Origin of the sequence: Rhodococcus sp. NPDC057014 (genome assembly GCF_042673295.1) — a bacterium.
Classification (GTDB): Bacteria; Actinomycetota; Actinomycetes; order Mycobacteriales; family Mycobacteriaceae; genus Rhodococcus_F.
Window position 1 is genome coordinate 1 of record NZ_JBHUSF010000031.1, and the last position, 46,560, is coordinate 46,560.

51 protein-coding genes and 1 pseudogene are annotated in these 46,560 nt (G+C 69.0%); 39 read left to right on the plus strand and 13 right to left on the minus strand.

The features are described from left to right. Nucleotides 1–287 (minus strand): hypothetical protein (locus ACFTZB_RS09400; protein WP_378431255.1); only part of this gene is annotated, 287 nt, incomplete at its 3' end. 69 nt (nt 288–356) lie between these two features. Further along, on the minus strand, nt 357–1,142 hold the full coding sequence (locus ACFTZB_RS09405; protein WP_378431256.1) for a hypothetical protein: 786 nt from the start codon (nt 1,140–1,142) through the stop codon (nt 357–359). 66 nt (nt 1,143–1,208) lie between these two features. Between ACFTZB_RS09405 and ACFTZB_RS09410 the strand changes: the two genes are divergently transcribed. The 10 genes and pseudogenes from ACFTZB_RS09410 to ACFTZB_RS09455 all read left to right on the plus strand — a co-directional run bounded on the left by ACFTZB_RS09410 (nt 1,209) and on the right by ACFTZB_RS09455 (nt 9,666). Further along, entirely contained in the window at nt 1,209–2,162 is a 954-nt protein-coding gene (locus ACFTZB_RS09410) for a hypothetical protein (protein WP_378431257.1), read from the plus strand. Continuing rightward, entirely contained in the window at nt 2,159–3,382 is a 1,224-nt protein-coding gene (locus tag ACFTZB_RS09415; RefSeq protein WP_378431259.1) for a hypothetical protein, read from the plus strand. The genes ACFTZB_RS09410 and ACFTZB_RS09415 overlap by 4 nt, the downstream gene beginning before the upstream one ends. Before the next feature lie 7 nt (nt 3,383–3,389). Beyond that, nucleotides 3,390–4,331, plus strand: a complete 942-nt coding sequence (locus tag ACFTZB_RS09420; RefSeq protein WP_378431299.1) for a sugar phosphate isomerase/epimerase family protein — start codon at nt 3,390–3,392, stop codon at nt 4,329–4,331. An 84-nt stretch (nt 4,332–4,415) separates the two neighbouring features. Continuing rightward, nucleotides 4,416–5,051, plus strand: coding sequence for a MerR family transcriptional regulator (locus ACFTZB_RS09425; RefSeq protein ID WP_378431261.1), 636 nt, complete (start codon nt 4,416–4,418; stop codon nt 5,049–5,051). Next, entirely contained in the window at nt 5,048–5,890 is an 843-nt protein-coding gene (locus ACFTZB_RS09430; protein WP_378431262.1) for a thioesterase family protein, read from the plus strand. The genes ACFTZB_RS09425 and ACFTZB_RS09430 overlap by 4 nt, the downstream gene beginning before the upstream one ends. A 21-nt stretch (nt 5,891–5,911) precedes the next feature. Beyond that, nucleotides 5,912–6,742, plus strand: a pseudogene (gene proC, locus ACFTZB_RS09435) (pyrroline-5-carboxylate reductase); the annotation flags it as partial. A 125-nt stretch (nt 6,743–6,867) separates the two neighbouring features. Beyond that, nucleotides 6,868–7,104 carry a helix-turn-helix domain-containing protein gene (locus ACFTZB_RS09440; RefSeq protein WP_005258384.1) on the plus strand — a complete coding sequence of 79 codons (237 nt, stop codon included), beginning with the start codon at nt 6,868–6,870 and terminating at the stop codon, nt 7,102–7,104. A gap of 200 nt (nt 7,105–7,304) precedes the next feature. Beyond that, a complete protein-coding gene (locus ACFTZB_RS09445) occupies nt 7,305–7,406 on the plus strand; it encodes a 30S ribosomal protein bS22 (protein ID WP_003402602.1) in 102 nt (33 codons plus the stop codon). Nucleotides 7,407–7,606: 200 nt separating this feature from the next. Further along, nucleotides 7,607–8,650 (plus strand): NAD-dependent epimerase/dehydratase family protein, encoded by a 1,044-nt coding sequence (locus ACFTZB_RS09450; protein ID WP_378431300.1) that lies wholly within the window; start codon nt 7,607–7,609, stop codon nt 8,648–8,650. Then, a complete protein-coding gene (locus ACFTZB_RS09455; RefSeq protein ID WP_378431263.1) occupies nt 8,647–9,666 on the plus strand; it encodes a lysophospholipid acyltransferase family protein in 1,020 nt (339 codons plus the stop codon). Before ACFTZB_RS09450 ends, ACFTZB_RS09455 begins: the two co-directional genes overlap by 4 nt. A gap of 15 nt (nt 9,667–9,681) precedes the next feature. Here ACFTZB_RS09455 and ACFTZB_RS09460 read toward each other — a convergent pair whose 3' ends face one another. Further along, nucleotides 9,682–10,668: an HAD family phosphatase gene (locus ACFTZB_RS09460; RefSeq protein WP_012688936.1), complete on the minus strand. Its 987-nt coding sequence runs from the start codon at nt 10,666–10,668 to the stop codon at nt 9,682–9,684. Nucleotides 10,669–10,847: 179 nt separating this feature from the next. On the opposite strand from ACFTZB_RS09460, the gene ACFTZB_RS09465 reads away from it, so the two are divergent. From ACFTZB_RS09465 to ACFTZB_RS09505, 9 genes are all read left to right on the plus strand, one after another. Continuing rightward, complete coding sequence (locus ACFTZB_RS09465; RefSeq protein ID WP_378431264.1) at nt 10,848–11,108, plus strand: glutaredoxin family protein; 261 nt, start codon at nt 10,848–10,850, stop codon at nt 11,106–11,108. A 140-nt stretch (nt 11,109–11,248) separates the two neighbouring features. Further along, nucleotides 11,249–12,103 carry a redox-sensing transcriptional repressor Rex gene (locus ACFTZB_RS09470; protein ID WP_378431266.1) on the plus strand — a complete coding sequence of 285 codons (855 nt, stop codon included), beginning with the start codon at nt 11,249–11,251 and terminating at the stop codon, nt 12,101–12,103. Continuing rightward, on the plus strand, nt 12,100–13,536 hold the full coding sequence (locus tag ACFTZB_RS09475; RefSeq protein ID WP_378431267.1) for a glutamyl-tRNA reductase: 1,437 nt from the start codon (nt 12,100–12,102) through the stop codon (nt 13,534–13,536). Before ACFTZB_RS09470 ends, ACFTZB_RS09475 begins: the two co-directional genes overlap by 4 nt. Next, the gene (gene hemC / locus ACFTZB_RS09480) at nt 13,533–14,498 is read left to right on the plus strand and encodes a hydroxymethylbilane synthase (RefSeq protein ID WP_072939883.1); all 966 of its coding nucleotides are present in this window, start codon (nt 13,533–13,535) and stop codon (nt 14,496–14,498) included. Before ACFTZB_RS09475 ends, hemC begins: the two co-directional genes overlap by 4 nt. Before the next feature lie 75 nt (nt 14,499–14,573). Beyond that, complete coding sequence (locus ACFTZB_RS09485) at nt 14,574–16,139, plus strand: bifunctional uroporphyrinogen-III C-methyltransferase/uroporphyrinogen-III synthase (RefSeq protein ID WP_276140405.1); 1,566 nt, start codon at nt 14,574–14,576, stop codon at nt 16,137–16,139. Between the two features lie 78 nt (nt 16,140–16,217). Next, nucleotides 16,218–17,192, plus strand: coding sequence for a porphobilinogen synthase (gene hemB / locus ACFTZB_RS09490; protein ID WP_378431301.1), 975 nt, complete (start codon nt 16,218–16,220; stop codon nt 17,190–17,192). Nucleotides 17,193–17,220: 28 nt separating this feature from the next. After that, on the plus strand, nt 17,221–17,826 hold the full coding sequence (locus ACFTZB_RS09495; protein ID WP_378431270.1) for a hypothetical protein: 606 nt from the start codon (nt 17,221–17,223) through the stop codon (nt 17,824–17,826). A gap of 257 nt (nt 17,827–18,083) precedes the next feature. Further along, nucleotides 18,084–18,566 (plus strand): hypothetical protein, encoded by a 483-nt coding sequence (locus tag ACFTZB_RS09500; protein ID WP_378431272.1) that lies wholly within the window; start codon nt 18,084–18,086, stop codon nt 18,564–18,566. After that, a complete protein-coding gene (locus ACFTZB_RS09505; protein WP_378431273.1) occupies nt 18,563–18,898 on the plus strand; it encodes a hypothetical protein in 336 nt (111 codons plus the stop codon). Before ACFTZB_RS09500 ends, ACFTZB_RS09505 begins: the two co-directional genes overlap by 4 nt. Here the strand turns inward: ACFTZB_RS09505 and ACFTZB_RS09510 are convergent. Further along, entirely contained in the window at nt 18,830–20,776 is a 1,947-nt protein-coding gene (locus ACFTZB_RS09510) for an acyl-CoA dehydrogenase (protein WP_378431274.1), read from the minus strand. The genes ACFTZB_RS09505 and ACFTZB_RS09510 overlap by 69 nt on opposite strands. 70 nt (nt 20,777–20,846) lie before the next feature. Here ACFTZB_RS09510 and ACFTZB_RS09515 point away from each other — a divergent pair, with 70 nt between their 5' ends. After that, a complete protein-coding gene (locus ACFTZB_RS09515) occupies nt 20,847–21,089 on the plus strand; it encodes a DUF3099 domain-containing protein (protein ID WP_378431276.1) in 243 nt (80 codons plus the stop codon). Between the two features lie 5 nt (nt 21,090–21,094). On the opposite strand, the gene ACFTZB_RS09520 is transcribed toward ACFTZB_RS09515, so the two are convergent. Together ACFTZB_RS09520 and ACFTZB_RS09525 are read right to left on the minus strand one after the other, a co-directional pair. Beyond that, nucleotides 21,095–21,598 (minus strand): DUF427 domain-containing protein, encoded by a 504-nt coding sequence (locus ACFTZB_RS09520; protein WP_378431277.1) that lies wholly within the window; start codon nt 21,596–21,598, stop codon nt 21,095–21,097. Continuing rightward, on the minus strand, nt 21,595–22,452 hold the full coding sequence (locus ACFTZB_RS09525; RefSeq protein WP_378431278.1) for an alpha/beta fold hydrolase: 858 nt from the start codon (nt 22,450–22,452) through the stop codon (nt 21,595–21,597). Before ACFTZB_RS09525 ends, ACFTZB_RS09520 begins: the two co-directional genes overlap by 4 nt. Nucleotides 22,453–22,530: 78 nt before the next feature. Between ACFTZB_RS09525 and ACFTZB_RS09530 the strand changes: the two genes are divergently transcribed. Next, the gene (locus ACFTZB_RS09530) at nt 22,531–22,989 is read left to right on the plus strand and encodes a MarR family winged helix-turn-helix transcriptional regulator (RefSeq protein WP_378431279.1); all 459 of its coding nucleotides are present in this window, start codon (nt 22,531–22,533) and stop codon (nt 22,987–22,989) included. On the opposite strand, the gene ACFTZB_RS09535 is transcribed toward ACFTZB_RS09530, so the two are convergent. Further along, nucleotides 22,986–23,465, minus strand: coding sequence for an Lrp/AsnC family transcriptional regulator (locus ACFTZB_RS09535; RefSeq protein ID WP_378431280.1), 480 nt, complete (start codon nt 23,463–23,465; stop codon nt 22,986–22,988). The two genes, ACFTZB_RS09530 and ACFTZB_RS09535, sit on opposite strands and share 4 nt — an antisense overlap. Nucleotides 23,466–23,580: 115 nt before the next feature. Between ACFTZB_RS09535 and hppD the strand changes: the two genes are divergently transcribed. From hppD to ACFTZB_RS09575, 8 genes are all read left to right on the plus strand, one after another. Beyond that, on the plus strand, nt 23,581–24,789 hold the full coding sequence (gene hppD, locus ACFTZB_RS09540; RefSeq protein ID WP_378431281.1) for a 4-hydroxyphenylpyruvate dioxygenase: 1,209 nt from the start codon (nt 23,581–23,583) through the stop codon (nt 24,787–24,789). 81 nt (nt 24,790–24,870) lie between these two features. After that, nucleotides 24,871–26,196, plus strand: coding sequence for a glutamate-1-semialdehyde 2,1-aminomutase (gene hemL, locus ACFTZB_RS09545; RefSeq protein WP_378431282.1), 1,326 nt, complete (start codon nt 24,871–24,873; stop codon nt 26,194–26,196). A 79-nt stretch (nt 26,197–26,275) separates the two neighbouring features. After that, on the plus strand, nt 26,276–26,935 hold the full coding sequence (locus tag ACFTZB_RS09550) for a histidine phosphatase family protein (RefSeq protein ID WP_043826371.1): 660 nt from the start codon (nt 26,276–26,278) through the stop codon (nt 26,933–26,935). Beyond that, nucleotides 26,932–27,531, plus strand: coding sequence for a TlpA disulfide reductase family protein (locus tag ACFTZB_RS09555; RefSeq protein WP_378431283.1), 600 nt, complete (start codon nt 26,932–26,934; stop codon nt 27,529–27,531). The genes ACFTZB_RS09550 and ACFTZB_RS09555 overlap by 4 nt, the downstream gene beginning before the upstream one ends. Beyond that, on the plus strand, nt 27,528–28,358 hold the full coding sequence (locus ACFTZB_RS09560) for a cytochrome c biogenesis CcdA family protein (protein ID WP_378431284.1): 831 nt from the start codon (nt 27,528–27,530) through the stop codon (nt 28,356–28,358). Before ACFTZB_RS09555 ends, ACFTZB_RS09560 begins: the two co-directional genes overlap by 4 nt. After that, the gene (locus ACFTZB_RS09565; RefSeq protein WP_378431285.1) at nt 28,355–30,019 is read left to right on the plus strand and encodes a cytochrome c biogenesis protein ResB; all 1,665 of its coding nucleotides are present in this window, start codon (nt 28,355–28,357) and stop codon (nt 30,017–30,019) included. The genes ACFTZB_RS09560 and ACFTZB_RS09565 overlap by 4 nt, the downstream gene beginning before the upstream one ends. After that, nucleotides 30,016–30,993 (plus strand): c-type cytochrome biogenesis protein CcsB, encoded by a 978-nt coding sequence (ccsB, locus tag ACFTZB_RS09570; RefSeq protein WP_378431286.1) that lies wholly within the window; start codon nt 30,016–30,018, stop codon nt 30,991–30,993. Before ACFTZB_RS09565 ends, ccsB begins: the two co-directional genes overlap by 4 nt. Before the next feature lie 94 nt (nt 30,994–31,087). Next, nucleotides 31,088–32,407 carry a MinD/ParA family protein gene (locus ACFTZB_RS09575; protein WP_378431287.1) on the plus strand — a complete coding sequence of 440 codons (1,320 nt, stop codon included), beginning with the start codon at nt 31,088–31,090 and terminating at the stop codon, nt 32,405–32,407. Between the two features lie 47 nt (nt 32,408–32,454). On the opposite strand, the gene ACFTZB_RS09580 is transcribed toward ACFTZB_RS09575, so the two are convergent. Both ACFTZB_RS09580 and ACFTZB_RS09585 read right to left on the minus strand, forming a co-directional pair. After that, entirely contained in the window at nt 32,455–32,658 is a 204-nt protein-coding gene (locus ACFTZB_RS09580) for a hypothetical protein (protein WP_072939927.1), read from the minus strand. 122 nt (nt 32,659–32,780) lie between these two features. Next, nucleotides 32,781–33,014, minus strand: a complete 234-nt coding sequence (locus tag ACFTZB_RS09585) for a BldC family transcriptional regulator (RefSeq protein WP_124395103.1) — start codon at nt 33,012–33,014, stop codon at nt 32,781–32,783. A 187-nt stretch (nt 33,015–33,201) separates the two neighbouring features. On the opposite strand from ACFTZB_RS09585, the gene ACFTZB_RS09590 reads away from it, so the two are divergent. After that, nucleotides 33,202–33,570: a DUF4229 domain-containing protein gene (locus ACFTZB_RS09590; RefSeq protein ID WP_378431288.1), complete on the plus strand. Its 369-nt coding sequence runs from the start codon at nt 33,202–33,204 to the stop codon at nt 33,568–33,570. Further along, nucleotides 33,567–34,676, plus strand: coding sequence for a PLP-dependent cysteine synthase family protein (locus ACFTZB_RS09595; protein WP_378431289.1), 1,110 nt, complete (start codon nt 33,567–33,569; stop codon nt 34,674–34,676). Before ACFTZB_RS09590 ends, ACFTZB_RS09595 begins: the two co-directional genes overlap by 4 nt. On the opposite strand, the gene ACFTZB_RS09600 is transcribed toward ACFTZB_RS09595, so the two are convergent. Beyond that, the gene (locus ACFTZB_RS09600) at nt 34,664–35,209 is read right to left on the minus strand and encodes a GNAT family N-acetyltransferase (RefSeq protein ID WP_378431291.1); all 546 of its coding nucleotides are present in this window, start codon (nt 35,207–35,209) and stop codon (nt 34,664–34,666) included. The genes ACFTZB_RS09595 and ACFTZB_RS09600 overlap by 13 nt on opposite strands. 127 nt (nt 35,210–35,336) lie before the next feature. On the opposite strand from ACFTZB_RS09600, the gene ACFTZB_RS09605 reads away from it, so the two are divergent. The 4 genes from ACFTZB_RS09605 to ACFTZB_RS09620 all read left to right on the plus strand — a co-directional run bounded on the left by ACFTZB_RS09605 (nt 35,337) and on the right by ACFTZB_RS09620 (nt 37,371). Further along, nucleotides 35,337–36,089 carry a lysophospholipid acyltransferase family protein gene (locus ACFTZB_RS09605; protein ID WP_378431292.1) on the plus strand — a complete coding sequence of 251 codons (753 nt, stop codon included), beginning with the start codon at nt 35,337–35,339 and terminating at the stop codon, nt 36,087–36,089. A gap of 64 nt (nt 36,090–36,153) precedes the next feature. Continuing rightward, the gene (locus ACFTZB_RS09610) at nt 36,154–36,369 is read left to right on the plus strand and encodes a hypothetical protein (RefSeq protein WP_005258323.1); all 216 of its coding nucleotides are present in this window, start codon (nt 36,154–36,156) and stop codon (nt 36,367–36,369) included. A 6-nt stretch (nt 36,370–36,375) separates the two neighbouring features. Next, the gene (locus tag ACFTZB_RS09615; RefSeq protein WP_378431293.1) at nt 36,376–36,942 is read left to right on the plus strand and encodes a Clp protease N-terminal domain-containing protein; all 567 of its coding nucleotides are present in this window, start codon (nt 36,376–36,378) and stop codon (nt 36,940–36,942) included. 48 nt (nt 36,943–36,990) lie between these two features. Then, nucleotides 36,991–37,371: a phage holin family protein gene (locus tag ACFTZB_RS09620; protein ID WP_072939943.1), complete on the plus strand. Its 381-nt coding sequence runs from the start codon at nt 36,991–36,993 to the stop codon at nt 37,369–37,371. Between the two features lie 10 nt (nt 37,372–37,381). Here ACFTZB_RS09620 and ACFTZB_RS09625 read toward each other — a convergent pair whose 3' ends face one another. Further along, a complete protein-coding gene (locus ACFTZB_RS09625; RefSeq protein ID WP_378431294.1) occupies nt 37,382–38,251 on the minus strand; it encodes a 1,4-dihydroxy-2-naphthoate polyprenyltransferase in 870 nt (289 codons plus the stop codon). Nucleotides 38,252–38,354: 103 nt separating this feature from the next. On the opposite strand from ACFTZB_RS09625, the gene ACFTZB_RS09630 reads away from it, so the two are divergent. Beyond that, complete coding sequence (locus ACFTZB_RS09630) at nt 38,355–41,657, plus strand: BTAD domain-containing putative transcriptional regulator (protein ID WP_378431302.1); 3,303 nt, start codon at nt 38,355–38,357, stop codon at nt 41,655–41,657. On the opposite strand, the gene ACFTZB_RS09635 is transcribed toward ACFTZB_RS09630, so the two are convergent. Together ACFTZB_RS09635 and ACFTZB_RS09640 are read right to left on the minus strand one after the other, a co-directional pair. After that, nucleotides 41,613–42,353, minus strand: coding sequence for an IclR family transcriptional regulator (locus ACFTZB_RS09635; RefSeq protein ID WP_378431295.1), 741 nt, complete (start codon nt 42,351–42,353; stop codon nt 41,613–41,615). The genes ACFTZB_RS09630 and ACFTZB_RS09635 overlap by 45 nt on opposite strands. Continuing rightward, complete coding sequence (locus ACFTZB_RS09640; protein ID WP_378431296.1) at nt 42,353–43,867, minus strand: APC family permease; 1,515 nt, start codon at nt 43,865–43,867, stop codon at nt 42,353–42,355. Before ACFTZB_RS09640 ends, ACFTZB_RS09635 begins: the two co-directional genes overlap by 1 nt. Before the next feature lie 202 nt (nt 43,868–44,069). On the opposite strand from ACFTZB_RS09640, the gene ACFTZB_RS09645 reads away from it, so the two are divergent. From ACFTZB_RS09645 to tatA, 3 genes are read left to right on the plus strand one after another with little or no spacing between them, the layout of a single operon-like run. After that, complete coding sequence (locus ACFTZB_RS09645; protein WP_378431297.1) at nt 44,070–45,674, plus strand: flavin monoamine oxidase family protein; 1,605 nt, start codon at nt 44,070–44,072, stop codon at nt 45,672–45,674. Nucleotides 45,675–45,704: 30 nt separating this feature from the next. Continuing rightward, nucleotides 45,705–46,379, plus strand: coding sequence for a Rid family hydrolase (locus ACFTZB_RS09650; RefSeq protein ID WP_378431298.1), 675 nt, complete (start codon nt 45,705–45,707; stop codon nt 46,377–46,379). Then, complete coding sequence (gene tatA / locus ACFTZB_RS09655) at nt 46,379–46,546, plus strand: Sec-independent protein translocase subunit TatA (protein ID WP_005252050.1); 168 nt, start codon at nt 46,379–46,381, stop codon at nt 46,544–46,546. The genes ACFTZB_RS09650 and tatA overlap by 1 nt, the downstream gene beginning before the upstream one ends. The last annotated feature ends 14 nt before the right edge of the window (nt 46,547–46,560 follow it).

Below are 46,560 nucleotides of genomic sequence, written 5' to 3' on the forward strand. Positions count from 1 at the left end.
GGCGTGATCGCGTGCTCGCGGCCCTGGTCGTCGAACTGCCTGCAGTAGACCGCGACGTAGTGCCCGTCGCCCTTGCATTCGATGACCCGGCCGGTGCCGTACGGGCTCAGCACGAGCGCCCGGTCACCCTTGTCGCCGAAGGCGCCCGGATCGAACGGTGCGACGAAGTTCGCCGTCTTGTCGTAGAAGGTGTTCCAGTCCGGGGTCGGGTCGGCGGACGCGGTCGGCGCGAGGGCGAGCGTTGCCGCGGCGGTCAACAGGGCACCGGTCAGAATTCGAGCGAACATGTTCTCTCCCGTCGTGGCTGTGCCCGGAATGGGGCCGTGACGGCTAGATCGACCGCTGGGTCCGGTCCGTTACCCGGCGGCCTTCCGCTGTGCGGCCACAGTCGCGGGATGGACTGCGACGAGTCCGAGGCCTGCCCTGCGCTTGCACAGCTTCGCCAATTCCGCGTACGCGGCCTTGCCGAGCAGTTCCGTCAGCTCCGGCGCGTACGACTGCCAGACGGCCTTGGCGCCGACGTGAGCGTCGGGTGAGCCCGAGCAGTACCAATCCAGGTCCGCGCCGCCCTCGCCCCAGCCACGCCGGTCGTACTCGGTGATGGTGGTCTTGAGGATCTGCTCGCCGTCGGGGCGTTCCACCCACTCCTGGGTGCGGCGGATCGGGAGCTGCCAGCACACGTCCGGCTTGACCTCGAGCGGCTCGATTCCGCGCTTGAGCGCCATCGAGTGCAGCGCGCAACCGACACCGCCCTCGAAGCCGGGACGGTTCAGGAAGATGCAGGCGCCGTGATACCGGCGGGTGCGCAGCGCGGGCTCGTCCTCGAGGTCGTCCTCCTCGATGTACCCCTTCTTGCCGAGCCCCTTCTCCATGAACTGCCAGTCCTCGGGTGTGAGCAGCTTCACTGACTTGTTCAGCTTCTCCAGATCCTCCTCGTCGGAGAGGAACGCGCCGTGCGAACAGCAGCCGTCGTCCGGCCGGTCGCCGATGATGCCCTGGCAGGCCGGAGTGCCGAACACGCAGGTCCAGTGGGATAGCAGCCACGTCATGTCCGCGGCGATGAGGTGCTCGGCGTTGTCGGGATCGGGGAATTCGACCCATTCGCGAGCGAAGTCGAGGGGTACTTCGGGGCTGGGTGTCATCTTGTGTGAACGCCCTGCTTTACGTGCTGTCACAAAGCCCGACGGTAGACCCAGTACCGTGTCAATGTGCGACTAGGGGTACTCGACGTCGGAAGCAACACCGTCCATCTTCTCGTAGTGGACGCCCACAGGGGCGGCCACCCCACGCCGATGAGTTCGACCAAGTCGACTCTGAGGCTGGCGGAGAACACCGACGACAAGGGTGACATCACCGCTCAGGGTGCAGATCGCCTGGTCACGACGGTGGCAGATTTCGCCAGCATCGCGAGGACCTCCGGGTGCGGTGAACTCATGGCCTTCGCGACGTCCGCCGTCCGCGACGCCAACAACTCGGACGACGTGCTCGCGCGCGTCCACGACGAGACCGGGGTGACGCTCGAAGTCCTGTCGGGTGTCGACGAGGCCCGGCTGACGTTCCTCGCCGTGCGCCGATGGTTCGGGTGGAGCGCGGGCCGCATCCTGAACCTCGACATCGGCGGCGGATCCCTCGAACTGACGACGGGCGGCGACGAGGACCCGGACGTCGCACTGTCGCTGCAACTCGGCGCGGGACGGCTCACCAGGGACTGGCTCGAGGCCGACCCGCCGGGCAAGCGTCGTGTGGCGGTGCTGAGGGATTGGCTGGACGCCGAACTGACCGTCCCGTCGAAGGAACTGCGCACGGCGGGGCAGTGGGACCGGGCCGTCGGCACGTCGAAGACGTTCCGGTCGTTGGCCCGGCTGACGGGCGCCGCACCGTCCGGCGCGGGCCCGCGGGTCAAGCGCACCCTCACCGCCAGCGGTCTCAGGCAACTCATAGCTTTCATTTCGCGGATGACGGCCTCGGACCGTGCAGAATTGGAAGGGGTGAGCTCCGACAGGTCGCAGCAGATCGTGGCCGGAGCACTCGTTGCGGAGGCCAGCATGAGAGCACTGGGCGTGGAGGAACTCGAAATCTGCCCCTGGGCTCTGCGCGAGGGTTTGATCCTCCGCAAGCTCGATACGGAAATGGGCGGTGAATTGATGGTGGGTGCTCGATGACCGAGGACAGTCAGCAGATCTCTGTGTCAGAGCTGCTCAAACGCAACGGGCAGCAGGTGGAGTCCCGGGGCGGACGGCGTCGGCGTGGCGTCGCGGGAGGAATCTCCGTCGCCGAGCTGACCGGTGAAATTCCGGTGGTGCGGGACCCGTCCGAATCGCGGGCACTCGAATCCGATTCCGAGCCGGAACCTGCCGCGCCCGAGCCGTCGCGCACGCCCGCGCCGGCGACGCCGTCTGCGCCGGCAGCATCGTCGGTGCGGGCTGACGAGCGCACCGCCGCTGTCGAGGCTCCAGTCGACGACAGCGACGATGACGACGACGAGCCCATCGCCAGTCGCCCCGCCGGCCGTGGCCGCGCCGTGGTGCCGGGCGGCACGTCGCGCGATCACCAGGGAACCTGGGTCAGCCGCGCAGTCCGGAAGGAACCGCCCGCGCCGGAGGCCGCCACGCCGGCTCCGACGGTGGCCGCCCCGGTCGTGAAGAAGCCGGAACCGGCCCCGACCGTCGCCGCTCCGCGGGTGACACCGGCGCCGAAGGCCGAACCCCCGGCCAAGGCCGAACCGGCCGCGAAGTCCACTACACCAGCGAAGCCCACCGCGAAGCCCGAAGCCCCGGCGAAACCCGGAACATCGGCGAAGGCGGGTACGGCAGCAGCGTCGAACGGCGCGTCGAAGTTCGCGAAGACGCCGAAGCCGGAGGCTCCCGCCACGGCGAAGCCGGAACCCGCGCTGCTGTCCGGATCGACACTGGCCGGCGACCTGATGCGCCAGTCCCGGGACTCGGAAGCGGCGAACGCGGCCGAGGAGACGGACCTCATCGAGGCCGCCACCGACGAGGCGGACACCGACCAGCGCGACGACACGCACAAGACCGAGACCCCGCGCCGTTCCCGCAAGGAGGCGAAGGCCGAGAAGGCCGAGGCCGCGAAGGCGGGCAGAAACGACGAGGCCGGCGAGAACTCCACCCGCGAGTGGGCCGTCCTCATCGGTCAGGGTGTGGTGGCCGTGATCGCCGGGGCCCTGCTCTTCAAGGGTTTCGAGAAGCTGTGGGACGTCTTCCCGTGGGTCGCGCTGATTCTGGCGCTGCTCGTCATCGTGGGCCTGGTCGCCATGGTCCGCATCCTGCGCCGCACCGACGACATCACCAGTTTCGTGATCGCCGTCGTCGTCGGGATGATCGTCACTCTGGGGCCGTTAGCCTTCATGCTTGCGTCGGGCTGAGTTGCTCATGGTCGGGGACAGCGGGCACGAGCAGGTTCGACGGTCACCGCGTGGGCGGAAGGTACTGGTGGGCCTGTCGACGGCCTCGGTGTACCCGGAGAACACCGAGGCAGCCTTCCGGTACGCGGCCGATCTGGGATACGACGGCGTCGAACTGATGGTGTGGGCCGAATCGGTCAGCCAGGACGCCGGCGCGGTGGCCGGACTGGTGCGCAGGTACGCGATCCCGGTTCAGGCGATCCACTCGCCGTGCCTGCTCATCTCGCAGCGGGTGTGGGGCGCCGACCCGGTCGCGAAGCTGGAGCGATCCGTGCGCACCGCCGAATCGCTCGGGGCGACGAGCGTCGTGGTGCACCCCCCGTTCCGCTGGCAGCGCCGTTATGCCGACGGCTTCGCCGATCAAGTGGCCGGCCTGGAACAGCGCAGCGACGTGATCGTCGCGGTGGAGAACATGTTCCCCATGCGGGCGGACGGCTTCTTCGGCAGCAAGGAGAGGTCCGCCGAGCGGCTGCGGCGGCGCGGCGGACCCGGGGCGGCGCTGTCGGCGTTCAGCCCGTCCTACGACCCCACCGATTCGGGGCACGCCCACTACACGCTCGACCTGTCGCACACGGCCACGGCCGGGATGGATGCGATGAAACTGGCGGAGCGGATGGGGGAGGGTCTCGCGCATCTCCACCTCGCCGACGGCCGGGGTGCTTCGATGGACGAGCACCTCATTCCCGGTCACGGCGCCCAGCCCTGCGCGCAGCTGTGCCGTCACCTCGTCGACACCGGGTTCGACGGGCAGGCCGTGGTCGAGATCAACACGCAGAACGCCCGCACGCAGCGGGAACGGTCGTCGATGCTCGCGCAGGCGCTGGCGTTCGCCCGTGACCACCTCGAACCGGGCCGCGCCGCGTCGGGGTCGCCGCGCAGCCACTCCGGCGGCGATCACGACGACACCTGAGGCGTCTGCCGGGTTTCTCCTGCGGTAAGCTCGGGGTCACATTGGATAGTTTTAGTATCCAGTCGAGTTGCCGAAGGAGGGGCCGTGCGCGTTTCCGAGTTGGTCGCCCGCACCGGCGTTCCGCTCGCGACGGTGAAGTACTACCTGCGCGAAGGTCTGCTGATGCCCGGCGAGGCGACGAGCGCCACCCAGGCCCGGTACGGCGAGGAGCACGTGCAGCGCCTCGGCCTCGTCAAGGCGCTGGCCGGAGCCGGACTGCCGATTCCCCGCATCCGGGAGATACTCCGCCTCGTCGACCATCCCGACGGCTCGCTGTTCGACGTCCTCGGCCAGGCCATCGCGCAACTCCCGCCCTACCTCGACACACCAGCCGACGATTCCGACGAGTTCCCGCGGGCCCGCGCCGTCCTCGACAGGCTCGGGCAGGTGTACGACCCCCGGTACGTCGCGGTCGGTCAGCTCGAACGTGCCCTCGTGGCACTCGAGGAAGCCGGCATCCCGATGACCGAGGACCGACTCGACGCCTACGGGCGCCACGTGCGCGGGATCGCCGAGATCGACATCGGGCTCATGCCCACGGCTTCGGCCGAGCACGCGATCCGGTACGCGGTGCTGGGCACGGCTGTCTACGAGCCCGTGATCGCCGCGATGCGCAGGCTCGCGCATCAGGACGTCGCGCAGAAGCGCTTCCGGAACCCCGAAGAACAGGACCAGCAGTGAGCTCAACTCCCTTCCACGATCTCAACGTCCTCACCGCTGCCGGTGACGGGACGTACCGGGCGTCGATCGACCCGATCTGGACGATCGGCCCCAAGGTGCACGGCGGCTCGATGATGTCGCTCTGCGCCGCCGCCGCCCGCAGGCGACTGCTCGACGAGACCGGCGACGCCGGGCTGCCCCGGGTGCAACCCCTCGCGGTCGGGGCCAACTACCTGTCCGCCCCGGATCCGGGCGAGGTGACGCTGTCGACGACGGTGCGCAAGCAGGGCAAGCAGGTGTCGTTCGTCGACGTGGAGCTGACGCAGGGCGACCGTGTGGCCGTGCACGCGTCGGTCACGCTCGGCGTCCCCGACGTGGGCGAACCGCAGTACAGCGGAGACCACGCCCTGGCGCAGCTCCCGGTGGAGCCGCCCGCCGACGCCGTCGTGCTCACGGCCGACCACCCGATGGGGCAGATCGTCCACGTGGCGCAGGGCTGCGACATGCGGGTGGACGGGACGTCGGCGCACTTCCTGACCGGCAACCAGGGCGAACCCGAAGTCCGCATGTGGGTGCGACCGCGAGCCGGCGACGAGAGCGATCCCGACACCGCGGCGCTGTTCGCGATCATGACCGGCGACATCAGCGCCCCCGTGACGATGAACCGCGGCATGTTCGGCTGGGCACCCACGGTCCAGCTGACCACCTACCTGCGCAGGCAGCCCGCACCGGGCTGGCTGCGCGTGATGGCCAGTAGCACGGTGCTCGGCGGCGCATGGTTCGAGGAGGACCACACCGTCCTCGATTCGACCGGGGCGATCGTCGTGCAGAGCCGGCAGCTGGCGATGATCCCCCGCTAGGAAGGCGCCGCACAGCGGCGTGGCAGGCTGTTCGCCATGACGAGAATTGCGGTAATCGGAGGCGGCAAGATCGGCGAGGCCCTCATCTCGGGGCTTCTGCAGGCAGGTCACGCCGTCAAGGATCTGGTGGTGGCCGAGCAGCACCCTGCGCGCGCCGACGAGCTGGCTGCGGCGTACTCGGTGCGGGTCACCACCCCGTCCGACGCCGCCGAAGGCGCCGACGTCATCGTGATGGCCGTCAAGCCGGGAGACGTCGAGTCCGCGCTCACCGAGGTGTCCAAGGTGGAACTCGACGGCGAGCGCGAGCAGCTGCTCGTCTCGCTCGCTGCCGGCATCCCTACCGCCTTCTACGAGACGAGACTGCCTGCCGGGTTCCCGGTGGTCCGGGTCATGCCCAACACACCCATGCTGGTCGGTGAGGGCGTCAGCGTACTCGCGCCCGGCAGACACGTGAAGAAGGAACACCTCGACCTGGTCCGGGGCGTCCTGTCGTCGGTCGGCAAGGTCGTCGTCGTCCCCGAATCGCAGATCGACGCCGTCACCGCCGTCTCCGGCTCCGGTCCGGCCTACTTCTTCCTGGTCGCCGAGGCCATGATCGACGCGGGCGTGGGGCTCGGACTGACCCGGGCGACCGCGACCGAACTGGTCGTGCAGACCATGGTCGGCTCCGCGGCCATGCTCGACAGGTCGGGGGAGAGCGCGACCGAACTCCGTGCCGCCGTGACTTCGCCCGGCGGAACCACCGCGGCGGCAATCCGCCGGCTGGAGGGAAACGGTCTCCGAACAGCTTTTTTCGACGCCCTCGAAGCCGCGAAAATTCGTTCTGCCGAACTCGGCACGACGACCGAATGAATATTCGATTGCCCACACCCGTCGCAGTAACCCCATCCGTCCCGCTAAGCTCGAAGTAGCACGTGCGTGTCTGTTCCGCCGGAGGGGAAGCCGGCGGCGCGAGACGTGCCGGAGGTAAGTGGTTGATGACGTCTGCAAAAAAGCCGTCCAAGGGCTCGGCCCCGGACGGACAACCGGCACTGGCCGGAACGCAATTTCTCACCGTCGCCGAGGTAGCGACGCTGATGAGAGTGTCCAAGATGACTGTGTATCGGTTGGTGCACAGCGGCGAACTGCCCGCCGTCCGCGTGGGCCGCTCGTTCAGAGTGCATGCGAAAGCAGTGCACGACTACCTCGAAACCTCGTACTTCGACGCCGGTTGACCGATCGGCACGAAGAGGGTCACTTCGACCTCGTTTTCGGGGAGAGGACCCGCACCGGTACGATTAGCGACTGTCGTACCAGCCAGCTGGTGTCGTAAGGCGCTGAGCTAGTTAAAACGAGGCCCAGGCGCCAGAGTGGCGCGAGCGTACGTGATCGGCGTGCGCAGGAACGCTAGAGAAGAACGTGAGGGACACCCGCTATGGGTTCAGTGATCAAGAAGCGACGCAAGCGCATGTCGAAGAAGAAGCACCGTAAGCTGCTTCGCCGCACCCGAGTGCAGCGCAGGAAACTCGGTAAGTAAAGAGTTGCGTCCGGATGCCCGTCACCTTTTGGTGGCGGGCATCCTTCGTTTCCTGCCGCTCCTGTCGCGTAGTGGGCGACCGGCCAATTGTCGTTGTGCGAAGCGCCATCCCCTTCCTGCACGTATCGTTGACGTCACTCGCTACGTGATCGGGGGTCTTTGTGGTTGTGAGTGACGAAGACAGTACTACGCGGACGGCGGTGCCGCGCGTCGTGCTGGTCACTGGGGCCAGCAGGTTTCTGGGTGGATATCTCGTCACCCGGCTCGCTCAGAATCCGGCCATCGAGCGGGTGATCGCGGTGGACGCGGTGTCGCCGAGCAAGGACATGCTGCGCCGCATGGGCCGTGCCGAGTTCGTGCGCGCCGACATCCGGAATCCTCTGATCGGCAAGGTGATTCGCAACGCCGAGGTCGACACCGTCGTGCACGCGTCGACGCTGGCGCGCCCGCCGAAGTCGGGTAGTCGCGCGGCCATGAAGGACATGAACGTCATCGGCGCGATGCAGTTGTTCGCCGTCTGCCAGAAGGCTCCGTCCGTCCGTAAGGTCGTGTTGCGTTCGGCCTCCGTCGTCTACGGCTGCAGCGCCAAGGACCCGGCCAAGTTCACGGAGGAGATGAGCGCCCGGCGCCGCCCCGCGGGCGCCTACGCGCGGGACTGCATCGAGATCGAGGGGTATCTGCGCGGAATGGGACGCAGGCGCCCCGACATCGGCGTGTCGATCGTCCGCCTCGCACCGCTGGTCGGGCCGCGACTCAACGCGACGGTCGCGCAGTACCTCACGTCACCGGTCGTGCCGACCATACTCGGGCGGGACGCACGCCTGCAGGTCCTGCACGAGGAGGACGCGCTGGCCGCACTGGAACGGGCCACGGTGTCGGGTCCGCCGGGCACGTTCAACGTCGCGGGCGACGGCGTCGTCATGATGTCGCAGGCCATCCGCCGCGCCGGGCGGATCGAGGTTCCGATGCCTTTCGCGTTGTTCCGTAACCTCGGGCGTGCGCTGATGGGGCCGGTGATGCGGTCGTACACCACCGAGCAACTCGAATACTTCCATTTCGGTTGCGGACTGGACACCACGCGCATGCGAACCGAACTATCCTTCGAGCCACGGTGGACCTCGATGCAGGCGCTCGACGACTTCGCTCGTGCTGCCGGCGTCAAGGCGATCATCAAGAACGAATGGGTCGACGCAGCAGAGAACGCACTACTCGCTCTTACCGGCACGGCGAAAGGGGAGAGGTGAACGAAGTGGCGAAGGTCATTCCGTTGCACGGTGCGACAGCCGCGCGCGGGACCGCTATCGGACGTTCGAGGCGTGAACAGAGCGAGAGCAGACATCCGTCCGCCATGCCGCCACCCGCCGTGATCACCCCACCCGAGCCCGTGACCGAGTCCTCGGCCGTCGACGCCGTCCGCCACGCCCTGGCCGAGCAGATCGTCAACACCGCCGAGTTCGTGCGCCGCCGGCTCTCGGGCGACTATCACGTCGACGACTTCGGCTACGACCCCCATTTCGCCGAGAACGTGTGGCTCCCCATCCTGCGCCCACTGTTCGACAAATGGTTCCGCGTCGAGGTGAGCGGTATCGAGAACATTCCGTCGACCGGCGGCGCGCTGGTGGTCGCCAACCATGCCGGTGTGCTGCCCATCGACGGCCTGATGACCTCCGTCGCCGTGCACGACCACCACCCCGCGCATCGCCCGCTGCGGATGCTGGCCGCCGACCTCGCGTTCGAGATGCCGCTGGTCGGCGGTGTCGCCCGCAAGGCCGGGCACACGCTCGCGTGCCACCCGGACGCCGTCCGCCTGCTGCAGGACGGGGAGGTCGCGGCCGTGTTCCCCGAAGGGTTCAAGGGCATCGGGAAACCGTTCAGCGAACGGTACAAGTTGCAGCGGTTCGGCCGCGGTGGCTTCGTGTCCGCCGCCATGCGGACCGGTGCGCCGATCATTCCGTGCTCGATCGTCGGGTCCGAGGAGATCTACCCGAAGATCGGTGAACTCGGCACGCTCGCCCGACTGCTGGGGATGCCGTACTTCCCGGTGACCCCGCTGTTCCCGCACTTCGGCCCGCTCGGCCTCGTGCCGCTGCCGTCGAAGTGGTACATCGAGTTCGGCAAGCCGATCGTCACCGACACGTACGACGCGTCGGCGGCCGACGACCCGATGGAACTGTTCGAGGTCACCGACCACGTCCGGGAGACCATTCAGCAGACGCTGTACCGGCTCCTCGCCAAGCGCCGGAACGTGTTCCTCGGCTGAGCCGCGGCGCGCGGCTCAGGCCGCCTGTTCGCGGCGGCGCGCGACGACGGCGGCGAGTGCGCCGCCTGCCGCGCCGAGGAGCAGCGCGGTGGGGACGCCGATCTTGGCGGCCTTGCGTCCGGTCCGGAAGTCGCGGATCTCCCAGCCCCGGTTCTTCGCGAGCTCGCGCAGGTCGGTGTCGGGGTTGATCGCGACCGCGGTCCCGACGAGCGACAGCATCGGCACGTCGTTGTGGCTGTCCGAGTAGGCGGTGCAGCGCTTGAGGTTGAGGCCCTCGCGGACCGCCAGGGCGCGCACGGCGTGCGCCTTGCCGAGGCCGTGCAGGATGTCGCCGACCAGACGTCCGGTGAACATCCCGTCCTCGCTCTCGGCGACCGTGCCGAGGGCGCCGGTGAGGCCGAGGCGTTTCGCGATGACCTGCGCCAGTTCCACCGGGGTCGCGGTGACGAGCCACACCTGCTGTCCGGCGTCGAGGTGCATCTGCGCGAGCGCCCGGGTGCCGGGCCAGATCTTGTCGGCGATCACCTCGTCGTAGATTTCCTCACCGAGCCGGGCGAGTTCGGCCGTCGACCGTCCGGAGACGAACGACAGCGCCTTCTCGCGGCCGGAGGCGACGTCGTCGCTGCTCTCCTTGCCGGTGACGCGGAACTTGACCTGCTTCCACGCGAAGTCGACGAGGTCGGATGTCTTCAGATACTTGCGGGCGGCGAGCCCCCGCGCGAAGTGGATGATCGAGGCGCCCTGGACCATCGTGTTGTCGACGTCGAAGAACGCGGCGGCCGTCAGATCGAGGGGAACGTCGTGTTCGACCAGTTCGGTGTCCTCGCCGGACGCGACGTGAAGCGCGAGGGCCGCGTCGGCGCTCGCCTCGCCTGCGACGTTGGCACGTACCTCGGCTTCGCTGGGTCCCAGCGGATTCCTGAACTGGCGTCGGCCCGGGAGGATGATCCCCGCCAGACCTGAACCGAAACCCGAGCCGTTCGGTAGTGATCGCGCAGGCACTCGCACCTCCCGTATCGCAGAAGCCTCTGGGAGCAGCCTATCCCCCGAATCGGGGACGGGGCGGGTGGATGGCCCCGCGGGGGGAACTGTGTGACGTTCATCTCCGAGCCGATTGGCGTCCGTGGACCCCGAAACGGCACAGTGACTCCACCGGAGGCGTCGAAAGGAAGTGGCGGGGCATGAGCACGGTTGGACACGAGGTGACGCTTCTCACGCGGGCGGGGTGCGGTGCGTGCGTGCCGGCCCGCGAGCGGTTGCTGGTTCTGTGCGAGGAGTTCGGGCTGGAACTGACGTGCATAGACGTCGACGAGGCGGCGGCCACGGACCCCGAAATCCGGGCCGAATTCGGCGACCGATTGCCGGTCGTGCTGCTCGACGGACGTGAGCACAGTTACTGGGAGGTCGACGAAGAGCGCCTTCGCTCGGATTTACGCAAGTAAGGGAACCCTAAAAGTGGGATCTTCCGATGCCGTGCAGGTAGGACCGCATGTCGCGCAGTCGCAGCGACTTTGTGCATGGGTTCACAAGCAGTTACCGTGGTGTGAACAATTCCCCGGAGCATCGTGAAGAACGGCATCGAATGCCGGTCGGACGAGGAGCCAACGACGTGACCGAAACGCACCAGACGCATGGGTCTGTGGCCCCTGGCGTCACGGGGGCGGTCGGGCAGTCTGTGGTCGGGTCGCCGGCCCCCTCGGTCGCCGGCGCGGCCCCGCTCGCCGAATCGCGGGACATCCCCCAGGCTACGGTGACGCGCCTCGCGACGTACCTGCGGGTCCTCGGAGTGCTTGCCGAACGCGGCACGATCATCGTCTCGAGCGAGGAACTCGCCGCCGCCTCCGGTGTCGGCTCCGCGAAGCTCCGCAAGGACCTTTCCTTCCTGGGCCCGAACGGTGTGCGCGGCGTCGGCTACGACGTGACGCGCCTGCGGGCCCGCATCGAGCGGGCGCTCGGCCTGGACCGCGGACACAAGGTGGTGCTCGTCGGCGTCGGCAACCTCGGCCAGGCGCTCGCCGGCTACGGCGGTTTCGGCCGGCGCGGGTTCTCCATGGTCGGGCTGTTCGACAGCGACCCGGCGCGGGTCGGCGCGCCGGTGGGCGACCTCACCGTGCGGCACGTCGACGAACTCGAGCAGGCCTGCGCCGAACTCGAAGCCACCATCGGCGTCATCTCGACCCCCGACGAGGCGGCGCAGGAAGTCGCCGACCGCCTCGTGCGCGCCGGACTGCGCTGCATCCTCAGCTTCTCACCCACCTCCCTCGACGTCCCCGATCACGTCGAGATGCGCCGCGTCGACCTCGCGGTCGAAATGCAGGTCCTCTCGTTCAACAGCGCACGTAACACGGAATCGGTACCCACCGCTCCGCGCGTCCGCATCGGACATTCGGCTGTCCCGTCCACCGCACCAAGAAACGGATCAGTGATCGCGCCGTGAGTGTTCTGCTTGTCGGGGTCTCGCACAGGACGGCCCCGGTGCCGGTTCTCGAGCGGGTGGCTGTCACCGACACCGATCGCCCGAAGTTGACGGACAAGCTTCTGGCGTCGTCGCACATCTCGGAGGCGATGATCGTCTCCACCTGCAACCGGGTGGAGATCTACGCCGTCGTCGATGCGTTCCACGGTGCGCTCGCCGAGGTCGGCGAACTGCTCGCCGACCACTCGGGGCTGGATCTGACCGATCTGCACCGGCACGCGTACGTGCGCTACAGCGAGGCTGCGGCGGAGCACCTGTTCGCCGTGGCCAGTGGTCTCGACTCGATGGTGATCGGCGAGCAGCAGATCCTGGGGCAGATCCGGACCGCGTACGCGTCGTCCGACGCGCAGCAGGCCGCGGGCCGCACGCTGCACGAACTCGCGCAGCAGGCGCTGCGCGTCGGCAAGCGGGTGCACTCGGAGACCGGCATCGACTCCGCGGGCGCGTCCGTCGTGTCGGTGGCCCTCGACCGCGCCGCCGGCATCGTGGGTGCGGGCGGGCTGACCGGACGGACCGCCGTCGTGGTCGGCGCCGGATCGATGGGCGGGCTGTCCGTCGCACACCTCACGCGTGCCGGGATCGGCCGCATCATCGTCGTGAACCGCACCACGGAGCGCGCCGAACACCTCGCCGACACGGCCCGGTCCAACGGCGTCGCGGCGGAGGCCCTCGAACTGGCCGAACTCCCGGCCGCGATGGCCCAGGCGGATGTCCTCGTGACCTGTACCGGCGCGGTCGGCGCCGTCGTCACGCTCGCGGACACCCACCGCGCGCTGGCGCAGCCCGGCCGCGACCCCGAACGCCCCCTCGTGATCTGCGACCTCGGACTGCCCCGCGACGTCGAACCCGCCGTGTCCGGTCTGCCCGGGGTCACCGTCCTCGACATGGAGTCGCTGCAGCGCGATCCCGCTGCGGGCGCGGCCGCATCCGACGCCGACGCCGCCCGGTCGATCGTCGCCGCCGAACTCGCCAACTACCTCGCGGGCCAGCGGCTGGCGGAGGTCACGCCGACCGTCACGGCCCTGCGTCAGCGCGCGGCGGACGTGGTCGAGGCGGAGCTGATGCGACTGGATTCGCGTCTGCCCGGACTCGACGATCCCGAGCGCGACGAGGTGGCCCGCACGGTGCGGCGAGTGGTCGACAAGCTCCTGCACGCGCCCACCGTCCGGGTGAAGCAGCTCGCCTCCGCGCCCGGTGGCGACTCCTACGCCGCCGCCCTGCGCGAACTGTTCGAACTCAGCCCCGGATCCGTCGAGGCCGTCGCGAAGCCCACCGAACTCGGTGGCGCAGACCTGGGTGCCATCGACATCACCGACGGCTTCATCGCAGGCCAGGACCCGCGCCTGCGCCGCTTCGTCGCAGACGACAACCACGGGAAGGAATCGCAGGCATGAGCGCCGTCGGCACCCGTACGCTGCGGATCGGAACCCGTGGGAGTGAGCTCGCGACCACCCAGGCCGGCACCGTGCGCGACGCACTGATCTCGGCCGGGCACGATGCCGAACTCGTCATCATCAAGACCAAGGGCGACCAGTCCATGGAATCGGTGGAGAAGATCGGTGTCGGTGTCTTCACCGCCGAACTCCGGGAAGCGCTTGCCGACGGCCGGGTCGACGTGGCCGTCCACTCCTACAAGGACCTGCCGACCGCCCGCGACGAGCGGTTCACGATCGCGGCCATCCCGCCGCGCGAGGATCCCCGCGACGCGCTCGTGGCCCGCGACGGACTGGTCCTCGGTGAGCTGCCCGCAGGTTCGAAGGTCGGAACGTCCGCCCCTCGCCGCACGTCGCAGTTGCGGGCGCTGGGCCTCGGCCTCGACATCCAGCCGCTGCGCGGCAATCTGCAGCGGCGCCTCGGCAAGGTCGAATCCGGCGAACTCGACGCCGTGATCCTGGCCCGGGCCGGGCTGGCGCGGATCGGGCGACTGGATCTCATCACCGAGTCGCTCGAACCGGTGCAGATGCTGCCCGCACCCGCGCAGGGCGCGCTCGCCGTCGAATGCCTGTCGGTCAATACGGCACTCGTGGCGATCCTGTCCGAGCTCGACGACCCGAACAGCCGCGCCGCCGTCACGGCGGAACGCGCCCTGCTCGCGGAACTCGAGGCGGGCTGCACCGCGCCCGTCGGCGCCATCGCCGAGGTCGTCGAATCCCTCGACGACGACGGCCGCATCTTCGACGAACTGTCCGTCCGGGGCTGCGCCGCGGCCATCGACGGTTCCGACGTCATACGCACGGGAGCCGTGGGCTCCCCGGAGAACGCCGAAGAACTCGGCCGCTCCGTCGCGCGGGAGCTTCTCGAGCTCGGTGCGCGGGAGCTGATGAATGTCACCGAGGCCGGTGATGCCGATGTTTGATGTGCGAAGGCCGACTGATCGGCCGATCCGCTTCCTGTACCCATCTCGACACATGATCGCACTGGAGAATTACCGATGAGCCGAGTCCGTAAGAACACCCCCGGACGAATCCTGTTCGTGGGATCCGGACCGGGCGATCCGGCACTGCTCACCGTGCACGCACGGGACGTCCTTGCCGCAGCCACCCTCGCCTTCACCGACCCCGACGTCGACAAGGGCGTCACCGTCCTGGTGGGCACCGACCTGGGCGTCGACGCCGAGACCGGTGAGCCGCTCGCCGAGGTCCGTCCCGCACTGGGCGAGCCGGCCGAGGTCGCGAAGACCCTCGTCCAGGAGGCGAAGAACGGCCACGACGTCGTGCGTCTGGTGTCCGGCGACCCGCTGACCACCGACTCCGTGATCGCCGAGGTCACCGCCGTCGCGCGCACCCAGGTGCAGTTCGAGGTCCTGCCGGGCCTGCCCTCCGCGTCCGCCGTCCCCTCCTACGCCGGTATGGCGCTGGGGTCGGGACACACCGAGGCCGACGTCCGCGGCGAGGTCGACTGGGCCGCCCTGGCCGCGGCACCCGGACCGCTGGTCCTGCACGCCACGTCGGGCCACCTCGCCGAGACGGCGAGCGCCCTCGTCGAGCACGGCCTGGCCCCGCAGACCCCGGCCGCCATCACCGTCCGCGGCACCACCCGGCAGCAGCGCACCGTGGAAGCCACGCTGGCCACGCTGAACGAGGCCGGTTCGGAACTGGTCGGTTCGCTGGTGGTGACGGTCGGCAAGGTCGTCGCCCAGCGCAACAAGATGTCGTGGTGGGAGTCGCGCGCGCTCTACGGCTGGAAGGTCCTGGTGCCGCGCACCAAGGATCAGGCAGGCGAGATGAGCGACCGCCTCGTCACCCACGGCGCCATCCCGATCGAGGTGCCCACCATCGCTGTCGAGCCGCCCCGCAGCCCGGCGCAGATGGAACGGTCCGTGAAGGGCCTCGTCGACGGTCGCTACCAGTGGGTGGTCTTCACCTCCACCAACGCGGTGCGTGCGGTGTGGGAGAAGTTCGAGGAGTTCGGGCTCGACGCCCGCGCGTTCTCCGGCGTCAAGATCGCCTGCATCGGCGAGGCCACCGCCGCCAAGGTGCGCTCGTTCGGAATCAACCCCGAACTCGTGCCGTCCGGTGAGCAGTCGAGCGAAGGCCTGCTGGCCGAATTCGCCCCGTACGACGACGTTTTCGACCCGGTCAACCGGGTTCTGCTGCCCCGCGCCGACATCGCCACCGAGACGCTCGCCGAGGGCCTGCGCGAACGCGGCTGGGAGATCGACGACGTCACCGCGTACCGCACCGTCCGGGCCGCGCCGCCGCCGGCCGAGACCCGCGAGATGATCAAGACCGGTGGGTTCGACGCCGTCTGCTTCACCTCGTCCTCGACGGTCCGCAACCTCGTCGGCATCGCCGGAAAGCCGCACGCGCGCACCCTCGTCGCCTGCATCGGTCCGAAGACCGCCGAGACGGCCATCGAGTTCGGTCTGCGGGTGGACGTGCAGCCGGAGACCGCTCAGGTCGGCCCGCTGGTGGAGGCTCTCGCAGAGCACGCCGCGCGCCTGCGCGCCGAGGGTGCACTGCCCCCGCCGCGCAAGAAGTCCCGCGCTCGGCGATAGGCGCTACGCGCCTGTGAGTGGTTGAGGAGTCCAGGGACTCGTCAACCACTCACAGGCCCGACGAAGGAGGGCATGTCCTTGTTCCCGACCCACCGCCCGCGCCGGCTCCGCAGGACGCCGGCGCTGCGCCGACTCGTGGCCGAGACTTCGCTCGAGCCACGGCATCTCGTGTTGCCGATGTTCGTCGCGGACGGGATCGACGAGCCTCGTGAGATCTCGTCGATGCCCGGCGTGTTCCAGCACACCCCCGACTCGCTGCGGCGGGCGGCCACGGAAGCGGCCGAGGCGGGGCTCGGCGGGCTCATGCTGTTCGGGGTGCCGCGTCCCGACGACAAGGATGCCGAGGGTTCGGGTGCGTCCGATCCGGACGGTATCCTGAATCGCGGATTGCGCTGGCTTGCAGACGAAGTCGGCGACGCGACGGTGATCATGGCGGACACCTGCCTGGACGAGTTCACCGACCACGGGCATTGCGGTGTCCTCGACGCGAACGGTGCGGTCGACAACGACCTGACGCTGCAGCGGTACGTCGACATGGCGATCGCGCAGGCCGAGGCCGGTGCGCATCTGCTCGGCCCGAGCGGAATGATGGACGGTCAGGTCGGCGCCATCCGGAAGGCGCTCGACGACGCGGGTTACACCGACGTCGGTCAGCTCGCGTACTCGGCGAAGTACGCCTCCGCGTTCTACGGGCCGTTCCGTGAAGCGGTCGGTTCGTCGTTGCAGGGCGATCGCCGCACGTACCAACAGGATTCGGCGAACCGCCGCGAATCGCTGCGTGAGGTCGACCTCGACATCGACGAGGGTGCCGACATGGTGATGGTGAAGCCGGCGATGTCCTACCTGGACATCCTGCGCGAGACGGCGGACCGCTCTCCCGTGCCCGTTGCGGCGTATCAGATCTCGGGTGAGTACTCGATGATCACGGCCGCCGCGCAGAACGGCTGGATCGACCGGGACGCCGCGATCCTCGAATCGCTCACCAGCATCCGCCGCGCAGGCGCCGACGTCGTGCTGACGTACTGGGCGACCGAAGCGGCGGGCTGGTTGTGATCGCGCCGTCGGCGGATACGGTGGTGCCATGACCCAGCAGTGGCCACCGACACCGCCGCACCAGGCCCCGCATCAGCAGGGCCCGTCGCAGCATAATTTCCCGTACCCCCCGCCGGTGCCGCAGCCGAAGCCCGAACGTCCGGCACCGGTCGACGTGGGCACCGCGGCCCAGTTGCTGTGGGCGGTGGCCGTGCTCGGTCTGATCCAGGCGCTGGGCGCGATGGTTCTCGTGGTGGCGGAGAAGTCGACGTTCGTCGACGAACTGATGAAGAACCCCAGCTTCACGTCCGGCGAGGTCGACATGACCCGCGACAGCGTGGAGAAGCTGTTCTACGTGGGTATCGGGTTCACGGTCGTCCTCATCCTGATCCTCACCGGGCTTTTCCTCCTGTTCGTGCACTTCATGCGGAAGGGCCGGAACTGGGCCAGGATGCTGATCACCATCGCGTGCGTGATGATGGTGGTGTGGACGATCCCGGTGCTCTTCGGCATCGGATCGGACGGAAGCGGTTCCGCGCTCGCACTCGGCGGCGTGCAGATCCTGCAGGCCGTGGTGGCCGTCGGCGCCGTCGTGCTGATGCACCGGAAGGATTCCAACAGCTACTTCCTGAGGTTGCCCCCCTCCGCCGAGTAGCTTCGATTTGCTCGTGAAATATAAAGATGTACCGTGAAGTACGTCACAAGAGGTAGAACGGCAGACTTCATTTCGACCGAAGGACTTTTCTCCATGCGCGCTGACGATCGAGCACACGGGTCTCGCAAAGAAGCAATGATGTTCGCGATCATCGTGGCCTTCGTGCTACTGACTCTGTTGCTCGTCGTGATCCCCGGCGTCCTCTCCTGACGAGCCCCACGTTTTCCTCGCGGACCGCGATGTCGCAGGATGAGCGTGTGAGCGAAACTGCCGTCCTGTTCAGTGAGCCGGGCGCCCGCTGGCGGATGGTGGCGTTCGGTCCGGTGTTCTGCCTGATCGCCTTGATCATCGAACTTCTGACCGGCCCCGTGGTGCACTGGTTCGCGCTGTCGCTCTTCGCGGTGCTGCTCAGCGGGTTCGTCTACGTGCAGGTGGTGGCCGCGCGCAGGCATGCGAGCGTCGAACTCACGACGTCGTCGTTGCGGCAGGGCACCGAAGACCTGCCGATCGCCGAGATTCTGAAGATCATGCCCCCCGCCGACCCCGAGTCGTACGAGCAGCAGCCGTGGGAAACCGCCCGGAGTCTCGGCGAACTGTCCGCGGTTCCGCGACGCCGGAAGGGCATCGGACTGCGACTGCGGGGCGGCGCCCTCGTACAGGCGTGGGCGAAGGACGTTGTGGCACTGCGCGCGCAACTCGAATCGCTGCTCGCGGAGTCGGCGGGAGGATCTGCCGAATGAACCGCCGGACCGTGACGGCGGCAGCGGAGTGGCTCGGCGCCGTGGCCGCCCTCGCCGCCGCGGTGTGGTGCTGGAACCACGCCCGGTTCACATCGGAATTCGGTCCCGTCGCACCGGGTGCGCCCTCGTTCGAGGGCACCGCGTATTCCGGGTCGTGGATCGCCGTCGCCGCGGGGCTGGTGGCGGTCGCCGGACTGCTGGTGATCGATTCGGTGCGCCGGCTACGGCCCGGCCCGGCGGGCGAACCCGCCGAGCCGGCCGCGTCACCGGAAGATCCGGGTCTTGCGGACGGCGTCGGTCCCGGGACCGTCGAGCATCGCGGAGCCGAGTAGCGCCTCGGGAACCCCGAGCCCCTCGATCAGCGTCTGCGCGTGCGGCCGCAGCGACCGGCACCGCTCGTTGATTCCCCGCTGCACCGCCTTCGACCGCTCCACCGACAGCTGCCGGTGTTCCATGAACCACGCCTTGTCCTCCTCGATCACGCTCAGCGCGTAGAGGTCGCAAACATCGCTCAACAGGTCGCGGGCCTCGTCGTCCTCGCACTCGTCGATGCCGGCTACGAACGCCTCGAGCACGATCCGGTCGATGTGAGCCTGCGCGGCGTGCAGCACATGATCCTGCACGAAATTGAAGGCGTCGAAAGGGTTCTCCTCGCGCTTCTGCGCACCCTGCAGGCGGCGAGCGGCGGTCGACAGCAGGTACTGCTCCCGATCCTCGAACATCGTGAGCTGGGTGCCGCGGTTGAAGAGGCTGCCGTCCTCCTCGTTGTCCTGCCGCGTGTCGAGGATCGTCTGGATGATCTGCTGTGCGGCGGTGCGCTTCTTGACGACGTCGGAGACCGTCGTGGCCGCGAACCGCATCCATTCGACGGGGCTCATGCCGCGCACCTCGTCCGCGTACGACGTGAGCAGTTCCTTGGCCACCAGCTGAGTCAGCACATGGTTGTCGCCCTCGAACGTGGTGAACACGTCGGTGTCCGCCTTCAGTGCCGTGAGCCGGTTCTCGGCCATGTACCCGGCGCCGCCGCACGCTTCCCGGGCCTCCTGGATCGCGCGGGTGGCGTGCCAGGTGTTCGCCACCTTGAGCCCGGCGGCGCGGCCCTCGAGTTCGCGCTGTTCCTGGGGGTCGGCGTCGTCACGGCTCTGGATCTCGTGCATCGTGGCGACGAGTTCGTTCTGGGCGAATTGCAATGCGTAGGAGCGGGCGATCAGCGGGAACAGCCGCCGCTGATGCACGAGATAGTCCATGAGCAGCACTTCGTCCTCGGCCTGCGGTGCGTTGAACTGCCTGCGCTGCAAGGCATAACGGGTCGCGATCGACAGCGCGACACGGGCGGCGGCGCCCGCGGACCCGCCGACGGTGACGCGTCCGCGCACGAGAGTGCCCACCATCGTGAAGAAGCGGCGGTTCGCGTTGTCGATCGGCGACGTATACGTGCCGTCCGGCTCGACGTCGGCGTACTTGTTGAGCAGGTTCTCCCGCGGAATTCTCACCTGATCGAACGTGATTCGGCCGTTGTCGACCCCGGGGAGGCCACCCTTGTAGCCGCAGTCCGACGTGTGGACGCCGGGGAGGTCGGTGCCGTCCTCGTCCCGGATCGGCACCACGAAGCAGTGCACGCCCCGGGACTCGCCGCCCGTGATCAACTGCGCGAACACCGCGGCCGTCGTCGCGTGCTGCGCCGCGCCGCCGATGTAATCCTTGCGCGAGGACGGTGTGGGGGAGTGGACGACGAATTCGGCCGTGTCCGGGTCGTACGTGGCGGTGGTCTCGAGCGCCTGCACGTCGCTGCCGTGACCCGTCTCGGTCATCGCGAAACAACCCAGCAGATCCAGGTCGACGAGACGCTTCACGTACGCCTCGTGATGACGCGCCGTGCCGAGGTTCTCGATCGCGCCGCCGAACAGCCCCCACTGCACGCCGGCCTTGACCATCAGCGACAGGTCGGACATCGCCAGCATCTCGATGCTCGTGACGGCCGCGCCGGCGTCACCGGTGCCGCCGTGGTCTTTCGCGAAACCGGCGGCCGCGTAGCCGTTGTTCGCGAGCAGACGTAACTGCGACAGCGTCTTGGCGCGGGCCTCGTCGAGGTCGGGGGTGTAGTGCGGCGCGAAGTCGGGGGTGCCGGACAATTCCGCCCTGACACGCTCGCGTACCTCCCGCCAGCGTCCGTCGAGTGTGCTTCTCAGGTGGTCAGCTGTGGTGGCCATGACTCGACAGTAGACGGCCGCCGCGACGGGTTGTGCGGTTCGGTTCGCCGGTACCGGGTACTCCTGCCTGGTGAGTGCTCACCGCCATCCGATCAGCATCACCACCGCGTCGGTGTCGCTCGACGAACGGCATCGGCTTCGGGTGCGCAGGCACGTGATCGTGTCGGTCGGCAGGCTTCTCGCGTTCGTGCTGTCGGCGGTGGTCTACGGACTCACCGGCAACCCGTGGCCGGCGGTGGCGATCATCGGTGTGTCGATTCCGCTGCCGTGGCTCGTCGCCCTCGTCGTCGACGACCTGCCGCCGTGGGGGTAGGGGGATCACCAGAAACGGCTGCCGGGCCCGCCCTTGAAGGGGCCGACCACCCGATCGGTGATCCAGCCGCCGTAGAAGCCTCCCGCCTGGGGTCGCGCCCGCTCGCCGTCGACGAAACAGCCGTCCATCGGTGCCGGCGTGACCGCCACGTGCCCGAGAAGGATGTCGTAGCCGGCGACCGGCCGCGGATAGTGCCACGCCGCACGCTCGGCGACGTGTCCGCCCGCGACGACGTCGAAATAATCTGCCCGCCCCTTCCACTCACACACCGTGCTGCCGTCGACCGGACGCAGGACGCCGTCGGTGAAGCAGGACCGCGGAAGGTAGTACGTCGGCGGGTGGCTGGTCTCGAGCACTCGCAACGGGGTGCGGGTGCGTGCGACGAGTTGTCCGCCGAACCACACCTCCACCAACTCGTCGCTCCGCCGGACCGCGGGCGGTCTCGGGAAGTCCCACACGGACTCCTGCCCCGGACCGGCGGGGTCCGGCACCGGACGGCCGCTCGTCACGGCAGGGCCGCCGGCGCGGTGATCACGGTGCGGCCCGGATCGCGCCAGAACGCGGTGATCACGTCGGCGAGGGTTCCCGGTTCCGTGACGAGCGGTGTGACGTGGCCGGCGCCGTCCACCGTGGTGGCAGCGGCGTGCGGCATCGCCGCCGCGGCGGCACGTGCCTGCTCGAGCGAGATCATCGTGTCTGCGCGGGGGACGATCATCAGCGTCGGTGCACCGATCCGGGGGAGCAGCGGGTGCAGCCCCTCCCGGTGCAGCATGATCGACTGCATCGCCTCGTGCATGCCACGCCGCGGCGCCTGCCGGAAGGTCCGGGAGACGGCCTGGAACTGTTGCGGGTGTGTTCGTGAAAGCTCCTTGCCGAGAAGGACGTTCATCACCGCGGTCGTGAGCGGTGGAATCGGTCCGGCGATGCGGTAGGCCCACACCATCGGCACGATCCTGGCGCGTTCCCGGCGGGTGAGGGCCTGGAGCGGTGTCCCGATCGTCACGACGGTGCGGCACCGGTCGGGACTGTGGGCGGCCGCGACGAGTCCGACGTGACCACCCCAGGCGTTGCCCACCCAGTCGACGGGTTCGGTGACGTCGAGCGCGTCGAGGACGGCGACGGCGGCCGCGGCGCACTCCTCCAGCGTGAACCGCCGCTGCACGGCGGTGCTCGCCCCGTGGCCGGGTCCGTCGATCGAGATCAGCCGCCGGTGCGCGACCAGGTGGCTGCGCAGGGGAGCCCACGTCGTCGAGTCGACGAAAAGGCTGTGCCAGAGCACGGTCGGCGGTCCGCTGCCGGTGACGTGGACGGCGAGGTTCCCGACGCTCGTCGGGATCGTGCGGGTGAGCGTTCGTGTGTCCATGGGATGCTCCAGATGAGTGACGTGTCGAGAATTGCTTCGGAAACCGAAACTTCGGTAACCGTAGTATTCTCCGGTGTCATGGAACGGTCAAGAGGTCTGCCGACCGATCGGCCGGCGGTAGGGCAGTTGCTGGTCCGCCTGCTGCACGAGTTCCGCCGGGAGTTGAGCGAACCGATGGCGGAGCGCGGGTACGGCGATATCCGGCCACCGCATCTGCAGATCTTCGGCAACATCGGCTGGGACGGGCGCCGGCTGACCGAGATCGCCGCCCGGGCCGAACTGAGTCTGTCCGCGGCGTCCGAGTTGATCAACGATCTCGAGGAACTCGGGTACGTCGAGCGGGTGCCGGACACGCGGGACCGGCGGGCGAAACTCGTCGTCCCGACCGCGCGGGGTCGGCAGGCGCTGCAGGACGCCGCGGAACGGGTCGCCGAGATCGAGCATCACTGGGGTAGCCTCGTCGGCCGCGACCGATTCGACGACGCCTGCCACCTGCTCAGTTCGCTGCTCGACGAGCTGAGTACGGACAATCCCTAGACGCGCGGCGGCGGCACCGCGGCGCGAACGAGCTGGTCGTGCCGCAGCGCGATTTGAGTCTGCGTCGCGATGACCGTCGACGAACGAAGGACGTTGTGCCCGTCGACGATCGAGTTGATCACCCGCTGAAGGTCGGCGTGGGTGCGGGCCACCACGCGGACGAGGACGTCGCCGGCGCCGGTGATCGTGTGTGCCTCGAGCACTTCGGGGATGGCGCTCAAATGTTCGACGACCGCGGCGTGCCCGTTGCCCTGGGCGATCTCGAGGGTCGCGAACGCGACCACCGGGAACCCCAGCGCCTCCGGGTCGAGGGTCGGTGCCGAACTGGTGATCACGCCGGTGCGTTCGAGCCGGTCGAGTCGCGCCTGGACGGTGCCGCGGGCCACCCCCAGGCGTCGCGACGCCTCCAGCACCCCGACCTTCGGCTCGGCGTGGAGCAGGTCGAGCAGTGCGGCGTCGAGTTGGTCGATGTTCATGGCGTCCCTGGTCAATATGTACGGTCGATCCGCTATTTCATCCAGCATTGTGTACAGAGTGAGCAGCGTCAAGAGGCACCGTTGCGCAACACTGTGCGCTGTATCACAGTGAGGTATGACTACCACCGACATTCGCCTGACGCCCCGTGAGGTGGCCGCACAGCTGGAGTCCGACGAGCTCCGGCAGCTGGTCGGTCTCGTCGAACACGACGACGCGTCGGATCCGTTTCCTGTGGTCGCTATGGACGCCGTCGTGTTCGTGTGCGGCAATGCGACGCAGAGCATGCAGTATTTCGTCTCTACCTGGGGCATGACCCTCGTCGCCTATGCCGGGCCGGAGACCGGCCAGCGCTCGCACAAGTCGTTCGTCCTCGAATCCGGAACGGCACGGTTCGTGTTGCACGGCGCCGTGGACCCGAAGAGTCCGCTCGCCGACCACCACCGGGCCCACGGCGACGGTGTGGTGGACCTCGCCATGGAGGTGCTCGACGTCGACCGCTGCATCGCACACGCACGCTCACAGGGGGCCACCATCCTCGAGGAGCCGCGCGACGTCACGGATCGGCACGGCACCGTGCGGCTCGCGGCGATCGCCACCTACGGCAGCACCCGGCACACCCTCGTCGACCGCAGCCGGTACGACGGCCCCTACCTACCCGGATTCGTCTCGCGCTCCAGCGGTTACGCGGCCCGGCCCGGGAAACCGGCACGCCTGTTCCAGGCGCTCGACCACGCGGTCGGCAACGTCGAGATGGGCCGGATGGATCACTGGGTGCGGTTCTACAACCGGGTCATGGGATTCACGAACATGGCCGAATTCGTCGGCGACGACATCGCCACGGAGTACTCGGCGCTCATGTCGAAGGTCGTCGCGAACGGCAACCACCGGGTGAAGTTTCCGCTCAACGAACCGGCGGTGGGAAAGAAGAAGTCGCAGATCGACGAGTATCTCGAGTTCTACGGTGAGCCGGGTTGCCAGCATCTGGCCCTCGCGACCGGCGACATCCTCGCGACCGTGGACGCGCTGCGCGCGGAGGGCGTCGAGTTCCTGGCCACCCCCGACGCCTATTACGAGGATCCGCAACTGCGTGCCCGCATCGGCACGGTGCGGGTGCCGGTGGAGGAACTGCAGAAGCGCGGAATCCTCGTCGACCGCGACGAGGACGGGTACCTCCTGCAGGTCTTCACCACACCGCTCGGTGACCGGCCGACGGTGTTCTTCGAGGTGATCGAACGGCACGGATCGCTGGGGTTCGGGGCAGGCAACTTCCGGGCCCTGTTCGAATCCATCGAGCGCGAACAGGCTGCCCGCGGCAATCTGTGAACCTCGGATCGGCAGAGTGATCCTGGCCACCCACTACACCCTGTCGTTGGCAAATTCGACAGAACTGGGACACTGGAGGCCGTGACTGTTTCCTCCGGTGACCCCGACGTACACGCTTCCCGCTCCGCCCAGCTCTTCGAGAGGGCTGATCTGGTCATTCCCGGCGGCGTCAACTCCCCGGTGCGGGCCTTCCACTCGGTCGGCGGCACCCCGCGGTTCATCAGGGAAGCGTCCGGCTACACGCTCACCGACGTCGACGGCAACGACTACGTCGACCTCATCTGCTCCTGGGGACCGATGATCCTCGGGCACGCGCACCCCGCCGTCGTCGAGGCCGTGCAGAAGGCGGCCACCACGGGCCTGTCGTTCGGCGCGCCCACCGAGGGTGAGATCGAACTGGCCGAGGAGATCGTCCGCCGCGTCGCGCCGGTGGAGAAGGTGCGGCTGGTCAACTCCGGCACCGAGGCCACCATGAGCGCCGTGCGCCTCGCCCGCGGATTCACCGGCCGGACCAAGGTCCTCAAGTTCTCCGGCTGTTACCACGGACACGTCGACGCGCTGCTCGCCGACGCCGGCTCGGGACTGGCCACGTTCGGCCTCCCCACGTCGCCCGGTGTGACCGGCGCGCAGGCCGAGGACACCATCGTCGTGCCCTACAACGATCTCGACGCCGTCGCCCGGGCGTTCGCCGCGAACGAGGGCCAGATCGCGTGCGTCATCACCGAGGCCGCCGCCGGCAACATGGGCGCGGTGGCGCCACAGCCCGGATTCAACGAGGGCCTGCGCAAGCTGACCCGCGACAACGGCGCGCTGCTCATCATGGACGAGGTGATGACCGGATTCCGGGTCAGTTCCGCCGGCTGGTTCGGACTCGACGGCGTCGCCGGCGACCTCTACACGTTCGGCAAGGTGATGAGCGGCGGCCTGCCCGCCGCCGCGTTCGGTGGCCGTGCCGACGTCATGGCTCACCTCGCCCCCGCCGGACCCGTCTACCAGGCAGGCACCCTGTCCGGGAACCCGGTCGCCGTCGCCGCCGGGCTCGCGAGCCTGCGCGCCGCGGACCAGGGTGTGTACGACGCCCTCGAGCGCAACAGCGCCACCCTGCGGACGCTGCTGTCCGACGCACTGACCGCGGCGAGCGTGCCGCACCGGGTGCAGACCGCGGGCACCATGCTCAGCGTGTTCTTCAGCGAAGACCCGGTGACCGACTACGCCGAGGCCAAGGCCGCGCAGACCTGGCGTTTCCCGGCCTTCTTCCACGGACTGCTCTCCCGCGGGGTGTACCCGCCGCCGAGCGCGTTCGAGGCGTGGTTCGTCTCCGCCGCCATGGACGACACCGCATTCTCGATCATCGCCGACGCCCTGCCGCACGCCGCGAAGGCGGCCGCAGCGGCCGTCCAGCCCTGACGAGTCTTCCCCTCCGGGGGCCGGCGGCCCCGCCGCCGACGCCCACCTGACCTCCCGCCCCGACCCGAGGAACCGCAACGTGACCGAAGCCGATCATCCCGACCACACACAGACCCGCACCATCGTGCACGTGCTCCGGCACGGCGAGGTGCACAACCCGCGAGGAATCCTCTACGGCAGGCTCCCCGGGTTCCGGCTGTCGGTGACGGGTGAGGCGCAGGCGCGCGCGGTGGCGTCGGTGCTGGCCAAGCACGACATCACGCACGTCGTGTCCTCACCGCTGCAGCGGGCACAGGAGACGGCCGCCCCGATCGCCGACGCACACGGCGTCGACATCGCGACGGACGAGAACCTCATCGAGGCGGGCAACGAATTCGAGGGACTCAAGGTGTCCGTCGGCGACGGCGCGCTGTCCCGTCCGCGGCACTGGTGGAAACTGCGCGACCCGTTCACACCGTCCTGGGGCGAGCCGTACCTGCAGATCGCGCACCGCATGCTGGCCGCGGTCAACACGGCCCGCGTGTCGGCGGTGGGCCACGAGGCCGTCGTCGTCAGCCACCAACTCCCCGTCTGGACCCTCCGCCGGTTCCTGCAGGGCGAGCGGCTGTGGCACGATCCGCGGCACCGCCAGTGCGGTCTCGCGTCGCTGACGTCCCTCGTCTACGAGGGCGACACCCTCATCGACATCGTGTACTCGGAGCCCGCGGGCGCGTCGGATCCGAGGGTGACCGGGGCATGAACCGAGGGCGCTTCGCCGGGCTTCTCGCGGTGATCTGTACGGCCGCGGTGTCGCTGTCGGCGTGTGCGTCTGGCGACGACGCCGTGGCCCAGGGCGGCACGTTCGACTTCGTGTCGCCGGGCGGGCAGACAGAGATCTTCTACGACCCGCCCGCCGACCGCGGCACCATCGGCACGGTGTCCGGACCCGACCTCATGACCGAGGGCAAGACCACCTCGCTCGACGATTTCGACGGCCAGGTGGTCGTGCTCAACGTGTGGGGGCAGTGGTGCGGCCCGTGCCGGGGTGAGGCGAACGACCTCGAGCAGGTGTACGAGGAAACCAAGGATCAGGGTGTGTCGTTCCTCGGGATCAACGTGCGCGACAACCAGCAGGACAAGGCCCAGGACTTCGTGATCGACAACAAGGTGTCGTACCCGTCGATCTACGACCCCGCCATGCGGACGATGATCGCACTGGGCCAGAACTACCCCACGAGCGTCATCCCCACCACGATCGTGCTCGACCGGGAACACCGCGTGGCCGCGGTGTTCCTGAAGGAACTGCTCGCCGAGGACCTGAAGCCGGTGGTCGAACGGGTGGCGCAGGAATCGTGAACTCCAGCACCGCCCTTCTCGCCGGCGGCGTCGGCGACGCCTTCCAGTCCACCGCGGCCACCGGACCGCTGCTGCTCGCGCTCGGCGCGTGCGTCCTCGCCGGTCTGGTGTCGTTCGCGTCGCCGTGCGTCGTGCCGCTCGTCCCCGGCTACCTGTCCTATCTCGCGGGTGTCGTCGGTGCGGACGCCCCGGCCGTCACCGCTGAGGAAGCAGCCACCCGGACGAAGACCGTGTCGGACGGACGGTTGCGGGTCGCGGGCGCCGCGGCCCTGTTCGTCGCCGGTTTCACCGTGGTGTTCGTGCTGGCCACCGCGTCGGTGTTCGGCGCCATCTCGGCCCTCGCGATCAACCGCGACGTCCTGATGCGGGTCGGCGGGGTGGTCACCATCGCCATGGGCCTGGTGTTCATCGGTCTGATCCCGGCCTTGCAACGGGACACCCGGCTCGAGCCGCGGCGCATCTCCAGCCTGGCCGGGGCGCCGCTGCTCGGTGCCGTGTTCGCGCTGGGCTGGACGCCGTGCCTCGGCCCGACCCTGGCGGGCGTCATCTCCCTCGCCGCGGGCACCGACGGTGCCACCGCGGCCCGCGGAGTGGCCCTGATCGTCGCGTACTGCCTCGGCCTCGGGTTGCCGTTCGTGATCCTCGCGCTCGGCTCGTCCCGCGCGCTGCGCGGCGTCGGCTGGCTGCGCCGCAACGCGCGCACGATTCAAATCTTCGGCGGAATCATGCTGGTGGCCGTGGGTATCGCCCTCGTCACCGGCGCGTGGGACCAGTTCGTCGGCTGGGTTCGCGACGCCTTCATCTCGGAAGTGACTTTGCCCATATGAGCGACATCCAGACCCCCGAGGCCCCGGAAGCCGCACCGGTGCCCCGTCAATCGCTGCCGGGTCGCGCGTTCGCGCTGGTCCGTAACACGTGGCGCGGCCTCACGTCCATGCGCACGGCGCTGGTGCTGCTGTTTCTCCTCGCCCTCGCCGCGATCCCGGGCGCGCTGCTGCCGCAGCGCAGCCTCAACGCCGGCAAGGTCGACGAGTACATCGCGAACCGGCCGACCCTCGGTCCGTGGATGGACAAGCTCGAACTGTTCGACGTGTTCGGCAGTTTCTGGTTCACCGCGATCTACGTCCTGCTCTTCATCTCCCTCGTCGGCTGCATCCTGCCGCGCTGCGTCGACCACGCCAAGGCGCTGCGCACCCGTCCGGTGCCCGCCCCGCGGAACCTCGCGCGACTGCCGCACCACCACGAGGACCGGGTCGACGAGACACCGGAGGAACTCGCCGCGCGCATCCGCAGCCACCTGAAGGGGTGGCGGGTCGAGACCCGCGCGGGCGGGGAACGCGCCGCCCACGACGGCGAGATCACCATCTCCGCGGAGAAGGGATACTTCCGCGAACTCGGAAACCTCGTCTTCCACCTGTCGCTCGTCGCGCTGCTCGTCGCGATCGCCGTCGGCAAGCTGTTCGGCTACGAGGGCAACGTGATCGTGGTCGCCAACAACGGTCCGGGGTTCTGCACCACGTCGCCGGCGGTGTTCGACTCGTTCAAGGCGGGCAATACCCAGGACGGCACCGGCATGACGCCGCTGTGCATCAAGGTGAAGGATTTCGCCGCCGACTACCTCGACAGCGGTCAGGCCGAGATGTTCACGTCCAACATCGCCTACCAGGCCGGCGACGACCTCGAGACGAACACCTGGCGGGACGGGCAGTTGCAGGTCAACCATCCGCTGCGCGTCGAGGGGGACCGCGTCTATCTGCAGGGGCACGGGTACGCGCCGACATTCACCGTCACGTTCCCGAACGGGGAAACCCGCACCGAGACGCTGCAGTGGCGTCCCGACGACGCGACGACGTTCCTGAGCAGCGGCGCGATGCGGTTCGACCCGCCCGGCGGCATGTACCCCGACACCGACGAGCGGCGGAAGAACCAGATCGCGATCGAGGGGCTGTTCGCCCCGACCGCGCTGCTCCACGGCAACCTGCTGGCGTCGAGTTACCCGGCGATGAACGACCCGGCCGTCGCCATCGACATCTACAAGGGCGACACCGGCCTCGACACCGGCAACCCGCAGTCGCTGTTCTCGCTCAACACGGAACTGATCAACCAGGGCCGTCTCGTGAAGCAGGACCGGGTGAATCTGAAGCCGGGGGAGAGTTCGACCCTGTCCGACGGCACCCAGGTGCGGTTCGACGGCGCCGTGGACTTCGTGAACCTGCAGGTGTCGCACGACCCGGCGCAGCAGTGGGTGCTGGTGTCGGCGCTGACGATGATGGCGGGACTGCTCGTCTCGCTGCTGGTCAAGCGCCGCCGGATCTGGGCCCGCATCTACCCCGCGGACGCCGACGCTCCCGCGCCACGACGTACTGTAGTAGAGCTTGGTGGACTCGCCCGGACCGATCAGGCCGGCTGGGGCGACGAGTTCGGCCGACTCTGCACCCGTCTGCTCACGGACGCCACGAAGCCTGACGCGCAGGAGAGCCAACGATGACGACCAACGAGACACTGGCGCAGTACAGCGACTGGGCCTTCCGATCAGCCTTCACCGTGCTGGTGCTGGCGCTCGTGCTGCTCATCGTGCAGTACGCGTCCACCCGGGCGCAGGCCGTGCAGGACCGGGAACTCGTGGCGGCCGGATCCGGCGCACGTGCGTCCGAAGCGGCCGGCGTCCCCGGTCGGGTGGTCGAGCAGCCGAAGAAACCCCTGTCCGAGCGTTTCGGCGGCATGGGCGCCGCCGTGCTCGTGGTCGGCACGGTACTGATCTTCGCGTCGATCGTGCTGCGCGGATTCGCGACCGAGCGGTTCCCGCTCGGGAACATGTACGAGTTCGTGACGATGGCCTGCGCCGCCGCGCTCGTCGTCGGTCTCACACTGCTGTCGAAGCCGGCGTACCGGTCGATGTGGGTGTTCCTGCTCGTTCCCGTCCTGATCCTGATGTTCCTCGCCGCCACCGTGCTGTACGCGGACGCGGCACCCGTGGTGCCGGCGCTGCGGTCGTACTGGCTGCCGATCCACGTCACCATCGTGAGCGTCGGTTCCGGTGTATTCCTCGTGTCGGGTATCGCGAGCCTGCTGTTCCTGCTGCGCATGCGGTACCCGCGCGGCGAGGAGGGAACCGGTGTGTTCGCGCGGATCGCGGAGCGGTTGCCGGACGCGCAGACCCTGGACCGCCTGGCGTACAAGACCACCATCATCGGGTTCCCCCTGTTCGGCGCCGGAGTCATCCTCGGCGCGATCTGGGCCGAGGCCGCGTGGGGCCGATTCTGGGGCTGGGACCCCAAGGAGACGGTGTCGTTCATCGCCTGGGTGATCTACGCCGCCTACCTGCACGCCCGCGCGACGTCCGGATGGCGCGACACCAAGGCCGCCTGGATCAACGTCGCGGGCTTCGTCGCAATGCTCTTCAACCTGTTCATCATCAACATGGTGGTGTCGGGATTGCACTCGTACGCGGGCCTGAACTGACGGTCGCCACCGACTGATATCCTTCCGCCGCGACGTCTCCGAACGGTGAGAACCGGTGGGGACGATGGAGACTTCACGAGGGGGACGTTCAGCCATGTCCGAAAACAACTCCGGTATCTGGGAGCCGGTGCGGCCCGCATCGAATCCGCCCGCGGACGACATCGGATCGAACGTCGCCTGGAACGCCGCACGGCAGGCCCCGTACGTTCAGCCGCAGGGTCCCAATCCGTTCGCGCAGCCCGCCGCCCAGGCCCCCGCCGCCGCGCCGGCGCGGCCGCAGACCCAGGCCCCCGCCCCGCAGCAGGCTCCCGCCGCCCCAGTCGCACAGCAGGCTCCGGCACCCCAGCCGGCGGCGTTCACGCCCCCGCAGCAGCCACCGGTCCAGCACACACCCCAGTCTGTCGTCCAGCAGGCGCCCCAGCAGCCTGCGAATAGTCCGCACAAAACGAACGCCGAGCAGCAGTACGCGGTGTCGGCCCGTGACCTGTCCACGTCGTTGCTCCTCAAGCAGGTCAAGCCCGCCCCCACCACCGGGTGGCGCAAGGCGCTGTACCGGCTGTCCGGCCGCTACGTCAACGTCGGGAACAGCGCGAAGGAACAGCGGCGGATCGAGCTGACCAAGCGGGTCAACCAGCCGCTGCAGGGGTGCTACAAGATCGCGCTACTCAGCCTCAAGGGCGGGGTCGGCAAGACCACGACCACCGCGACCCTCGGCTCCACGTTCGCGTCGCTGCGCGGCGACCGCGTCATCGCCGTCGACGCCAACCCCGACCGCGGCACGCTCAGCCAGAAGATTCCCCTCGAGACTCCCGCGACGGTGCGGAACCTGCTGCGCGACGAGCAGAGCATCGAAAAGTACAGCGACGTCCGCAGTTACACGTCGCAGAGCAGGCACCGGCTCGAGGTGCTCGCGTCCGACAGCGACCCGGCCGTCTCGGAGGCGTTCAGCGCCGACGACTACTCGCGGACCGTCACGATGCTCGAGAAGTTCTACAGCATCGTTCTCACCGACTGCGGCACCGGACTGATGCACTCCGCGATGCAGACCATTCTCGAAGAGGCCGACGCGCTCGTGGTGGTCAGTTCGGGGTCCGTCGACGGCGCCCGCAGCGCCTCCGCCACACTCGACTGGCTCGACGCCCACGGATACCGCGAACTCGTGGCCCGGTCGGTGGCCGTCGTCAATGCAGTACGCCCGAGGTCGGGCAAGGTGGACCTGCCGAAGGTCGTCGAGCACTTCGAGCAGCGATGCCGCCTGGTGCGGCTGATTCCGTTCGACCCGCACCTCGAGGAGGGGGCCGAGATCGAACTGGAGCGGCTGCGTCCGAAGACGCGCAACGCGCTCCTCGAACTGGCCGCCGCGGTGGCCTCCGACTTCCCGGCGTCGAGTTTCGCGCTACAGGACCGTCGCTGAGGCAGGGACGCCGATGGTGCCGTCTCGACCGGCACCACGGCACTTGCTCATCCGGCCGGGTCGGCAGGACCGGCATCGGGTTCGTCGGACTTCTTCCGACGTGTCTCCCGATCCACCTTCCACAGGAAATCCGGATCGTCGTCCGGTCCCTGCACCCGCGTGCTCAGCACGGGCCGCGTGTTCGGGCCGAACGCCTTCCACATGAGGACCGCCACTGTCACGAGCCCGATGAGTGCCAACAGATAGATCACCGCGCACCTCCTTACACCGCTCGAGGGTAGCCGGTATTCCTCGAGCGTAGCCGCGTCGGCGGCAGAGGTCACCTACCCGGGTCGCGGGGCGCCCGGGTAGTGGCAGTCGCGGTCGGGGGGCCCTACGGTCGGCCTGCGCCCGCCTCCGTCGTCAGGGAGCGGAGCAGCTGCATGACCTCGGCCTCGCGGAAGCGGCGGTGCCCGCCGGGGGTGCGCAGCGATCCGAGCCGGCCCGCGTGCGCCCAACGCGTCACGGTCTTGGGGTCGACATGGAACAGGGCAGCCACCTGGCCCGGGGTCATGAGGGCTTCGTTGGATCCGCTGAATCCGGGTCCGTTGTAGGTGGGTGCGCTCATCGACGATCCTCCACTGCTTTCGACTGATCTGTGCTGAAGCCGGCCGCTGTTGCGACTGATCTCGGTCATCGTGACATCCGAGACCCCGGGTACTCGAACGATCTAATGTTGGTAAAGGGGAGGTAATAGACAAATCGGATAAGTCGGACGTGTGAGGAGCCCCCTCGGCGGTGGGTAACCTGGGAGCGTGAGCGAGTCATCCGAGAAGCCAGAAGACCAGGTCGAGCCCGCGAATTCGAGCGCGACAGTGAAGCAGGGCGGGCGGGTGACCAAGGGACAGCTGGCGCGCGACGTCGCGATCTATTCGATCGCCCGGCTGCTGCTGGTCGTCGTCATCGGCGCCGTCATCCTCGGCGTGGCCGCACTCGTCGGGGTCGCCGTGCCGCTTCTCGTCGCCGCGATCTTCGCGGTCCTCATCGCGCTCCCGCTGTCGCTGCTGCTGTTCGCGAAACTTCGGAAGCGGGTCAACGAGGGGATCGCCACGTTCGACGCGCAGCGCCGCGCCGACCAGGCCGACCTGCGTGCCCGGCTCCGCGGTGAGGGCACGTCCCGGTGACGGTCGACGACTGCGTCGTCATCGACCGGAGCGTGCCGCGGGACTGGGTCGACAACGCCGTCCGCCTCATCGACGCGGACGCGCAGCGCAGCGCCGACACGCACCTGCTGCGGTACCCGCTGCCCGTCGACTGGGGTGTGCAGCTCTATCTGAAGGACGAGTCGACCCACATCACGGGCAGCCTCAAGCACCGGCTGGCCCGGTCGCTGTTCCTGTACGCGATCTGCAACGGCTGGATCACCGAGGGGACGACGGTCATCGAGGCGTCGTCGGGATCGACGGCCGTCAGTGAGGCGTACTTCGCGAAGATGCTCGGGCTCGACTTCGTGGCCGTCGTGCCGCGCAGCACGAGCGGCGCGAAGATTGCCCTCATCGAGGCGCAGGGCGGTCGCTGCCACTACATCGACCACCCGCCGGAGATCTACAGCGAGGCCCGTCGGCTCGCCGCGGAAACGAACGGTCACTTCATGGACCAGTTCACGCACGCGGAACGGGCCACCGACTGGCGCGGCAACAACAACATCGCCGAGTCGATCTACCAGCAGATGATTCAGGAAGAGCACCCGGTGCCGGAGTGGCTGGTCATGAGCGCCGGAACGGGCGGCACCAGCGCGACGCTGGGCCGGTACATCCGGTACCGCAGGCACGCGACGCGCCTTCTCGTCGTGGACCCCGAGAACTCCGCGTTCTTCGGCGGCTACGAGACCAACTCCTGCGAGTACGCGACGGGAATGCCCTCGCGGATCGAGGGCATCGGCCGGCCGCGGGTGGAGCCGTCCTTCGTCGGGCAGGTCATCGACCGCATGATGCGGGTGCCCGACGCCGCGTCCATCGCGGCGGCCCGGCACGCCAGTTCGGTGCTGGGCCGCCGGGTCGGCGGGTCGACGGGCACGAACCTGTGGGGTGCGTTCACCGTCGTCGCGGAGATGCTCGCGGCCGGACGGTCCGGCAGTGTCGTCACCGTTCTGTGCGACGGCGGCGAACGGTACGCCGACACCTACTTCGACGACGACTGGGTGGCCGGTGAGGGCATCGACCTGTCGGGTCCGACCGCCGTGCTCGACCGGTTCGCGGCGACGGGGGAGTGGCCGGGTCAGCCCGGCTGAGGCGCGGTGGCGGCGGTACGCACCGGCGCGGTCACCGCGCGGGACATCGTGACTCGCGGCCATGCGGCGAGACCGTGCCGGGCCTCGTCGTCGCGGATGCGTGACAGGCCCGGAGTGAGGTCGGTCTCCGGCAGGGGGCGGAAGCCCAGCCGCTCGTAATAGGGGGCGTTCCACGGGACGTCGACGAACGTGGTGAGAGTGAGTGCGGGCAGTCCGCGGACGCCCGCCCACGACGAGATCTCGTCGAGCAGCAGGGCGCCGAGGCCCTGGCGGGCGTGGGCGGGGTGGACCGACACCTGTTCGATGTGCGCGCCGCCGTCGACGACGGCGACGAGTGCGTAGGCCACCGGGGCGTCGTCTGCGTCGACCGCGACCCAAATGCATTCCAGCTGGAGGTATTCGGTCAGCTCGTCGAGTGAGAACGGGGGATCGTCGGCGACGGCGTCCATTCCGATGTCGCGAAACGGCGCACCCGCCGCGATTTCGATGTCTTGCAGAGCGGGCAGGTCGGTGGAAATGGCCGGGCGGATCACAGGTCTTTTGTACCCGAAATCGTGCTGTTCGCACAGTTTCCCTGCACTTTCCCGATACCTACTCCTCCGTAGGCTACGCAACCGTAGGTTGGTAGCCTGGCGTGAGGACGACGGAGCGGGGACGCGCATGGACAAGCCCGAGGTGACTCTCGAGAACTACGAAGCGGTGTACGCGTACTACCGCGACCACCGGCAGAATCGGTTGCTCGCCAAGCTGGCGTACGCGTCGCTGTACGCGAAGTACCGGCCGCGGATCGTGTACGCGGACGACGCGAAGGCGCAGCTGGCCGGGCTGGTGAAGTCGGGCAGGGTGCTGATCGTCGCCGCCAATCACGTGACCCACAGCGATCAGTACACGCTGGCGGCGACGGCCTGGAACACGCCGTTGCGCCGCGCGATCGGACGCACCCGGGTGCTCGCGAAAGACGAATTGTTCGTCGACCCCGACCTGCACAGGAAGGTCGACATGATGGGCGGGATCCCGGTGTTCCGCAGCAAGAACTACGGGCTCCGCGCGGTCGCCGACGCGGGCAGGCTCATGATGGACATCTCCGCCGAACGGCTCTGCCGCGGCGACAACCTGGCGATCTTTCCCGAGGGCACGTGCAACGAGGACGATCCGACCCGGCTGCAGCACATCAACAGCGGCATCGGCCACATCGCGAAACGTGCGGCGGATCGCGGAGTCTCGCCCGTGCTGCTGTCCATCGGCATCAGTTACGGGCCGGACGCCCACGGGCCCGACCCCGAGAACGTGAAGTCGGCCAGCGTGTTCGTGTCGGAGCCGGTATTCGACCTCCCGGCGAAACCGATGGACATCGCGCACGTCGTGCAGAAGGACCTGCAGATCGCCGTCGACGGGGCGGTCGCGGCGTACTGACGGCCTTCCCGCAATCTGTCAATCAGGGTTGACACCCGATCGGTGTCAACCTAAATTGACATTCATGACCGAAGCAACCACGCTCGCCGCAGCGGCGGGCAGCCCCGACCCCGCCGAGGGGTTGCGGGCCGTGCGTGCGCTGCGGCGTCTCCTCGAACGGCTCGAGGCCATCCAGGTCGCCAACGCCCGCGCCCAGGGCTGGTCCTGGCAGGCGATCGCCGACTCCCTCGAGGTGAGCAGGCAGGCCGTCCACCAGAAACACAACCGGAGAGGGAGGTAACGGCGCATGTTCGAACGATTCTCGACGGACGCCCGGGCCGTGGTGATCGGCGCGCAGCAGGAAGCGCGCGACGTGAAGTCCTCGCAGATCGGGCCCGAACACCTCGTGCTCGCCCTGCTGTCCGTGAAAACCGAACCCGTCCACGGCATCCTCGCGGACGCCGGCATCGACGAGGGCGCCGCGCGATCGACCGTCGCGGCCCACGGGACCGCCCTGAGCGACGCCGACGCGGAAGCACTCGAATCGATCGGGATCGACCTCGACGCCGTGCGGCAGAGTCTCGAGCAGAACTTCGGCAAGGGCGTGCTCGATCCGGAACAACCCTCGGAGAAGCGCGGCTGGTTCGGCCGGAAGTCGGGACACATCGGGTTCACCCGCGACGCGAAGAAGGCGATCGAACTCTCACTGCGGGAGGCGCTGGCGCGCAAGGACGATCACATCGGCGCCGAGCACATCTTCCTCGGAGTGCTGCGCGTTGCCGAGGGCACGACGAAGGAGATCCTCGAGGTCCGGGTCGGGGTCGGCGAACTCCGCCGCCGCGTGCACGCGGCGCTCGACGACCGCGCCGCCTGACCGGTCGCCCGGTTCCCGTTTGTCCGATCGGTGTGCCAGCATGCACGCATGACCTTCTTGGTACGCCTCGTCATCAACGCGTTCGCGATCTGGCTGGCGGCAGCCTGGGTGTCGGGTATCGACATCTCCAGTTCGGGCAACGGAACCGGCTGGGACATCGTGGTGCTGCTCGGCATCGCGCTGGTGTTCACCGTCGTCAACATCTTCGTCAAGCCGCTGGTGAAGTTGCTGTCGCTGCCGCTGCTGATCCTGACGCTCGGCCTGTTCACCCTGGTGATCAACGCCCTGATGCTGTTGCTCACCGCGTGGCTGAGCTCCCAGACCGAGTACGGCCTGACCGTCGACGGCTTCTGGACGGCCGTGTGGGGTGGCCTGATCATCTCGATCGTCAACTTCGTCCTCGGCATCCTGCTGCCGGACGGCGACTGACCGGGGCCGCTCAGGCGGCTGACAGGGCCACGGCCGTGGCGGCGCCCCAGACCAGCATCGCTAGCCCCGAATCCCGCAGCGCGGGAATCAGTGCGAGGCCCAGGCCGCCCGAGCGGACGGGGGCGTTCGCCCGGACCGCGAGGGGCAGCGCGAGCAGGCCGACGAGCGCCCACGGGGTGCGCAGCACCAGGACCAGGGTCACGACGAACGGGACCGTCAGAGTGACCAGGTGCAGGATGCGGGTACGCGAGTCGCCGAGCCTCACGGCGAGCGTGCGTTTGCCGGATTCGGTGTCGGTGGGAATGTCCCGCAGATTGTTGGCGACGAGAACCGCGCTCGAGAACGACCCGACGGCGACCGCGGACACCACACCGGCCCAATCGATCGTCTCGGCCTGTACGTACTGGGTGCCCAGGACGGCGACGAGACCGAAGAACACGAAGACGGCGACCTCGCCGAAGCCGCTGTACCCGTACGGCTTCGTGCCGCCCGTGTAGAACCAGGCGCCCACGATGCACAGGGCGCCGATCAGCACGAGCCACCACGCGGTGGTGACGGCGAGGACGACGCCGGCCACCGCGGCGACCGCGAAGCAGGCGATGGCCGCCGCCTTCACCGCCGACGGTTTCACCAGCTTGGACCCGACGAGCCGCAGCGGTCCGACGCGCTCGTCGTCGGTGCCGCGAATACCGTCCGAGTAGTCGTTGGCGAAATTGACGCCCACGATCAACGCGAGAGAGACCACCAGTGCCAATACCGCCTTCCACCACACCGCGCCGCCGAGCGATGCCGCGGCGCCGGTGCCCACGAGCACCGGGGCGATCGCGTTCGGGAGGGTGCGCGGACGAGCGCCTTCGATCCATTGAGCAGCCGTTGCCATGCACCGATCTTTGCACCGAGCGAGAAGGCGCCCGCACCCACACCGAACTTCGAGAAGTTCGCGTCCGCTCGGTGCAATACCATCGAACGCGGTGGACCAGCAGATGAGCGTGGACGAGACGGTGGCACCGGCAAGCGCGCCGATCCAGGTCGCGTTGTTGGGTGAGGTATCGACGCGGCGATCGGGCGCGCTCGCACCGCTGCCCGGCACCCGCGCGCGCAGCCTGCTCGTCGCCCTCGCCCGCGATCCCGGCCGGAGCCGGTCCGCGCAGGCCCTCATCGACGAGGTGTGGGGCGAGGATCCGCCGCGGTCCCCGATGAACGCGCTGCACACACAGGTCTCCCGGCTGCGGGCCGCGTTGCCGGACGGGGCGCTGGAGATCGGCCCGGCCGGATACCGGCTGGCCGTGTCCCGGGACGCCGTCGACCTGACCCGTGCGGAGGACGTGGCACGCCGACTGCAGGGCCGGGGACACGGCGGCGGCGCCGGGCCGGACGAGATCCGCGACGCACTCGCGCTGTGGCGGGGCGACCCGGGCGCCGACCTTCCCGCGGGCGCCGCCGCAACGGAACTTGCAGCGGACGCCGCGGTGATCCGGGGCCGGCTCGAGGCCGCGGACCGGGCGGCGCTGGTGGAGGCCGGAGACTGGGCGACCGCTCTGCCGAAGGCGCAGGCCCACGTGCTCGCCGAACCCCTCGACGAGCGAGCGCACGCCGACCTCATGCGCGTGCTCGCCGGGCTCGGGCGCGACAACGAGGCGCTGGACGTGTTTGCGACCTTCCGCAGGCGCCTGGTCGATCGGCTGGGGGCAGACCCGTCGCCTGCCCTCGTCGCGCTGCACACCGAGATCCTGCGCGGCGACGGCGCACCCGAGTCGGACGGCCGGCGCCCCGAGGCGCCGGACCGCACGGCGATCGGCCTCCGGGCGGCACCGAACGCTCTGCTGGGGCGTGACACCGACGTGGCGGAGATCGAGGGACTGCTCACGTCCTCGCGGGTCGTGACCATCCTCGGACCCGGCGGTGCGGGTAAGACCCGGCTCGCGCACGAACTGGGTGCGCGGGCCGCCGCGCGGACGTCCGTGGCCCTGGTGGAACTCGCGTCGCTGCGCAGCAGTGAGGACGTCGTGGCGGCGATCAGCAGCACTCTCGGTCTCAGCGAGATCGACATCGCGCCGGGACGGCTCACCCTCAGCCGCATCCATTCGGCGCGGGAAAAGCTCCGGGAAGCGCTGTCGGCGGGGCCGATGCTCCTGATTCTCGACAACTGCGAGCACGTCGTCGGTGCCTGCTCCGAGATCGTGGCCGACCTGGTGGCCGCAGGCGCTCAGCTGACCGTCCTCGCGACCAGCCGATCACCGCTCATGCTCGCGTCCGAGGCGGTGTACCCGCTGCCGCCGCTGGCGATCGACGACGACGATGCGCCCGCCGTGCAACTGTTCACCGCCCGGGCCCGTGCAGTACGACCCACGGCGCGGCTCGACCCGGAGACCGTGCGCAGTGTCTGCCGCACCCTCGACGGGCTGCCGCTCGCGATCGAACTGGCCGCCGCGCGGGTACGCAGCATGAGCGTCGAGGACATCGGCCGCAGGCTCGAGCACCGGTTCGCGCTGCTGCGCTCGCACGACCCGACGTCGCCCGAACGGCACCGCACCCTGCACGCCGTCATCGACTGGAGCTGGCAGCTTCTGGGCGAGCAACAGCAGATCGCGCTGCGCAGACTGTGCCGGTTCCCGGCGGGGTTCACCCTCGACGCCGCCCGGACGATCGCGGAATGGGACGGCGTCGACGATGTCGTGGAGGCCGTCGAGGGCCTCGTCAACCAATCGCTGCTGTCCGTGTCGGAGACGTCGGACACGCTGCGCTACTACATGCTCGAGACGGTGCGGGAATACGGCGAGGAGCGACTCGCCGAGGCCGCCGAGGAGCCGGAAGTGTTTGCCCGCCAGCGAGTGTGGGTCAACGCGTTCGCGTCGGAGGCGCTGGTGCGGTGCCGTGCCGACCAGGTCGCGCTCGCCGACGACATCGACGCCGACCACGACAACTTCCTCGCCGTGCTCCGGTGGGCGGTCGAGCGCGGCGACGCCGCAACCGTCGCGATCGTGTTCCCGGTGCTCGGTGGCCTGTGGGCCATCCGGGGCGCGCACTCTGAGGTGATGAACTGGACGCCGCGGATCCTCGCGGCAACGGAAGACGCGGATCTGAGCGACGTCGACTCGGAATTGGTGGCGTACACATTCCTGCTCGCGGCCATGCATCTGGTGTTCGGCGGTCAGGCCCGCACCCTCGCCCGCACCCGGACGCGATTGCGGCACCTCCTCCGCGAGCGTGCCGATCTGCCGCCGGTCTCGGCGTTCGCGGCGAATGTCATCCTGTCGCTGGGTTCGGGGCGGCGGCACGCCAGGGCGGTCGCGGAAGGGGTGCGCTCGCACGATCGGGAAACCCATGCGGCGGCGCTGGCGGCGCGAGCCAGCATGCGGGAGAACCTCGGCGACTTCCGCGGTGCCGTGCGCGATGCGCGGGCCGTCTCCGAACTGTGCGCCGTGATCGGTGACGTGTGGGGCACGGCGATGGCGGCACAGTTCCTCGGTTCGCTGTACAGCCAGTCCGGACGCTACCGGGACGCGGTGGGGCTGTATCAGGTCGCGGTCGAGCAGCTGCGGAAACTGGGCGCGCAGGAGGAGGCGAATCAGCTGTGGGGTTTCCAGGCCTCCGCGCTGATCGCGGACGGTGACGTGGAGGCGGGCCGCAAGGTGCTGGCCGAGACGCTGCTCGAGCATCGCGGTCCCGGCGCGGGGACCGACGACCAGCAGGACGAGTGGCGGATAGCCGCCATCGGCAGTCTCGCGGAAGCCGATCTGGAGGACGGCGACGTCGAACGGGGGCTCGCCCGGTACCGGGAGGCGCTGGACCTGATGTACACCCGGATCACGGCCGCGCCCTACGCCGATCCGTACGGACTCATGCTGGCGGCCTCGGTGGTGTCCGCCCACGTGCTGCACGGCCGGTCCGAGATGGTGGTGGACACCGTTCCGCAGCTCGCGGAGTGGGCACGCTCCCGGCTGGGTGTGGGCGCATATCCGGATCTGCCGGTCACCGGCGCCGTCGCGGCGGGCATCGGATGTTTCGAGATCGCGCGCGGTGACGCCGACCGCGGTCTCGCGCTGCTGGCACTGTCCGTCCCGGCGCGCGCCCGGCAGGACAGCGTCTCGCTGCAACACCACCGGCACGTCGCGTTCGCACTCGAGAACGTCGCGGCGGACCGCTGGACGTCGGCGCAGGCGAGGTTCGGCGCGTGGTCACGTCGGGCGGTGCACACCGAGATTCTGGATGCGCTCGCCGCCGTCAGCCGCGACCTGGCGTCAGGCCGGCACCCGGCCGCCGACCCGCGCCGCGCAGGAGCGTAAAAGGTCGGTCAGCTCCGGGTCGTCGACCGCCAGCCGTCCCGTCTTCCCGATCGCCGCGAGGCACCCGGTCACCGCGTTCTGCGCGTCGTGCACCGGGACGGCGACCGCGCTGCGGCCGGCGCGCACCTCGTCGACCTCGCGGGCCGAACCGGTGCGCCGGACGGCGTCGAGTTCGGTCCGCAGCGCGCCGAAGTCGGTGATGGTCGACGACGTCACCCTGCGCAGGCTCGGCGGGACCAGGTCGGGACGGGACGCGAGGAGGACCTTGCCGATGGCGGACGCGTGCAGGTGCGCGGCGATCGTGTTCTCGCCGCTGAGTTCGTGGTCGGGATCGCGGTCGACGAGTCGCACCCGGCTGCCCGCGAACGACGCCAGATGGATCCCGAAACGCACCTGTTCCCGCAGTTCCTCGAGGACGGCGTGGTGGTCGACCGGGTCCGGTTCCGCGGCCCCCGCCAGCTGCCGGGTCCGGCGGCCCAGCGCGAACCCGGACAGATCCGCGATCCGCACCAGATAGCCGTCGGCGGTCAAGAGATTGAGCAGCCGGTACGCCGTGGCCTGGGGGATCCCCGCGTGCGCGGCGATGTCTCTCGCCGTCGCCCCGGACCCGAGTTGCGCGACCGCCTCGAGCAGGGCGAGCGCTTTCTGCACGGCGCGTGGTTCGTGGCCCGCGATCTCCCCGGCTCGGGCGCCCATCACCGGGACCCGGGAGTGCGTCCAGCCGCCGTCAACGCGAGGTTCCCGGCGGCATCCGTCGCGAACACCCCGGCCCCCGGCAGCACGTCGTCCGTCTCCGCGGTGTCGAACACACCCACCGACCGCAGACTCGCCGGGTGGCGCCACCGCAGATACAACTGCCACGCCGAACCCGACAGCAACAGGGCCAGCACCACGGCGGGGACCATCGTGAAACCGTGGGCCACGTTCACGAACAGCATGTAGGCCAGCACGATTCCGCCTGCGGCGCTGCCCGCGACTCCGGCCGCCAGGACGAGGGGTGTGTGCTCCCCGATCCGGCTGAGGAACCGCACCGACGCCACCGCCACCAGCACGTACGCCGCGACCACCGCCGTCCTGGCGATCAACTGCACGTGACCGAACGCGGCCGATTTGCCGACAAGTCCGAACGTCGCGGCACCCGCGCACACGACGCACACGATGACGGCGAGGGCCGCGTACGGGGTGCGGTAGCCGCGGTGCACCCGGGCGAACAGGCGCGGGACGACGGTTTCGATCCCCATCGAATACAGCAGGCGCGAAGCGGCATTCGACGACGCCATCGCCGACGCCAGCCACGACGTGCCCAACCCGAGGTTCAGGGCGATCACCACGGCCGGGTCGACCCCGGTAGCGGTGCCGTGGAGGTACGCGTTCACCAGGGTGTCGGTGCGACCGGACCAGGCGGCCCAGGCCGAGAAGATGAACAGGCCGCCGCAGATCATCGGCGTGAGCATCACGGTGCGGGTGACGGTGGCGAGCGGCCGCTTGGCCTCGGGGCCGAAGAACGTGGCGCTCTCGAATCCGGCCAGCGCGAACACCGCGGCCAGCGTCATGAGCAGCGGCCCGTAGGCGGAATCGGACGGCGGCACCGCGGCGTGCTGGCCGCCCGCGCCGGTCACGATCATCAGACCGGCGATGAACAGCAACGAGCACGATTCGACGGCGAGGATGGCGAGCGCCGCGAACCGGACCCCACGGACCAGGCAGCCGAGGATCACGAGCGCGATCCCGGCATACACGAGGAGACGTTCGGCGGGCCCGCGCAACTCCACTCCGAAGAAGCCGAGCGTCGCGATCACGGCCTGGCCGCCGTGATACAGCGTCATCACCGCGCTGCCCACGTACTTGGTCAGCATCGCGACACCCGCCGTCAGCGCGGCCCGGGTGCCGAGACCCTGGAACACGAAACTGTAGAGGCCCCCTGCGGCCGCCATGCGCCGCGTGAACTGCGAGACGCACACCGCGATCAGGGACACCACCACCGTCGCGACGACGATCGTGATCAGACCGCTGAGCAGCATCTGGTGGGTGAACATGGTGACGGGCAGCACAACCATCGACACCGCAGGCGCCGTCGTCGCCACCGACTGGGCGAGAACCTCGACACCTGACAGTTGCCGCCTGCCCAGCGCACGTAGCGGCGACAAGGCCGCACGTGCGGGCTCGCCGGTGGCGAACGAACGCGCGATGGCGTCGGAAAGTGCTGACATGCGCGTGAAACTAGCGGCGTCGTGTTGCGGCAAAGTTTCGGTTTCGGGTCGAATGCCGACCCGGGAGTGAGAACGGACCGCGGCCGTTCCCGCTCGGTGGCCTCAGACTGTTTCGCCGCCGACAACTTCCCGACTCGCGTCCCTCCCAGGATGAATCCGGACAAGTTACCCGGGTCGCCGGGCGCAAGAATGGGAGCGCGAATTGGCATTCACACGTAGATCTTTCATGAAGGGCCTCGGGGCCACCGGGGGTGCGGGACTCGCGTACGGCGCGATGTCGACGCTCGGGCTCGCACCGTCGACCGCCGCTCCCGCCCGCACCTTCGAGCCGCTCGCGGCCGGCGACCTCATCGGCAAGGTGAAGGGCAGCCACTCCGTGGTCGTGCTCGGCGGCGGCCCCGCCGGACTGTGTTCGGCATTCGAACTGCAGAAGGCCGGATACACGGTGACGGTCCTCGAGGCCCGCACCCGGCCCGGCGGCCGCGTCTGGACCGCCCGCGGCGGCACCGAGGAGACCGACCTGAACGGCGAGACGCAGAAGTGCACGTTCTCGGACGGCCACTTCTACAACGTCGGCGCCACCCGCATCCCGCAAAGCCACATCACACTCGACTACTGCCGCGAACTCGGCGTCGAGATCCAGGGCTTCGGAAACCAGAACGCCAACACGTTCGTGAACTACGCGAGCGACACGTCGCTGTCGGGACAGTCCGTCACCTACCGGGCGGCGAAGGCCGACACGTTCGGCTACATGTCCGAACTGCTGAAGAAGGCCACCGATCAGGGCGCCCTGGACCAGGTGCTGTCCCGGGAGGACAAGGACGCGCTGTCGGAATTCCTCAGCGACTTCGGCGACCTGTCCGACGACGGCCGCTACCTCGGATCCTCCCGCCGCGGTTACGATTCGGAACCGGGAGCCGGACTGAACTTCGGCACCGAGAAGAAGCCGTTCGCGATGCAGGAAGTGATCCGCAGCGGCATCGGCCGCAACTTCAGCTTCGACTTCGGCTACGACCAGGCGATGATGATGTTCACCCCGGTCGGCGGCATGGACCGGATCTACTACGCATTCCAGGACCGGATCGGCACCGACAACATCGTCTTCGGCGCCGAGGTGACGTCGATGAAGAACGTGTCCGGCGGTGTCACCGTCGACTACACCGCAGGCGGCGCGCGGAAGTCGATCACCGCCGATTACGCGATCTGCACGATCCCGCCGCACCTCGTCGGCCGACTGCAGAACAATCTGCCCGCCGACGTGCTCACCGCGCTGAAGGCGGCCAAGCCGTCGTCGTCCGGAAAGCTCGGTATCGAGTACTCGCGCCGGTGGTGGGAGACGGAGGACCGCATCTACGGCGGCGCGTCCAACACCGACAAGGACATCTCGCAGATCATGTTCCCGTACGACCACTACAACTCCGACCGGGGCGTGGTCGTCGCCTACTACAGCAGCGGCAAGCGGCAGGAGGCGTTCGAGTCGCTCACCCACCGCCAGCGGCTCGCCAAGGCGATCGCGGAGGGCTCGGAGATCCACGGCGAGAAGTACACCCGCGACATCTCCTCGTCGTTCTCGGGCAGCTGGCGGCGCACCAAGTACTCCGAGAGTGCGTGGGCGAACTGGGCGGGCAGCGGCGGCTCGCACGGCGGCGCGGCCACCCCCGAGTACGAGAAGCTGCTCGAACCGGTCGACAAGATCTACTTCGCCGGCGACCACCTGTCCAACGCCATCGCCTGGCAGCACGGCGCGCTGACGTCCGCCCGCGACGTCGTCACCCACATCCACGAGCGCGTCGCCCAGGAAGCCTGACCCTTTCCCCTGAACCAGGAGTTGTGCACTGTGAAGTCTTTTCGTACCAAGGCCGTGACCGCTGCGCTCGCCGCTTCCGCTCTGATCGCCGGGGCGACGTCGTGCTCCTCCGACGAGGCGGCGGCGGAAGCGCCCGGCAGCACGTTCGTATCCAAGTCCGTTCTCGAAGCCGGAGAAGCGAATCCGATGATCGCGCAGGGGGTCGCGATCGGCGGCGGCACCGCCGTCTACAAATCGAGTGGGATCGGCCCGGGCGCATCCAACAAGGCTGCACCCGAGGGCACCCCCGAGTCGTACATCGACACCGACGTCTTCTCCGGTGGCGCACTCCCGGCCGGCGTCACGATCACCGAGGCGCAGGGCATCAACGCGCTGAAGCGGATTCGCGACAACCTGGAGGCGCAGGGGCTGACACTCGAGGACGTCGTGACCATGCGGGTGTTCCTCGACAACGCCCCCGGCACCGACCGCGCCGACTACGCCGGCTGGAACCGCGCATACCGGCAGTTCTTCGCGAACACCAACCTCGACACCGGCGACACTGAACTCGTCCCGCTCGGCACCGCCGAACCGGCCGCCCCGATGGAGCGGAACTCCGCACGGCCCAGCCGGTTCGCGCTCGAGGTCGCGAGCCTGCCCGCCGCCGGCTGGCTCGTCGAGGTCGAGGTGGACGCCGTGTACCCCGACGGCGAGGAGCCGCAGTAGTGGGGGCGCTGAGCCCGAGCCACTGGGCGATCATCGCGGTGGTGCTCGTGGTGCTGTTCGGGTCGAAGAAGCTCCCGGACGCCGCCCGCGGCCTGGGACGGTCGATGCGGATCCTCAAGACCGAGGTGGGGGAGTTGCAGGCGGACGCCCCCGAACTGGAGAAATAAACGAAGCGAGCCGG

Excerpts from the sequence above, each read along its gene's own strand:
- ACFTZB_RS09495 (WP_378431270.1), top strand. The coding sequence starts at position 17,221 with ATGACCCAGCAGTGGCCACCGACACCGCCGCACCAGGCCCCGCATCAG.
- ACFTZB_RS09420 (WP_378431299.1), top strand. The coding sequence starts at position 3,390 with ATGGTCGGGGACAGCGGGCACGAGCAGGTTCGACGGTCACCGCGTGGG.
- ACFTZB_RS09585 (WP_124395103.1), bottom strand. The coding sequence starts at position 33,014 with ATGAGCGCACCCACCTACAACGGACCCGGATTCAGCGGATCCAACGAA.
- ACFTZB_RS09555 (WP_378431283.1), top strand. The coding sequence starts at position 26,932 with ATGAACCGAGGGCGCTTCGCCGGGCTTCTCGCGGTGATCTGTACGGCC.
- ACFTZB_RS09440 (WP_005258384.1), top strand. The coding sequence starts at position 6,868 with ATGACGTCTGCAAAAAAGCCGTCCAAGGGCTCGGCCCCGGACGGACAA.
- hemC (WP_072939883.1), top strand. The coding sequence starts at position 13,533 with ATGAGCGCCGTCGGCACCCGTACGCTGCGGATCGGAACCCGTGGGAGT.
- ACFTZB_RS09405 (WP_378431256.1), bottom strand. The coding sequence starts at position 1,142 with ATGACACCCAGCCCCGAAGTACCCCTCGACTTCGCTCGCGAATGGGTC.
- ACFTZB_RS09625 (WP_378431294.1), bottom strand. The coding sequence starts at position 38,251 with ATGGCAACGGCTGCTCAATGGATCGAAGGCGCTCGTCCGCGCACCCTC.
- ACFTZB_RS09630 (WP_378431302.1), top strand. The coding sequence starts at position 38,355 with ATGAGCGTGGACGAGACGGTGGCACCGGCAAGCGCGCCGATCCAGGTC.
- ACFTZB_RS09605 (WP_378431292.1), top strand. The coding sequence starts at position 35,337 with ATGGACAAGCCCGAGGTGACTCTCGAGAACTACGAAGCGGTGTACGCG.
- ACFTZB_RS09465 (WP_378431264.1), top strand. The coding sequence starts at position 10,848 with ATGAGCACGGTTGGACACGAGGTGACGCTTCTCACGCGGGCGGGGTGC.
- ccsB (WP_378431286.1), top strand. The coding sequence starts at position 30,016 with ATGACGACCAACGAGACACTGGCGCAGTACAGCGACTGGGCCTTCCGA.
- ACFTZB_RS09575 (WP_378431287.1), top strand. The coding sequence starts at position 31,088 with ATGTCCGAAAACAACTCCGGTATCTGGGAGCCGGTGCGGCCCGCATCG.
- ACFTZB_RS09610 (WP_005258323.1), top strand. The coding sequence starts at position 36,154 with ATGACCGAAGCAACCACGCTCGCCGCAGCGGCGGGCAGCCCCGACCCC.
- ACFTZB_RS09615 (WP_378431293.1), top strand. The coding sequence starts at position 36,376 with ATGTTCGAACGATTCTCGACGGACGCCCGGGCCGTGGTGATCGGCGCG.
- ACFTZB_RS09565 (WP_378431285.1), top strand. The coding sequence starts at position 28,355 with ATGAGCGACATCCAGACCCCCGAGGCCCCGGAAGCCGCACCGGTGCCC.
- ACFTZB_RS09635 (WP_378431295.1), bottom strand. The coding sequence starts at position 42,353 with ATGGGCGCCCGAGCCGGGGAGATCGCGGGCCACGAACCACGCGCCGTG.
- ACFTZB_RS09510 (WP_378431274.1), bottom strand. The coding sequence starts at position 20,776 with ATGGCCACCACAGCTGACCACCTGAGAAGCACACTCGACGGACGCTGG.
- ACFTZB_RS09530 (WP_378431279.1), top strand. The coding sequence starts at position 22,531 with ATGGAACGGTCAAGAGGTCTGCCGACCGATCGGCCGGCGGTAGGGCAG.
- ACFTZB_RS09620 (WP_072939943.1), top strand. The coding sequence starts at position 36,991 with ATGACCTTCTTGGTACGCCTCGTCATCAACGCGTTCGCGATCTGGCTG.
- ACFTZB_RS09470 (WP_378431266.1), top strand. The coding sequence starts at position 11,249 with ATGCCGGTCGGACGAGGAGCCAACGACGTGACCGAAACGCACCAGACG.
- ACFTZB_RS09505 (WP_378431273.1), top strand. The coding sequence starts at position 18,563 with ATGAACCGCCGGACCGTGACGGCGGCAGCGGAGTGGCTCGGCGCCGTG.
- ACFTZB_RS09525 (WP_378431278.1), bottom strand. The coding sequence starts at position 22,452 with ATGGACACACGAACGCTCACCCGCACGATCCCGACGAGCGTCGGGAAC.
- hppD (WP_378431281.1), top strand. The coding sequence starts at position 23,581 with ATGACTACCACCGACATTCGCCTGACGCCCCGTGAGGTGGCCGCACAG.
- ACFTZB_RS09485 (WP_276140405.1), top strand. The coding sequence starts at position 14,574 with ATGAGCCGAGTCCGTAAGAACACCCCCGGACGAATCCTGTTCGTGGGA.
- ACFTZB_RS09640 (WP_378431296.1), bottom strand. The coding sequence starts at position 43,867 with ATGTCAGCACTTTCCGACGCCATCGCGCGTTCGTTCGCCACCGGCGAG.
- ACFTZB_RS09535 (WP_378431280.1), bottom strand. The coding sequence starts at position 23,465 with ATGAACATCGACCAACTCGACGCCGCACTGCTCGACCTGCTCCACGCC.
- ACFTZB_RS09415 (WP_378431259.1), top strand. The coding sequence starts at position 2,159 with ATGACCGAGGACAGTCAGCAGATCTCTGTGTCAGAGCTGCTCAAACGC.
- ACFTZB_RS09445 (WP_003402602.1), top strand. The coding sequence starts at position 7,305 with ATGGGTTCAGTGATCAAGAAGCGACGCAAGCGCATGTCGAAGAAGAAG.